The sequence below is a fragment of the Bacteriovorax sp. BSW11_IV genome (assembly GCF_000447755.1).
GTDB lineage: Bacteria > Bdellovibrionota > Bacteriovoracia > Bacteriovoracales > Bacteriovoracaceae > BSW11-IV.
This window is the reverse complement of sequence record NZ_AUNE01000005.1, coordinates 1-57671: the sequence shown is the minus strand read 5'-3', so window position 1 is coordinate 57671 and position 57671 is coordinate 1. Positions and strand designations below refer to the sequence as shown.

Annotated in this window: 52 protein-coding genes and 1 tRNA gene (1 of these 53 running past the window's edge); 26 read left to right on the top strand and 27 right to left on the bottom strand. The window is 35.5% G+C overall.

The features are described 5' to 3' along the window. From M899_RS01830 to M899_RS01820, 3 genes are all read right to left on the bottom strand, one after another. Positions 1–938 carry the 5' portion of a ribose-phosphate diphosphokinase gene (locus tag M899_RS01830; RefSeq protein ID WP_021269671.1) on the bottom strand. Its footprint begins 7 nt before the window's first position, so the window shows 938 of its 945 coding nt (coding positions 1–938); its start codon is at positions 936–938; its stop codon lies off the left edge, out of view. 22 nt (positions 939–960) lie between these two features. Beyond that, positions 961–1036 (bottom strand) — tRNA-Gln (locus M899_RS01825). A 64-nt stretch (positions 1037–1100) separates the two neighbouring features. Beyond that, positions 1101–3035, bottom strand: a complete 1935-nt coding sequence (locus M899_RS01820; RefSeq protein ID WP_021269699.1) for a transglycosylase domain-containing protein — start codon at positions 3033–3035, stop codon at positions 1101–1103. Positions 3036–3080: 45 nt separating this feature from the next. Between M899_RS01820 and M899_RS01815 the strand changes: the two genes are divergently transcribed. Next, on the top strand, positions 3081–4526 hold the full coding sequence (locus tag M899_RS01815; protein ID WP_034727363.1) for a hypothetical protein: 1446 nt from the start codon (positions 3081–3083) through the stop codon (positions 4524–4526). 31 nt (positions 4527–4557) lie between these two features. On the opposite strand, the gene M899_RS01810 is transcribed toward M899_RS01815, so the two are convergent. The 3 genes from M899_RS01810 to galU form a co-directional block, all read right to left on the bottom strand. Then, on the bottom strand, positions 4558–6522 hold the full coding sequence (locus M899_RS01810) for a hypothetical protein (RefSeq protein ID WP_021269686.1): 1965 nt from the start codon (positions 6520–6522) through the stop codon (positions 4558–4560). A 94-nt stretch (positions 6523–6616) separates the two neighbouring features. Then, positions 6617–7612, bottom strand: a complete 996-nt coding sequence (locus tag M899_RS01805; protein ID WP_021269703.1) for a hypothetical protein — start codon at positions 7610–7612, stop codon at positions 6617–6619. Between the two features lie 3 nt (positions 7613–7615). Next, complete coding sequence (gene galU / locus M899_RS01800) at positions 7616–8503, bottom strand: UTP--glucose-1-phosphate uridylyltransferase GalU (RefSeq protein WP_021269647.1); 888 nt, start codon at positions 8501–8503, stop codon at positions 7616–7618. A 54-nt stretch (positions 8504–8557) separates the two neighbouring features. On the opposite strand from galU, the gene M899_RS01795 reads away from it, so the two are divergent. Genes M899_RS01795 through hutI form a run of 9 tightly spaced genes read left to right on the top strand, consistent with a single transcriptional unit; the run spans position 8558 to position 17886 of the window. Next, positions 8558–9427 carry a hypothetical protein gene (locus M899_RS01795; protein WP_034727361.1) on the top strand — a complete coding sequence of 290 codons (870 nt, stop codon included), beginning with the start codon at positions 8558–8560 and terminating at the stop codon, positions 9425–9427. 2 nt (positions 9428–9429) lie between these two features. Next, the gene (locus M899_RS01790) at positions 9430–10158 is read left to right on the top strand and encodes a hypothetical protein (protein WP_021269665.1); all 729 of its coding nucleotides are present in this window, start codon (positions 9430–9432) and stop codon (positions 10156–10158) included. Then, positions 10130–11236 (top strand): LptF/LptG family permease, encoded by a 1107-nt coding sequence (locus tag M899_RS01785; RefSeq protein ID WP_021269674.1) that lies wholly within the window; start codon positions 10130–10132, stop codon positions 11234–11236. Before M899_RS01790 ends, M899_RS01785 begins: the two co-directional genes overlap by 29 nt. 7 nt (positions 11237–11243) lie before the next feature. Then, on the top strand, positions 11244–12875 hold the full coding sequence (locus M899_RS01780) for an ArnT family glycosyltransferase (RefSeq protein ID WP_021269664.1): 1632 nt from the start codon (positions 11244–11246) through the stop codon (positions 12873–12875). 40 nt (positions 12876–12915) lie between these two features. Next, complete coding sequence (gene def / locus M899_RS01775) at positions 12916–13512, top strand: peptide deformylase (RefSeq protein WP_021269650.1); 597 nt, start codon at positions 12916–12918, stop codon at positions 13510–13512. A gap of 1 nt (position 13513) precedes the next feature. After that, positions 13514–14464 carry a methionyl-tRNA formyltransferase gene (gene fmt / locus M899_RS01770; protein ID WP_021269701.1) on the top strand — a complete coding sequence of 317 codons (951 nt, stop codon included), beginning with the start codon at positions 13514–13516 and terminating at the stop codon, positions 14462–14464. Then, the gene (rpe, locus tag M899_RS01765) at positions 14464–15111 is read left to right on the top strand and encodes a ribulose-phosphate 3-epimerase (RefSeq protein ID WP_021269679.1); all 648 of its coding nucleotides are present in this window, start codon (positions 14464–14466) and stop codon (positions 15109–15111) included. Before fmt ends, rpe begins: the two co-directional genes overlap by 1 nt. Position 15112: 1 nt before the next feature. Beyond that, positions 15113–16663: a histidine ammonia-lyase gene (gene hutH / locus M899_RS01760; RefSeq protein ID WP_021269667.1), complete on the top strand. Its 1551-nt coding sequence runs from the start codon at positions 15113–15115 to the stop codon at positions 16661–16663. Between the two features lie 2 nt (positions 16664–16665). Further along, positions 16666–17886, top strand: coding sequence for an imidazolonepropionase (gene hutI, locus M899_RS01755; RefSeq protein ID WP_021269692.1), 1221 nt, complete (start codon positions 16666–16668; stop codon positions 17884–17886). Here the strand turns inward: hutI and M899_RS18165 are convergent. Beyond that, positions 17878–18423 (bottom strand): peroxiredoxin family protein, encoded by a 546-nt coding sequence (locus tag M899_RS18165; protein ID WP_021269690.1) that lies wholly within the window; start codon positions 18421–18423, stop codon positions 17878–17880. The genes hutI and M899_RS18165 overlap by 9 nt on opposite strands. A 65-nt stretch (positions 18424–18488) precedes the next feature. On the opposite strand from M899_RS18165, the gene M899_RS18495 reads away from it, so the two are divergent. After that, entirely contained in the window at positions 18489–18689 is a 201-nt protein-coding gene (locus tag M899_RS18495; protein ID WP_034727357.1) for a hypothetical protein, read from the top strand. A gap of 11 nt (positions 18690–18700) precedes the next feature. Beyond that, on the top strand, positions 18701–20191 hold the full coding sequence (locus M899_RS01740; RefSeq protein WP_021269656.1) for an FGGY family carbohydrate kinase: 1491 nt from the start codon (positions 18701–18703) through the stop codon (positions 20189–20191). Here the strand turns inward: M899_RS01740 and radA are convergent. Next, positions 20186–21553, bottom strand: coding sequence for a DNA repair protein RadA (gene radA, locus M899_RS01735; RefSeq protein WP_021269649.1), 1368 nt, complete (start codon positions 21551–21553; stop codon positions 20186–20188). The two genes, M899_RS01740 and radA, sit on opposite strands and share 6 nt — an antisense overlap. A gap of 62 nt (positions 21554–21615) precedes the next feature. On the opposite strand from radA, the gene M899_RS01730 reads away from it, so the two are divergent. Next, positions 21616–23046, top strand: coding sequence for a phospholipase D-like domain-containing protein (locus M899_RS01730; RefSeq protein ID WP_021269676.1), 1431 nt, complete (start codon positions 21616–21618; stop codon positions 23044–23046). Here the strand turns inward: M899_RS01730 and ligA are convergent. Further along, on the bottom strand, positions 23039–24928 hold the full coding sequence (gene ligA, locus M899_RS01725; RefSeq protein ID WP_021269672.1) for an NAD-dependent DNA ligase LigA: 1890 nt from the start codon (positions 24926–24928) through the stop codon (positions 23039–23041). The genes M899_RS01730 and ligA overlap by 8 nt on opposite strands. A gap of 2 nt (positions 24929–24930) precedes the next feature. Then, positions 24931–26409: a hypothetical protein gene (locus M899_RS01720; protein ID WP_021269642.1), complete on the bottom strand. Its 1479-nt coding sequence runs from the start codon at positions 26407–26409 to the stop codon at positions 24931–24933. A 141-nt stretch (positions 26410–26550) separates the two neighbouring features. Between M899_RS01720 and M899_RS01715 the strand changes: the two genes are divergently transcribed. After that, positions 26551–27729, top strand: a complete 1179-nt coding sequence (locus M899_RS01715) for a patatin-like phospholipase family protein (RefSeq protein ID WP_196801713.1) — start codon at positions 26551–26553, stop codon at positions 27727–27729. Then, a complete protein-coding gene (locus tag M899_RS01710; protein WP_021269688.1) occupies positions 27717–29093 on the top strand; it encodes a lytic transglycosylase domain-containing protein in 1377 nt (458 codons plus the stop codon). The genes M899_RS01715 and M899_RS01710 overlap by 13 nt, the downstream gene beginning before the upstream one ends. On the opposite strand, the gene M899_RS01705 is transcribed toward M899_RS01710, so the two are convergent. The 17 genes from M899_RS01705 to rpmH all read right to left on the bottom strand — a co-directional run bounded on the left by M899_RS01705 (position 29072) and on the right by rpmH (position 45216). Beyond that, entirely contained in the window at positions 29072–30538 is a 1467-nt protein-coding gene (locus tag M899_RS01705) for a hypothetical protein (protein WP_021269702.1), read from the bottom strand. The two genes, M899_RS01710 and M899_RS01705, sit on opposite strands and share 22 nt — an antisense overlap. Positions 30539–30642: 104 nt before the next feature. Further along, a complete protein-coding gene (gene atpC / locus M899_RS01700) occupies positions 30643–31068 on the bottom strand; it encodes an ATP synthase F1 subunit epsilon (protein WP_021269651.1) in 426 nt (141 codons plus the stop codon). 19 nt (positions 31069–31087) lie between these two features. Then, on the bottom strand, positions 31088–32515 hold the full coding sequence (atpD, locus tag M899_RS01695) for a F0F1 ATP synthase subunit beta (protein WP_021269654.1): 1428 nt from the start codon (positions 32513–32515) through the stop codon (positions 31088–31090). A gap of 11 nt (positions 32516–32526) precedes the next feature. Further along, a complete protein-coding gene (gene atpG / locus M899_RS01690; RefSeq protein WP_021269695.1) occupies positions 32527–33393 on the bottom strand; it encodes an ATP synthase F1 subunit gamma in 867 nt (288 codons plus the stop codon). A 55-nt stretch (positions 33394–33448) separates the two neighbouring features. Beyond that, positions 33449–34957 carry a F0F1 ATP synthase subunit alpha gene (gene atpA, locus M899_RS01685; protein WP_021269677.1) on the bottom strand — a complete coding sequence of 503 codons (1509 nt, stop codon included), beginning with the start codon at positions 34955–34957 and terminating at the stop codon, positions 33449–33451. A 27-nt stretch (positions 34958–34984) separates the two neighbouring features. Further along, entirely contained in the window at positions 34985–35524 is a 540-nt protein-coding gene (locus tag M899_RS01680; protein WP_021269643.1) for a F0F1 ATP synthase subunit delta, read from the bottom strand. A gap of 13 nt (positions 35525–35537) precedes the next feature. Then, positions 35538–36062, bottom strand: coding sequence for a F0F1 ATP synthase subunit B family protein (locus M899_RS01675; protein WP_021269661.1), 525 nt, complete (start codon positions 36060–36062; stop codon positions 35538–35540). Between the two features lie 13 nt (positions 36063–36075). Next, the gene (locus M899_RS01670; RefSeq protein WP_021269657.1) at positions 36076–36519 is read right to left on the bottom strand and encodes a F0F1 ATP synthase subunit B family protein; all 444 of its coding nucleotides are present in this window, start codon (positions 36517–36519) and stop codon (positions 36076–36078) included. A 143-nt stretch (positions 36520–36662) separates the two neighbouring features. After that, entirely contained in the window at positions 36663–37001 is a 339-nt protein-coding gene (locus M899_RS01665) for a bactofilin family protein (protein ID WP_021269681.1), read from the bottom strand. A gap of 121 nt (positions 37002–37122) precedes the next feature. Further along, positions 37123–38067, bottom strand: coding sequence for a ParB/RepB/Spo0J family partition protein (locus M899_RS01660; RefSeq protein ID WP_021269693.1), 945 nt, complete (start codon positions 38065–38067; stop codon positions 37123–37125). A 15-nt stretch (positions 38068–38082) separates the two neighbouring features. Continuing rightward, on the bottom strand, positions 38083–38943 hold the full coding sequence (locus M899_RS01655; RefSeq protein WP_021269662.1) for a ParA family protein: 861 nt from the start codon (positions 38941–38943) through the stop codon (positions 38083–38085). Between the two features lie 49 nt (positions 38944–38992). Continuing rightward, complete coding sequence (locus tag M899_RS01650) at positions 38993–39649, bottom strand: 16S rRNA (guanine(527)-N(7))-methyltransferase RsmG (RefSeq protein WP_021269689.1); 657 nt, start codon at positions 39647–39649, stop codon at positions 38993–38995. Further along, a complete protein-coding gene (gene mnmG, locus M899_RS01645) occupies positions 39649–41496 on the bottom strand; it encodes a tRNA uridine-5-carboxymethylaminomethyl(34) synthesis enzyme MnmG (protein WP_021269705.1) in 1848 nt (615 codons plus the stop codon). Before mnmG ends, M899_RS01650 begins: the two co-directional genes overlap by 1 nt. A gap of 108 nt (positions 41497–41604) precedes the next feature. Beyond that, positions 41605–43092 carry a tRNA modification GTPase gene (locus tag M899_RS01640; protein ID WP_021269678.1) on the bottom strand — a complete coding sequence of 496 codons (1488 nt, stop codon included), beginning with the start codon at positions 43090–43092 and terminating at the stop codon, positions 41605–41607. Then, complete coding sequence (gene yidC, locus M899_RS17375; protein WP_021269687.1) at positions 43092–44585, bottom strand: membrane protein insertase YidC; 1494 nt, start codon at positions 44583–44585, stop codon at positions 43092–43094. Before yidC ends, M899_RS01640 begins: the two co-directional genes overlap by 1 nt. 72 nt (positions 44586–44657) lie before the next feature. After that, positions 44658–45053, bottom strand: a complete 396-nt coding sequence (gene rnpA, locus M899_RS17370; protein ID WP_052610295.1) for a ribonuclease P protein component — start codon at positions 45051–45053, stop codon at positions 44658–44660. A 7-nt stretch (positions 45054–45060) separates the two neighbouring features. Continuing rightward, positions 45061–45216 carry a 50S ribosomal protein L34 gene (gene rpmH / locus M899_RS01625; protein ID WP_021269673.1) on the bottom strand — a complete coding sequence of 52 codons (156 nt, stop codon included), beginning with the start codon at positions 45214–45216 and terminating at the stop codon, positions 45061–45063. A 216-nt stretch (positions 45217–45432) separates the two neighbouring features. Here rpmH and dnaA point away from each other — a divergent pair, with 216 nt between their 5' ends. From dnaA to M899_RS01570, 11 genes are all read left to right on the top strand, one after another. Continuing rightward, positions 45433–47016, top strand: a complete 1584-nt coding sequence (dnaA, locus tag M899_RS17365) for a chromosomal replication initiator protein DnaA (RefSeq protein ID WP_021269669.1) — start codon at positions 45433–45435, stop codon at positions 47014–47016. Positions 47017–47640: 624 nt separating this feature from the next. Next, positions 47641–48756 carry a DNA polymerase III subunit beta gene (gene dnaN / locus M899_RS01615; RefSeq protein ID WP_021269659.1) on the top strand — a complete coding sequence of 372 codons (1116 nt, stop codon included), beginning with the start codon at positions 47641–47643 and terminating at the stop codon, positions 48754–48756. A 3-nt stretch (positions 48757–48759) separates the two neighbouring features. Next, the gene (locus M899_RS01610; protein ID WP_021269700.1) at positions 48760–49857 is read left to right on the top strand and encodes a DNA replication/repair protein RecF; all 1098 of its coding nucleotides are present in this window, start codon (positions 48760–48762) and stop codon (positions 49855–49857) included. Positions 49858–49905: 48 nt separating this feature from the next. After that, on the top strand, positions 49906–52362 hold the full coding sequence (gene gyrB / locus M899_RS01605; protein WP_021269684.1) for a DNA topoisomerase (ATP-hydrolyzing) subunit B: 2457 nt from the start codon (positions 49906–49908) through the stop codon (positions 52360–52362). A gap of 22 nt (positions 52363–52384) precedes the next feature. Next, positions 52385–54877 carry a DNA gyrase subunit A gene (gene gyrA, locus M899_RS01600; RefSeq protein ID WP_021269696.1) on the top strand — a complete coding sequence of 831 codons (2493 nt, stop codon included), beginning with the start codon at positions 52385–52387 and terminating at the stop codon, positions 54875–54877. After that, entirely contained in the window at positions 54843–55658 is an 816-nt protein-coding gene (locus M899_RS01595) for a tetratricopeptide repeat protein (RefSeq protein WP_155897032.1), read from the top strand. The genes gyrA and M899_RS01595 overlap by 35 nt, the downstream gene beginning before the upstream one ends. Before the next feature lie 3 nt (positions 55659–55661). Further along, entirely contained in the window at positions 55662–55874 is a 213-nt protein-coding gene (locus tag M899_RS01590) for a hypothetical protein (RefSeq protein WP_021269697.1), read from the top strand. After that, positions 55840–56220: a hypothetical protein gene (locus M899_RS18490; protein WP_021269685.1), complete on the top strand. Its 381-nt coding sequence runs from the start codon at positions 55840–55842 to the stop codon at positions 56218–56220. The genes M899_RS01590 and M899_RS18490 overlap by 35 nt, the downstream gene beginning before the upstream one ends. A 4-nt stretch (positions 56221–56224) precedes the next feature. Then, positions 56225–57028 (top strand): F0F1 ATP synthase subunit A, encoded by an 804-nt coding sequence (atpB, locus tag M899_RS01580; RefSeq protein ID WP_021269663.1) that lies wholly within the window; start codon positions 56225–56227, stop codon positions 57026–57028. Between the two features lie 48 nt (positions 57029–57076). After that, entirely contained in the window at positions 57077–57298 is a 222-nt protein-coding gene (locus tag M899_RS01575; RefSeq protein WP_021269646.1) for an ATP synthase F0 subunit C, read from the top strand. Positions 57299–57472: 174 nt separating this feature from the next. Further along, positions 57473–57671: hypothetical protein (locus M899_RS01570; protein ID WP_034727343.1), on the top strand; the 199-nt coding region annotated here is incomplete at its 3' end.

The following is a 57671-nucleotide window of genomic DNA, read 5'->3' as shown; positions in this document are numbered from 1 at the left end:
AAAAGTGAACTTACAGAATCATTATTAAATGTTCTGTGGATGGCCTTTGACAAGATCTCTGCTGTAGAAAGAACTTTAATCTTATCAACTTTTTGGGCCTCAGGAGTAAGAGGAATAGTATCTGTTACAATAACAAGATCTAAATCTTCCGAATTCTTGATACGCTCAATGGCCGGAGGAGAAAAAACAGGGTGTGTTGTACAACAGTATACTTTAGTGGCCCCATGATCTTTCAGTGCTTTACAAGCTTCAATCAAAGTTCCTGCAGTATCAATCATGTCATCAACGATAATACAGTTCTTGCCATTAACATCACCAATAATATTCATGGCCTTTGCAATATTTTTACCCGTTCTTCTTTTGTCGATCATCGCAATGTCGGCCTTTAGCTTTTTAGCATAATGCCTTACGCGCTCAACACCACCAGCATCTGGTGACACGAAAATTGTATTTTCTGTATAAAGATTCTTCTCAATGTAATCAACAAGAACAGGAGAAGCATAAATATTATCGAATGGAATATTGAAGAAACCTTGAATCTGTCCAGCGTGTAGATCCATTGTGATCACTCGAGTAGCTCCTGCTACAGTCAAAAGATCAGCTACAAGTTTCGCCGAAATTGGAGTTCTCGGGCTCGCCTTTCTATCTTGTCTAGAATAACCGTAATGAGGAATCACTGCTGTAATTGATTGTGCAGAAGCTCTTTTAAGAGCATCTATCATAATCAATAGTTCCATAAGATTATCATTTACAGGTGGACATGTTGACTGAATAACAAAGACGTCTGCACCACGAACGTTTTTTTCGATTTCACAAAAAATCTCGCCATTGGCAAATCTAACAATCTGGGGGTCAACAAGAGGTACGTCTAAAAAGTCGGAAATTTGGGAAGCTAATTTTGGATTTGAATTGCCTGATACCAGGACTATTCTTTTCATTGCCTCTCCACGAGCTTAGAAGTGGCAGGGGTAGAAGGACTCGAACCTTCGAATGGCAGAATCAAAATCTGCTGACTTAGCCACTTGTCGATACCCCTGTGTATTTGAAATACAATGTCAAAAAATATAACTCGCTAACGTCCTTTTGACAACATGAAAATTCTACTGGTTGTTAATTATTTCGCAACTTAGCTCGTTAAATCTTTTTCCTTTATCTCTACTATAATCATTGAAAACCTTGAATGACGTCGTGCTTCCATAGAGTTTTAACATTTGTCCATCACGGGCCCCTTCATATCCAAACCAAAATAGGGATAAATAGCGCCCATCAAATGCAACATACCAATTATCATAACCAGAATTGGTCGTTCCTGTTTTACCAAAAAATCTCATTTCTCTTAAGTTTTTTCCTACGGCCTTTCTCACCGTTGTCTTTGTGGGATCTGAAAGAACTAAAAGAACTGAGTCATTTTCGAAATCCTTACAATTATCAATGATGAAATTTTCGTAAAGATCCATATAGCTGCCCATAGAAATTTCATAAGCACCTAGTAGTTGTGCTGGATATTCGGCCAGAGGTTTTTTCATATCAGGCAGTTTTGGTGAAAGCTCTTTTTCAATTTCATCAAATCCATATTTCACAGCAAGCCGAATCAGTGGTCTGTTAATTGATCGAACCAAGGCCTCAGAGGCCGTAACAAATTCCTCATTAATTTTTTCTGAATCCTTAGGTTCCCAGTCTCCTGATTTCAATTTAACAGTAATGGGCGCCGTCGAGACTTCTTCATTCCAATCCAGGCCAAGTTTTCTATATATCCCGTACACAATTGGTTTAATCGTACTACCAATTTGATGTTTTTCTTCTTTGATTGCTTTCTCTTTATCTCGTTCATACTTAGAGTAGAATGAATAAATATTCGATGTCTGCAAATCTTTAATCATGGCCTTGAACGCCAAGTTTTCATAATTTGCACTACTCAATTTTTCGAGAGCTTTTATTTTTAAAACATATCTCTCATACTCATCAAAACGGCTCTCCTCTGTTGTGGTCCACCACAATGATCGGTAGAGTATTTTATTATTTTCTTTCTCGAGATTCTTAGACCAATTTGACCAAGTTACATCATTCCATTTGTAATTTATCGTAATTGGCGTCATCGATTTTTCTTTCAAAACTTCGTAAACAACGTTAGCTCTTTTTTTCAATCGTTCCATATGCTTTATTGGGTGGAAATAATTCGGTCCTTTAAGCATACTTACTAAAATTGCTGACTCATAAGGTGTAAGCTCGGCCGGTCTTTTTCCAAAATAGAGTACAGATGCAGCATATACACCTTTTACACGCACACCATTGATACTCCCCCAGAAAACTTCATTAAAGTAAAGTTCTAAGATTTTATCTTTTTCGTATTTGCTTTCTAAGTACAAGGAGATAATTAATTCTTTCAGTTTTCTACTTAGCTTTTTTTCATTTGTTAGATAGAGATTTTTAACTAATTGTTGGGTCAAAGTAGATCCACCTTGAACCATACGCATTTCTTTAATATCAATAATAATTGCTCTAAGAATTGATCTAAAATCAACACCAGAGTGTGACAAAAATCTAAAATCCTCAATTCCAATCAACCCTTTCCACATGTCTGATGGGATATTTTGAAATAGCTGATAATTTTGAAAACAGTATAGTTCTTTACAGTCATTTCTATAGAGTCCTTCTGTTTCAAAATCTTTCAGAATTTCATAATCTTTTGCGCGAACTCTCAAAACACCTGTTGAAACCAGTTTATTCAAGAAATCACTTGGATATGATTCAGATCTTGTAAATTTTAGAAATAAATCGAATTCTTCTCTATTTACGAGAGCACCTTCTTCAAATTTAATTTTTGTAGAGTATATTTCACTGTTCTTTACAATCCTCTCAAATGGCGTCAGATCAACTGTTGAGATTATCCCAGTAGCGTAAAACACTGCGATTAACAGCATTGCTGTGATTACAACTAATGTATATTTAACGATTTTTAGTACAACATTCACAACTTTAACACCTTGCCCAATTCTCTTATTATTTTGACGATAACTTTTATTATCATATATCATTTTCCCAAAGTATTTTATCGCACCATTTCCCGCAGGAGAATGCAAGTGTTCAAGAAACAAAATTTATTAGCAGCAATGATGCTAGCTTCAACTTCAGCTTACTCTCTACCAATTGATTGGCATGGAGCTTTCGGAGTTGATTCTTCTATCCTTAATAACTACAGAAGAGTAAAGGCAAAGACAAATAACGTACCTGTTACGACAAACTCTGGATCACAAGAGGTTGCTTTAACTGATGGTTCAAAGCAAAACGCTTCTTTCCAAAGTTATGTGTTCAGACTTAATCCAACTCTAATCGTTAATGATTCAGCAACTTTCAAAGCAGAATTAACATCTGGCTATGGAAGAGGTGGACGCGTTGGTGAAAACGATCAAAAAAGTAAAAAAGGTGGTCAGGTTCCTTACCACTATACAACAACATCTGATAACCAATTAAACATTAATAAGCTCTACATGGAGCTTTATGCTGATTCTGCAACTTATGTAATTGGTCGTCACTCTGCTGATTGGGGTCTTGGGGCCGTTCAAAACTCTGGTGACAACCTTTGGGACCGTCATTCATTTATCAGAGATGGAATCACTGCTAAACTGAAGATTGGTAACTTCTTCATCAATCCTTATTTCGCAAGAATTTCTTCTGATGGTTCTTTAACAAGATCTCATAGAACTAAAGAAACTGGTATCACTCTACTTTACGATAATATCGATAGCGATATGGCCTTTGGTGTTCTTTACGGTGTTAAGACAAGTTCATCATATTCAGAGAAAAATGTTAATGGCCCAGCAGGTGTTACTCTTGGTCAAACAGATGTTAAAGTCACAGATTTCTACTTCAGAAAAAAATTCAGTGATCTATCATTCGAATTAGAAGTACCTCTATTTTCTGGAGAGCTTGGTCACTATTTAACAACTACTGGAAATACTAAATACAAAGCGCAAGCGATTCTTTTCTCATCTAACTATAAACTTTCTGATACATGGTCAGTTGGTTTCGACGCTGGTCAAGTTAGTGGTCAAGGAGCGACAACTTCTTCATTTGAAGCTGCTTACCTAAACCCAAATTTCCAAGTTGCTAATCTTCTTTTCAGATACAATATGCACGCCATTACAGATGATACTCAATCTGTTTACGATTCATATGTAACAAATGCAATGTATGGAAAAGTTAAAGCTCAATACAAAAATGAAAAGTGGACCTGGGATACAGCTATCATTTGGGCGAAAGCGAACGAAGTTGCTCAAAAGGGTGAAACATTTTTCAATCACCAAACTCAAACATTGGTTAACTCTGCTAATGCAAATCAATCAGATGATCTTGGTATGGAAGTAGATCTTAGCTTCAAGTACCAATGGAATGAAGCTGTTGAAGTTGGTGTGAACACTGCTTACCTTTTCACAGGTGATTACTGGTCATTCACCAACGATGCTAATGTTAAAAATGAAGCATCAAACTCTTATTTATTACAGGCCAATGTTGGTATGAAATTCTAAATAAAAAAGGCTCCGTTAGGAGCCTTTTTTTTTAATATCCACCCATTGGGTTTGATAATTGAATTACGTTACTAGGCATCTGCATTTGCTGTTGTTGCTGTTGCAACTGAGGCATTTGTAGTTGCATCCCCATTGGCATTCCACCAGTCATTGTTGCAGTAGAACCCATACCAAAATCTCCAGAATAGCCCCACATATTAAACATGTCTGCCGTTCCTCCTGGTGCTCCTTGGCTAGCAATACTTCTTTGCATCAGAGCATTTTGATAGATCTGCTCATAATTTCTAAAAAGAGAATTCTGTTGAGTTAGATTCCCTTGAAAATTTTGCATATTTCTACCAAGGATATATTGATTAGCATTCTGTCTTTGTTGGAACAAATTACATGAATACTGATTCACGTATCCTAAGATATTTGGCTTACAGCTCTTATTATAGTCCTTTTGATAGTTCTGATAATAAGTCTGATACGCCTGTTGCTGCTGCTGTTGAGTTCTGTTCATTTGTTGTCTGATTCTATCTAGAGGCTTAGTACTTCCTCTTCTTAGATCCGCAACATCTTGCCATTCTCTAAGTGTTTGCTTAGAAAATTTATCAAGATCAGCTTTCATATTTGCTTCAGCCGTTTTGAAAGTTAACTTTTTACCACGTTCTTTCTTCTCTCTTTCAAAATACACATTCGAAAAGTGAAGAGACTTTGACTTAGTTGCAAAGATATTCTTACCTGTATTCTTCATATTATAGTTTTTCATTGCATCAACCATAAATTTGAAATCATCTTCATTAGAATCTTTATTAAATCTTCCAATCAAAGAGTTCAGGCCTTCAACTCTTTTATCAATCGCAACTCTTTCTTCTGGAGTAGCTCTCGCTCTAACAACTTGAAGCTCATAAAGATCTTCGATTGCACTATCAAGAATTAGAGAATCATATTCAGCTAAAATTTTAAAGTATTCATCAACAAGCTCTTTTGCTTCATCTCTACCAGCAACTCCAAACTCGCGCCCCTCTTCAATATCTTCTTCTGAAGGTTGAAACTGTCTTTCGATTTCTTTCATTCTGGCTAAATATTCATCCGCTTTTTGTTCTCTAAGTTTATCTTTAACATTTTCAAGAACATTGATTAGATCACCGTAGTTACCAACTGTTCTCGAATCTTTAAGTCTCGATAGCTCTGTAAAAACTTTTTTCAGATCTTCTGAATTACAAGCTTCATAGGCCTTTCGAATATCTTTATCCATTTGAGATTCGTAAACTAAGACGTCTTTTTGTCTATTGATATTCTCTGCAAATGTACATTGCCAATCACTCTCACGAGGAGCTCGGTATTCTTCTTTCTTACCGTGAGCAACGCCATTAAAGATACTATGAAGTGGTGAAACAATATAGGCCTTTGAGCTATATTCTTTATTCGTACCAGTAAGTGGATATTCTATCGTTTTGTTTTCTAACAGATCTAATTCGTTCGCTTTCGCACGATCGAATTCTCCATTTTTAACAATATCAGGATACTGTTTATCTAGACATCTATAATACTTTTCTTCTGCTGTTAATGATTCAAAAGCTTGTCTGCTTTCACCTTCATTAGCTAATGCACTATAGTCGAATGAATATTTATTTTTAAATTTAATATAGAAATTATTATCGCTAGTCTTTACATCGAAATCGAGATCAAGACATGCAGAAACATAACTTGGAAAAATCATTCTGAAGTGTGAGCCATCTTCACTTTTTGCAATAGCGATGTCTTCATCACCCATGACCGTTCTAAGAAAGTCATATGAGATATTATTCCCCATATCTCCTCTCGAACATGAAACTGATTCTCCACCTGATGTATCTGTATAATCTGGCTGAGAAACTGTTCCTGATGATCTATTAGAAGATGTACTCTCGCTACTAATTTTTGTCCCTGCTCCAATCCTTTTAAAAGGAAGGGCCTGTGTGGCATTTATTGCCAGAGTAAAAATTGGTAGGATTTTGTAAAAATTCTTCATAAGCCTGTGTCCTTAATAAGTATAGTCCCACTTCTCTACTCATTTCGGATCACAGGAAAAAAACTTGACCTATTTTTATAGGTTTTCAGTGTTTTTAGTAAGTTATGCCCATTGGAAACACAGGCTCTCTAGTTTTTACGTCAACATTTGATTGCACAGTCTTCAAGTCTTTTAGACGTTCACTAAATGTTTTATTTTTAGAAAGGATATCTTTATAGACTAGGATACTTACGTCATATGTATTCCCATCACCCATTTCAATTTTAATTTTCTTTGGCATTTCATGTTGGCCATCAAATAATAAATATTCGAGAGCATAAACATTAATTTTCTTCCCACCAAAGTTTAAAGTCATTTGTTGTAGCTGATGCTCTTCATTTGAGAACATCATTTCCCCATTATCAAATTTAACTTTCCAAAAAAAGTTTTCACCTATTTTTACGAGTTCAACATTTTTATTATCATCGTACGTTGGTGAATCCATGATCTCTTTAATTTTTTTAGCTTCTTCTTCGCCTTCTTTTGCCAAGGGAGATTTTACATGATCCTTTAAACTTGGGTCTGCCTTGATCATTGTTAAATACTTTTTATACTCATCAAGTAATTTTACTTTTTCTCTATTCAACATTTCATTATTTAGTTTGAAGTCAGAAGAATACTTTTTGATGAAATTACCCATATACTTTGATTCGTTCATCGCAAACATCATCATCAAAGAATAAAATAATTCACGTTCAATAATCTGATCACTTTGAAGAGTGGCCCCTAGGTTTCTATATGAATCTAATCTTGCAATCTCGCGATCAGAAAAAGATGAGTTAAAGTACTGCCCTTGAATTATTTCCCCACTTCTTCTTTCTTCGTTATTAAGAAGAAACTTGTAATAGCCCAAGCTCGATTTTTTCGTAGTCTCTGCTGCTTCATCACTTAGTTCCCCTGTCATCGTGTGAAGGACGCTAACATTTAGTAATATAAGATTACCTGTGATGTCGTTATTGTTAGGATTGCGAAGTAATCCCTCAGCTGTTGGTACTGCTGCAGTAATTTTAAAACTTAAAATAAGTGCTAGCGAAAAAATCCATTTTTTCATTTTTTATCCAAGGTTATATTTTTTTACTTTTTCCTTAATAATTTCTTCCATTATCTTTCTTGTCTGCGGATCACGTAATGCAAACTCTACAGTGGCATCGAGATAGCCATCGATACATCCCGTATCAAATCGATCCCCTTTAAAGATATGTGCGTAAACTTGATCTTTACCACAAAGCATATTGATAGCATCAGTTAGTTGATACTCACCGCCAACACCCTTAGGGATTTCTTTTAAGCAGTCAAAAATCTCCGCTGTTAAAATATATCTTCCTGGTGTTGCGATATTAGTAGGGGCATCCTCAGGTCTTGGTTTTTCAACCATTTTATTCATTAGAAGAGTAGATTTACTGCCATCTAGAAAATTCCCATCGACGATACCATACTTATTTGTTTCGTTTCTATCGACTTCCATTACGCCAATAACTGATTTTGCACCAAATTTTTCAGAAACATCAATCAATTGCTTTGTAATAGGCGTCTCGTGAAGAATGATATCATCCCCTAGAATAACAGCAAAAGGCTCATTTCCAATCAATGTTCTAGCGCAATTGATTGCATGTCCAAGTCCTAATTGCTCTTTTTGCCTTACTGAAACGATTTCAACCATGGTTCCAATTCTATGAACTGTTTTTAACATCTCATGCTTACCATTTACTTCTAGGAATCTTTCAAGTTCTAGATTTCTATCAAAATAGTTCTCGATTGCTTCTTTTCCAGACGATGTAACGAATATAAGTTCCTCTACACCTGAATTAACGGCTTCTTCTACAGCATAGTGAATCATTGGCGTATTAATGATAGGAAGCATTTCCTTTGGTACTTGCTTAGTCGCAGGTAAAAATCTTGTCCCTTTTCCTGCAACAGGGATGACAGCTTTTCTTATTTTCATTATACTGATCCTATCTTGTATTAATTAAGGATGATTAATATTATCGGGTATTCTATGAAACTAACCTCAAAAATTTCTCTCATTTTAGTTCTTTCACTTTGTATAAGCAAGACACATGCACGCTTAATTGACTACGAAACGACTCGTATGAAATCAACTGCAGGTACTGGTATTGCAACACCACTGGTTGATGAAGCGTCGTTTTTAAACCCATCAACTTTAGCTTATTTCAATATGTCTGCGCTTTATTTGCAAAAGACTAATATTGATTCAACCCCTGAAAATGCAAACACTATTGAGTCTGATTCTCTCGGTGTTGTTCTTTCAGACACTAAGGGTTCGATGAAAGGCAATATCAGTTATATAAAGCAATCTGATAATAACGAAGAAAGAAAACAGTTTGCGGCCTCAATGGCAACTATGGCCGGTAAAAATTCCGCATTCGGTGTCACTTATAAAAGAATTAATGAAATTATTGATGGTGATAAAAAGCAATACAATGTTTCTTCTTTTGGAGTTTCACATTTCGTAAATCGTGAATTTTCAATGGGTGTTGTTGTTAATGACCCTTTCCAAGTTAAACCTCATGAAACAAGGGCCATCGTCGGTCTGCAATATATGTTTAAAGACTATATTAGTTTAATGATTGATGGTGGGGCCGATTATAATAAAGAACTTTCTACTTCTTCACTTGTTCGCGCAGCAGCACAATTTAAAGTCTACAACGATTTTTTCATTAGATTTGGTGCTTCAGAAGATAAAGGTAGAAAAGAAAAAGCAACTGGTGCTGGCCTAACTTGGGTTCAACCAAGATTGGTGGTTAATTTTGCTATCAAAAATACAACACTTAATGAAGACGAAGAACTAAACCAAGAATCAGAGAAAATCAAAGAAACCTCATTCTCTCTTTCTTATAGGTTCTAATCATGGCCGGCAAAAAACCTAATCAAGCAGAAGAAGGCGAAAAACGCTCTCAGGCCATGCTCATGGCCTATCGCGAGAGACTTACTGTTCTTAAAAGAGCACAAGAATTTTCAGCTCGCGGTGATATTCCAAAGGCCGTTGAAAGATACAACACCTATTTAAATACACTTGCGGCCTATCACTTCACTACAGAAGAAGATTTAGGTCCTAAACATTTTGATCCTGAAAAAGATATTGCTGAACTTTTACTTATAAGCCATGCCTATTGGGATTTGGCCAAGGCCTACGATAGATCACCTCGATTAAGACACGAGTCTGTCAGATGCCTTGAAAAATTTGTGCGCTTCTCTACTGGTTTCAAATTCCAGCATATTAACGCTCAAATGGTTAAAAAGTTTGTAAAAAGAAGAAGGGCCTATAATCTTCCTGCATTTCAAGAAGCTTATAATAGAATTTATGTTAATTCCAAGGCCTGTTTCATTGCCACTCATTGCTTTCCAGAAGACGAAGTTCTTCTTACTAATCTTCGCGAGCTAAAGAATCAGCTATTAGAAATTTATTTGGGGAGAAAATTTGTTGAGATTTACTATGCGAAGTCTCCTATTCTCATTGATTTTCTTCGTTCAAATGATTATCTAAACAAAGTATTAACAAAATTTTTATTCAAACCTTTAATTAAAGGTATTGATACAATCTATAAATATGCACGCATTAAAAAAACTCATCATTAAAGAGTGGCTGCGCTTCTTTTTGGCCTCTTTCATTGTTTTTCTAATCCTTGTTTCCGTTGGAACATTGATTAATGGTTTTCTAAGGGAAAATATTACGGCCGTTGAAGTTATCATGAGTTATTTTCTCGAGTTACCCTCGGCCCTTAACAGAGTTATTCCCATCTCATGCTTGATTGCATCCCTTTTTTCAATCAACAAATTAAAAAATAGAAATGAGCTCACAGCTATTTTTGCTGCAGGCTTTTCACGTAAAAACTTTCTTATAAATATTTTTCAAGTTTCAATTTTTGTCGCTCTATTCCAGTTTCTCATCGGGGCCTACGTAGAACCTTTTGTAAAATCGCGTCGTCACATTCTAATTGAAAACTCCGATGCTAAATTTAGAAACCTAAAATCAAAAGGGATAAAGGCGTCTACAATTGGAAGCGGTCTTATTTGGTATAAAAGTAAAGATTACTATTTTTCTTTCATAAAATTTGATTCTAAGACAAACACAATCATCAACACGAGTATTTACTATTATTCAAATGATTATCATCTTGCTCGAAAGGTATTCGCAGATGAAGTTATTTACACTGAAGATGGCAGATGGATGGGAAAAAATGTAACAATTATTTCTAAAATCGATGAGCCCACTTTTCCATTCATGAAAACCTTCCCTGAATATGAGATTAAGCTCAATGAGACATTAGATGATTTCAGTCAAATCGAAGCAGATATTACGACACTAAATCATGCTGAACTTTATCAATATATCCAGAATATCAAATCTTCTGGATTAAATGTTAATGAGTACCTTGTAGTTTTTTATGAAAAAATTTCAAGCGCTGTAATTTGTATCGTATTTTCACTACTGGCCTGCGTTCCTATTTTTAATCCCAATAGGCGAAATAGTTCATTTGGTAAGAATATTCTTTTTGTCTTTGTCTTCACAATTGCATATTGGTTGATTAATTCATACAGTATCGAACTAGGTGTGAACTCTAAACTTGATCCAATTTCATCGACGTTTAGCGTGCCTATTATATTTATGCTATTTTTAGCAACTTACTTTTATAAAAACCGGAAATTGACATAGGTCTATAATGAGCCAATCTAGAAACCTTCTTTTTACTTTGTTTGCCATTTTAATAATTATTATTTTCTACTTTATTGATTTAGGAAATATAAACGGTCTAAGACAAGGTACAGAAGGTTTCTATCTTCAAATTGCAAAAGAAATGTTCAACGCTAAAAGTTTCATGACTCCACTTTATATGGGAGCGGAACATTGGTCTAAGCCACCTCTACATTTTTGGATGGCGATGCCTTTTTATGCAATTGATGGAGAACCGAGTCTTTTCATGTCCAGACTTTCCGTTCTACTTCTAACATTTTTTTCTATTTTTGGATTCTCTCTATGGGTTAAAAGAAATTTTAATGCATCTTTCTTAACGACATTTCTTTTTTTCCTCTCAACTTTTTGTTTTTTTAAATACGGCCGTATTTATATGATGGAGATACCTCTCGCCTGCTTAACTGCACTTGGAAGTTTATACTTCCTCGACTATATCAATACACAGTCTAAACGATATCTTGTACTAGCTGCTTTATTTACAGGCCTTTCAATACTTGTGAAAGGACCAGTTTCTCTTGTTATGGCCGTTGGTGGCAGTTTCCTGTATCAAATTTATCTTTACTACACTCGCAAAAAAATCATATTGAAAGAAGGTATTTATTGGACTCTTCTTTCACTACTAATTGGTTCAATCTGGTTCATCGCTTGTTACACAAAGTATGGCAGTGAATTTTTCAACTACTTTTTCTTACGTGAAAATGTTGGAAAGTTTACGGCGCAGTCTTATCCAATTCGCCATGTTTTCCAGGGTTTAATTATTTATGCTCTCCCATGGTCATTTTTCATTCCATTTATTTACTATTTCTTCCTTGATAGAAAAGACATCAATAGATCAGAAATTGTTAACGACAATTTTATGTTTGTTTTTTTGAACTTCTTTTTCTTTTTTGTTTTATGGTTAATTCCAAGCCAAAGGTCACATCACTATGCTGTACCTTCGATTCCCTTTTTCTTAATTCTTATCTACAAGAGTTCGTTTCTAGTAGACCTTGCTCCTAGACGAAGACAGCTTTTTAACTTTCTATGCTATTTAATAAGTATTTTTCTTTTAGTATTAGTTTTCTTTTTAGCAGTTTCTTTAACACTTAAGGATATCCATTCAAATACATACCATCTCATTAGTATTCTTTTTGCAATGGGTTCATGTATCGTTGGTGCTTTATTTTTTGCAAATAAATCAGCAAATATCTATAAATTCTTTTGTGCGGCACTTGTGTTTGGTTCATTTTGGACCATACTTATTCCTTCATTCACACTACCTCTTGTTCCAGGTAAGGTTATTGATGTCGTCGGCAATAACAAAATTGTATCGACTGTGCACAAACCTTATTTTGTTTCCGAGTCCTTCAATAGAGATGTAGAAGCAGTACCTCGCGATAAACTCTCAAGCTATATGGCCTATAATCATACTTATGCCATTACTTACAAAAGTAATTTTGATGAATTAGCTTTAGGCCAACACACTGTTATTATTGAAGAATGGAAAGTATGGAAAAGAAGAAGAACTTTAGCGCACATTATGGATGCATTAAAACAAGGTAATATCGATTCGTTAAAAGAGCCTATGGTCCTCATTAAGAACACGGACTACAACCCATAATCATTGGACTTGTGCGGCGCGAATGTGCTATAAAGAGTCCATGAATACGACACAAAATCTATTAGAAAACTATAAGTTAGAGGGCGAGTCCCTCACTATTTTTACTTACCCTGCACCTATTCTTAAAAAGGTTGCCGAGCCCGTTACTGAATTTAATGATGAGTTAAAAACATTCGTTAAAAATATGCTTTATACAATGTACATGGCACCAGGAATTGGTTTAGCAGCACCGCAAGTTGGTAAAAGTATCCGTGTTTTTGTTATGGACATTGATTACGATCGTGAAGAAGTAACCCTCGCTGATGGTACAACAGATTACAGGCTTTCAAATTTCAATCCAAAAGTTTTAATTAATCCTGTTTTTAAACAAAAAATTGGTGAGCAAATTTGTGAAGAAGGATGTCTATCTCTTCCAGGTATTTATGAAGAAGTTAAAAGAGCTGAGTCTCTAGTTGTTGAATATCAAGACCTAGACGGAAATCATATTTCTGAAGAGATTCATGAATTTCGTGCCGTTTGCATGCAACATGAAAACGATCACCTTGACGGAATTGTATTTATTGACCGCCTAAGTCTTCTCAAGAAAAATCTTCTGGCAAAAAAATTCTTAAAACTAAAAAAGAAAAAAGGCCTGTAAGATGAAAAAGTTTAATGTTGTTTTCTGTGGGACACCTGATTTTTCTGTTCCAACATTAGAACTATTAAGCACTCACCCACTAATAAATATCAAGTACGTTATCACAATGCCCGACAGACCGGCCGGGCGTGGTCAAAACCTACAGAGCCCGCCAGTGGCCGAATTTGCCAAAGCTCATAAGCTTCCTCTTTTTCAAACTGAAAATATTAATAAAGAAGCTGACTTTTTAACAAAACTTGAAAATGAAAATATTGATTTTTTTGTAGTCCTTGCTTTCGCTCAATTTCTTGGTAATAAAATATTGAATATGCCAAAGCTAGGATGCTTCAACATCCATACATCTGTCCTTCCTAGATTTAGAGGGGCCGCGCCTATTCAATACGCTCTTTTAAATGGCGATAAAGAAACAGGTGTTTCAATACAAAAGATGGTTAAGAAAATGGATGCTGGCGATCTTGCGATTTCTCATCCAGTACCAATTTTTGAATATGAAAATGGTGGTCTTCTCTATACAAGATTAAAGTTCCAAGCGGCCTTATCTTGTGCAGATTTAATTGAAGATATCTCTAAAGATAAAGTGACATACACCCAACAAGACGAAAGTTTTGTTACTTTTGCTCCGACTCTAAAAAAAGAGGATGGACTTCTCAATTTCAAAGAACAAACATTTGAAGAAATCACAAATCGACTACGTGCCTTAGACCCATGGCCGGGTTGTTACTGTTTTCTAGGAAAGAAGAGACTTAAAGTTTTTGAAATTGAAAAACATCATTCAACATTAATACCGGGTAAGACAGAAGTTGTTTATAACCAAATCCTTGTGGGTGCCAAAGACTGTACGATTCGTTTGAAGTTTATTCAGCTTGAGGGAAAAAAGGCCTGCCTAGATTCTGATTTGTTAAATGGTCTTCAGAATTCAAAAGAGCCAATTTTAATTAATGGGGATCTCTAATGACAATTATTTCACCAAGCATTTTGGCCTGTGATTTTGTTAATATTGAAAAAGAAATTTCTGTTATCGAAAATGTCAAAGACGTATGGGTCCATTTAGATATTATGGATGGTCACTTCGTTCCAAATCTAACTTTTGGCATACCTGTAATTAAAAGAATATCTGAAATTACAAAGCTTCCTTTAGATGCTCATCTAATGGTGACAAATCCTGAGTTCCATATCGATCAGATGAAGGATTTCGGTATACACAATATCACTTTTCATATTGAAGCTGTATCAAATCCCATAGACCTAATAAGAGAAGCAAAAAAACATTACAAAAGCGTTGGTATCTCTATTAAGCCAAATACTTCTGTCGATGTTCTTACTGATGATATTCTTTCAGAACTTGACCTAGTATTAATTATGTCTGTAGAGCCTGGTTTCGGTGGCCAGTCTTTCCAAGAAAGTTCTCTTGATAAAATCGAAAAACTTTCTTCACTGAAAAAAAAGTTTAATTTTACAATCCAAGTTGATGGTGGAATTAAAGGATCTAATGCTCACATGCTTACAGATGCCGGTGCGGATAATTTAGTCGCTGGTTCATATGTCTTTAATAACAAACCTGAAACATATATTTTAAATATCGAATCTCTAAGGAAATAGAATGAATTTTACAGACGCAAAAGAAATTCAAATCGATGGATTTACGTTAACTATTGAACAAGTTTATAAAATTGCTCACGCCAAAATCGGTGATATTAAGTTAGAACTTTCTTCTGACTCTAAAAAAAGAATGCAAGAGTCTCGTGACTTTGTATTTGATATTGTAAAAAAAGGGAAACCTGTCTACGGTATTAATACAGGTTTCGGCGCCCTTTCAAGCAAACACATTGCTGAAAAAGATCTTGCACAACTTCAAGTCAACCTAATTCGCTCTCATTGTACAGGTGTTGGTAGACCTTTTAGCAGAGAAGTTACTCGTGCAATTATGGTTCTTAGAGCAAATTGTTTGGCATCTGGCTTCTCCGGAGTAAACCCAGAGATTGTTCAGCTCCTTCTTGATTTTATCAATTACGGTGTTACTCCAGTTGTTCCGGAAAAAGGATCTGTTGGTGCTTCAGGTGACCTTGCTCCTCTATCACACATTGCCCTTGCATTAATCGGAGAAGGTGAAGTTGAGTATGAAGGTAAAATCGTTAACTCTTCTTTTGCAATTGACCAAATAAAGAAGCAAGCAGCTGTACTAGGTCCAAAAGATGGTCTTGCCCTAATTAATGGTACAGCTGTAATGACTGCACTTGGTGCACTTGCTATTCATGAAGGTACAGATTTAATGAAACTTGCTGATGTTGTTGCGGCGATGACTTTAGATGGTGTGCAAGGAACTGATTCTGCTTACAATCCATTAATTACATCTTTGAAACCTCACCCAGGTCAATTAGATGTCGTTGTTAATTTAAATAATATTTTAGAAGGTTCTGAAATTAAAGATTCTCATAGAGAATGTACTAAGGTTCAAGATCCATATTCTCTTCGTTGCGTACCTCAAGTTCACGGTGCTTGTCGCCAGACTTTAATCCATGCAAGAGATGTAATTACAACAGAACTTAATGCCGTAACTGACAATCCACTTATTTTTGTTCAAGAAGGCAAAGTTATTTCTGGTGGAAACTTCCATGGAGAGGCCTTAGCGTTTGCCATGGATTATCTGGCCATGGGTCTTGCTGAGCTTTGTAATATTTCTGAAAGAAGAATTGAGAAAATGATGAATCCAACTTTTTCTGAATTACCTGCATTTCTCGTTAAAGATTCAGGACTAAACAGTGGACTTATGATTGCTCACGTAACTGCTGCAGCTCTTACATCTGAAAATAAATATCTATGTCATCCTGCTTCTGTTGACTCTGTACCAACATCAACAGATAAAGAAGACCACGTTTCTATGGGTGTAACGGCCGGAAGAAAGCTTCATGAAGTTGTTTTCAATTTAAAACAAGTTCTTGGAATTGAACTTCTTTGTAATACTCAGGCCCTAGATTTTCAAACACAGAAATCTTCTCCTGCTATTGAGGAAGCTCGTAACGTTGTTAGAAAACATATTCGCCCAATTGAAGAAGACAGAATTTTCTACAAAGATATGGAAAAACTTGTTCGCCTAATCGAAGGACGTGAAATTTTAACGGCCATTGAAACTCACGCTGGCGAGTTGAGGTAACAATGAAAGTTCTTCGTAACTTCAATCAAATTATTACATTAAAAAAAGCTCATGAACTTGATGGTCGCAATCTAAAAAATTGCGATCTTTCTATTATTGAAAATGGTTCTGTTGTTTTTGATGAAGAAAAAATTATTTGGGTTGGAGCTGATGAAGAACTACCAGAAAATTATAAGAATATTCCTTACCTAAATAAGAAAGGGCATGTTCTCCTACCTGAGATAGTAGACTGTCACACACACCTTGTTTTTGGAGGCAATCGCGCCAAAGAATACTCAATGAGACTAAATGGTGCTGATTACCAAGACATAGCCAAGGCCGGTGGTGGAATTCTATACACAATGAACAAGACTAATGAGCTCACTCGAAGCGAATTATTTGATCTTGCTTGTGAGAGAATTGAGAGAATCAATTCATATGGTGTAGGGACAATTGAAATCAAAAGTGGTTATGGTTTAAATTTTGATAAAGAATACGAGTGTTCTCTTATTATTGATGATCTAAAACAAAAGTATGCATCGCTAGGAATACAAATCATCAATACTTATATGGCCGCTCACGCTGTTCCAAAATCTTTTGCCAGTTCGTCTGCATATTTAGATGAAGTCGTTATTCCACTCATGAAAAAGCTGGTAGACGACGGCGTTGGAATAGATTTTGTCGATATTTTTCATGAAGCTGGGTACTTTGATAACAAAGATACACAAAAACTTTTTGATATGGCCCAAATACTTGGTCTGAAATTCAAGAGCCATGCTGACGAGTTTATTGATAATAAGGGCGCAGTCCTTGCTGCAACTTCTGGTGCTTCGAGTACTGAACATCTACTTTGCACAGAAAAAGATGGAATTGAGGCCCTTGCGCAATCTTCTACTGTAGCGACACTGCTTCCGGGAACAGGATTCTTTCTTGGTAAGCCCCAAGCGAAAGCTCGCGCTTTTTTAGATGCTTCAGTCAAAGTTGCCATCGGCTCTGATTATAATCCTGGATCATGTCATTGCGACAACGTCATACTTGTAGCATCCCTCGCAGCCCCACATTATAAAATGACACTCACTGAACTTTGGGCGGCCATCACACTAAACGCTGCTCATGCATTAGATTTAAGAGAACAAGGAGCGATCATTCCTGGTCTAAAACCAAGATTCTCATGTTTTGCAGTAGATTCTGTAGATGAAATTACATATTCATGGGGAAGAAACTTCAAGGCCTCGTTACTTTAACCAGGCCTTTATTTGCTCTTTGAATTCTTCTGAATTGAAATCAACTCCGCCATTGTAAACTTTTTGAACTTTACCCTTAGCGAAGACAATAGTAATTGGAATTGCCTGAATCATAAATTCATCAATTATTTTGCCGTCCGAAAAAGGAATTATATCAAAATTTAATCCGAATTTTTTAATCACTTTTTTAAGTTCTTTTTCAGAATCTTCTTTATCAGAAGAAATGGCAACAATAGAAAGATCTTCGTTTTTGAAACTCTTTCTAAGTTCAACTAGACTTGGGAATTCCTCGAGACATGGTTGGCACCAGCTGGCCCAAAAATTCAAGATTACAACGTTTTGCAGTTTCTTGCCATCAATGTCTTTACCATCAAATGTCTTTGCATTTATCGTTTTCAACTTATTCTCATACAGAGAATTGATCTTCTGTTCTGTTTTAGAAGGTTTCGCGATTGATTTAAAGACGTTAGAATATTGAGGTAATAAAATTACCGACAATAAAACTAATACTGTGATCCAAGGTAAATATTTCTTCATTGTTATTAGAGTTCCAGCTACTAAAATAGAACTATTACTAAGCGAGTATATCAGAAAATCTCTAAATGATCGACAAGAACGAATTTGACCAGAAGTTTTCCGACGAACGTGGTCAGACATTTCTAGAATTCTTACTCCTCATTGCAATAATGATTACACTTTCCTATATCATGATTAGAGGTGTAAATGGCCAAGTGGCCGAGCGATGGACCATACTCATAAAAATTATTGCCGCCCCAACTCCATCTAATATCCAAGTTTTATAAAAGAGGTCTAAATGTCATTTATCCTTTCCATTGATCAAGGAACGACTGGTACAACAGCGCTTCTGATTGATTCTAAGAAACTAAATATTATTGATAAGATCAATTTTGAATATACTCAACATTATCCAAAGCCAGGATGGGTCGAGCACGATCTTGATGATATCTGGCACTCTGTCTCGATGGCCGTTAAAGAACTACTCGATAAAAACTCAATAAATGCTAGTGCAATCGAAGCGATTGGTATTACGAATCAACGTGAAACAACATGCGCCTTTAATAAGGCCGGTAAGCCTCTAGCAAAAGCGATTGTATGGCAAGATCGCCGAACAAGTGAGTTTTGTTTACGCCTTCAAGAAGGTGGCAATAATCGCCTTTTCAAATCAAAAACTGGTTTACCGCTCGATCCTTATTTTTCTGGTACAAAAATCAACTGGCTATTAAAAAATAACGATGCTGTTAAATCTGCACTCGCAAACAATGACCTTAGAGTCGGTACAATAGATACATATTTATTGTATAAACTTTCAGGCAACCATAGTTTTAAAACTGATACATCAAATGCCTCAAGAACACTTCTTATGGATCTCCAAACATCTTCTTGGGATGAAGAACTTTGTGATATTTTAGAAGTGCCTCAATCAATATTACCTGAGATTTGTGATACTTTTTGTCATTTCGGTACGACAAAAGGTTTAGCTTTTCTTCCGGATGGTATCCCTATCACTTGCTTAATCGGTGATCAGCAATCGGCCCTTTTTGGCCAAGCAGGATTCACAAAAGGAGATATGAAATGCACATATGGTACAGGGGCATTTCTTCTTCTAAATACTGGTACGGAAATTGTTAAATCTGAAAACGGGTTATTATCTACCAATGCCTTCAGACACAAAGGCATTAATCATTATGCCCTTGAGGGTAGCTGCTATATTGCTGGTGCTGCAGTTCAATGGGTTCGTGATAATTTAAATTTCATTGACTCCGCCAGCGCCATTGAAGAACTCTCGCAAACTGTAAAAAATATGGATGAGATGAAACATATTCTTTTCATGCCCTTTTTCTCAGGTTTAGGAAGTCCATTTTGGAATCCAGAAGCAAAGGGGGCCATCATTGGTTTAACGAGAGACACTTCAAGAGCTCATATCGCTCGGGCCTGCCTAGAAGGTATAGCATTATCTATTGATGATATTATTACTGCTTTTGAAGAAGATTCTAAACATAAAATTGAAGAACTACGCGTTGATGGTGGTGCTACTGCTAACAATTTACTTTTGTCACTACAATCTACTTTTGCAAATTTAAAAATTATTCGTCCTGAAGTTATTGAAACAACAGGCTATGGTGCCGCGCTCGGTGCACTTGTTGGAATGGAGAAACTTTCATTCAGTCAAATCAGTGAACTCTGGCGTGAAGATAGAACCTTCACCCCAGACAATACACTTTCAGACTACTGCCAAGAAAAGAAAGTTTACTGGCAAAATAGCGTTAAAAAAATGTTCTTATAAAAGCTTATCAAGCTCCTGTACTCTCTTGATGCCAATGATATCAAGAGAGTATTTTCCTTTAAATTCTGAAGCAACTTTAGCACTGGTAACAACTTTTTTATAATTTAGCTGGGCCAATTCCTTCAATCTCATTTCCATTCTTGGCACACTTCTAACTTCACCAGTTAGACCAACTTCACCAACGAAGACCGTTCCACCATCTACAGGTTTAGCGCGATAGGAACTCAATAAAGAAGCAATCACACTAAGATCACTTTCTCTAGTTGTAAGTTTCATATTACCTACAACATTTAGATAAATATCATTAAAACCAAGCGGTATTCCCATATATTTTTCAATTACAGCTACTAGCATTGCAAGTCGATTTGTATCTATTCCTTGAGTCGTTCTTCTACCGTTACCATACTTATTTTCAACAACGAGAGATTGAACTTCGATAAACAATGTGCGAGAACCTTCTATGACACAGCTTAAACTTCGACCAAATGAACCCTCTAGATGTTCATCTAAGAAGTATTGGCTTGGATTTTTCACTTCAATCAATCCACCCTCGCCCATTTCAAAAATTCCAACTTCATTTGTATTTCCGAAACGATTCTTAATGGCCCTTAGCATTCTATATTGGCCGAATTGATCTCCTTCGAAATAGATTACTGTATCAACCATATGTTCAAGAATTTTTGGACCAGCAATAGCTCCATCTTTTGTGATGTGACCAATTACAAAACATGTTATCCCGTTAGATTTCACATGATTCATAAGCTCATAGGTTACTTCACGAATTTGTGAAACTGTTCCTGGGGCAGATTGGATTTCGGAAGAAGTCGTAGTTTGAATTGAATCCAAAACCATAAAACGGGGTTTTATCTTATGAATTTGTTCTTGAATTTTTTGCCAACTAGTTTCGTTATAAATATAGAAATTACTCTCATCAACACCAATTCGTTTACAACGATCGGCAATTTGATTAACACTTTCCTCACCTGAGACATACAGCACATTACCAGATTTTAAGTCCGATAGTTTTGCCATGAGTTCTGTGAGTAAGGTTGATTTACCAATACCTGGTTCTCCACCAATAAGAAGTAAGCTACCTTTTACAATTCCACCGCCTACAACTCTATCAAATTCTCCAATACCAGTTTTAACTCTCTCATAAACCGACTTTTCTACTTCGCTAATTAATTTAGGTGGCTCGCTTCTGCCAATAACTGAACTGTTTGTAATATTAACAGTTTGCTTGGTGAATAACTCCTCTTCGAACGAATTCCATTCACCACAATCAGGACATCTTCCCAACCATTTTGCCGTTTGGTGTCCACAATTATTACATGTAAATACAGTTGATTTTTTCTTGGCCATTAGCTCAACCCTTTATCTTTAAGTCCGATAAGTCTTCTAGTACTTATTGTAGGATTATTTTTATGAAACTTATACCTCTACTTCTTGTTTTTTTAATCGCTAGTTGCTCTCATCTTGACAGAGCACCCTCATCGACAGAGACAATCTATTCAAAGTTTTCACCGCGAACAGGTAAAGAAGCCTTTGATATTATTTATGACCGAATTTCAAATGCAAAAAAATATGTCTATGTGACAATTTATTCTTGGTCTGAAGTTAGCCTAGACAATGCTCTTGCTGCTGCATGTACTAATGGCGCCGAAGTAAAAGTCGCGATTCATAGTGATTTGTTCAAAACAGCTGCAACAAAAAAGAGAATGGAAGAACTTGAATCAAAATGTGTAGAATTCAAAAAAACTGCAAAAAAATCGCATGTTAAATTTACTATCGTTGATGATATTTTTTTAGTAAACACCAGTGCGAACTTCTCTAGCAAGGCCCACTCTACATATAATGAATCCTTTGTATTCTTTGAAGGAAAAGAATTAGATATAAAGTATTCATCTATCCTTTCTCAGTTTAAAAAAGAATTTTCTAACATATGGAATTCTAGCTCTGATTATCTTTCTAAAGACGACAAAGTCTCAGATAAAATCATTTTTGATTTCGATGAAGGAAAAGACCTAGAAGTGAATATGATTTCGAGTACAGAGAATTTTGAATTTCTTGAAAACCCAAAAATTGAACAAGCTCAGAAGGATGGCATCTATTCTGTTTTAAAACGTAAATATAATAAAAAAATAAAAACAGAAGTTGTTAAAGAAGCCGTTTTAAATGAAATCAACAAGGCCAAAAAATCAATCTATTTGAATGTAAACCATTTCGTTCACAAAGATTTGGCCGATGCAATTTTGAAGCGTGCCAAAGATGATGGAATTGAAGTTAAAATTGTAGCTGATAATCAAGAATATTCACCAAAGAGTACAAAATTATTAGTTTCTTATATGGCCCGTGAATGGTTAAAGCTCTTCCCTGGTCAAAACCCTCCGATTAGATTTAAGTACTATTCTTTTTTACCAAATATTCGTTTTTCACAAATGAATCACAATAAAACGATCATCATCGATCATGAAACAAAGAATCCTGTTCTCATAACAGGGTCATATAACTTCAGTGATACGGCCGAAAACACGCAATTTGATAATCTTGTTTTCTATCATGGAAAATCATTCATCGAACTTACAAAGACGTTCGTTGATGATTTCTATTATCTTTGGGATTATGGTCGCGGTGATGAATCAGTTCTTCTTACAGCTGAAAAGAGTTTCGCGGCAGAAGATGCGGTGTACGTTCATACAAAAAAACCAATCTCTTTAGATTGGTTTGAAATACAGGCATTGCAAAAACACATTCAAAAAAAATATGGTTTTCCATTCAATCAGTATAAGAACATGCGAGATTGTTCTGTGTATATTGTTTCTAAAAAGAAATTTGCAGGATGTTTACCTAAGTAAACATCTTGCTCAACTCTTCTTCAGATATAATCGGTATATTTAATTCTTTTGCTTTTTTAGTTTTTGATGATGAACTATTTTTATCATTACAGACTAAGTAATTTGTATGAGATGATACTGCACTTGCTGTTTTTCCGCCATTGAGCTTTATTCGCTTTTCAATATCACTTCGTTTTTCCGATAAAGTTCCTGTGATGACAAAAACTTGCCCTTTGAGAACAGTGTCCTCAGCTGAAACAATTTCAAAACTTGGATTGAATCCGATTTTATTAAGCTCTAAAATAAGTTCTCTTTTACTCTGCAATGACTGAATAAAATCTGTCGCTGATTTTTCAGCAAATCCATCAATCATAACAAGTTGCTCAACTGTAAGGCCTAAAATTTTATCAATTGAATTAAAACCAAAATTAACGACTCTTTCACATTTGTTAATGGCCCCACCAGAAATTCCTAGGGCCGATAAGAATTTTACTAGATCAACTTTTTTAGATTTTTCGATGGATGTTACAAATTTAGTAGCTAACTTTTCTTTAACTTTATCCAGCTTTAAAAAATCTTCTTCTGTTGCTCTATAAAGATCTGGAATATTTCTAATGATTTTATTGTTAATCATCTCCTCAAGTCTCTTAGCGCTAATATCATCAATGCCAATTTTTTGAACAAAATTCAAAATTGACTCTAAGACTACTGCCGGGCATTCTTCGTTTTTACACAAAAGTCGTATATCGACTTCAAAAACTTCTCTTCCACAACTTGGGCAGTGGCATGGTCTTTCGAATTTATTTTCTGATGCTTTTACAACTGATAGAAATTTGGGAATGACTTCACCCGAGCGAATGATTTCAATTTCATCACCCTTTTTAAGTTCAAACTGCTTTACCATACCATAGTTATGTAACGTAACCCTTGATATCATTGCTCCGCTAAGTTCGACCGGTTTTACAATCCCCACAGGAGTTAAAATTCCATTTCTTGAAACAGACCATTCAATGTCTTCAATGATTGTTGTTTTTGATTCACCCTGAAATTTAAAGGCCATCTTATATCGAGGATGGTGAGCCGTTTCACCAAGGGCACTATGAAGGGCCAGGTCGTTATAAGCAAATACCAATCCATCGATTTGATATTCACCCTCGGCCATAAACTCTCTCGCCTCTTCAATTACTTTTTCAACGGCCTTAGCATCTTTATGTAATTCGATATTTAGAACATCAAACTTTTCTTTTTTTAGGAGATGATACTTATCCATTTCTGTTCGAACTTCAAACTCATCTTCGCGGATAATATCAAAGGCCTTAAATTTAATATAGCGACATAGCTCTAAGTGATCTTTACGACCCATTAGTCCAGCAACGATATTTCTTTGAGAAGTAGGTTTTTCAAGACCGGCAGAAACCATTTCGTTAGATAAATTGAGAAAATCTTCTTCTGTACAAAAAAGTTCTCCTCTAATTTCCACTCTACCTTTTGATGAAATGATTTGAGGAACATTTGAAATCCACTGAACCTTTGAAGTTATATTCTCTCCAAAAGATCCATCACCTCTCGTTTTTGCTAAAGTAAATTTCCCATCTTCATACAATATAGAACAGCTAATACCATCAATTTTAAACATACTCACAATTGCATGATCGCCTTTCCATGAAATTAGATCATCAATTACATATGTCTTATCAAGTGAAAGCATTTTCTTATCGTGCTTCACTTTATCTAGCCCAGTAGCAACACTTCCAACAACTTTTAATACATGACTCTCTGGAGAGAGCTTTCTAAGCTCTTCTTCCAGTTTGTCATATTCAATGTCGTTTATTTCTGGGCGCCCTTGATAGTAGAGCGCTTTGTAATATAGGATTTTCTTTTCTAGATCTTGAATGTTCTTCATATTTAAAAATTAAACGTTGCTCCGACCCTCAAAGAGGTATCTTTTAGGTTCATTGTTTTATCAGGATTTTTAAATTTCGCCTTACTATTAAGGTGATTCAAACCTGCTTCAAATTGCATAGAGGGACTATATTGATAGCTACCTCCAATTTCAAGCTCAAAGTTCGATGCAGAATCATCACCACCATTTATAGCGACTTCTTCTTCATAAGATGGACCCAATATAAACTCTAGCCCTAAATAAATACGATATTCGTTTGCAATTGGCACACTTCCTCTACCACCTAATAATAGTCCACTAAACGTTACCTCTGTAATTCCATCATTGGCCTGTGTATCTAAACCATAGTTATTAGATGCATAACCAATATATCCATCAATTTGTGGTCCATAGAAAAATCCTAGGGGAAGATATTTATAACCGGCCTTTAACTTATAACTTCCAAATGACATCGAATTTGAATCAGATTGTAGTGAGCCCGTACTTTGACTATATGATCCAAACTTTCTTGTTAGATCAAAACCTACCCAATATTTTCTTGTTAGCCACAATTCTGTTTCAAGATCTATTCCAAGTAATAGGCCACTCATCTTCTTAGTTGAACTTCCTCCAGTAACAGCAACGCTTCCTGATCCTAGAGTAAAGAAAACTCCGGCCTTACCAAGTTTACCAAAATTATTATCATCTTCTTTAACTTCGTTATACTTTGCTTTGACATCATCACTAGCTAACTCTTTAATCAGAACCCAGTCTCCAATTTGTGTACGTCGATTATCATCATACTTTATAACTTTCCCTTGGGCCTGTGTATCAGCGGCATGAAATATTCTAGCTTCACCAACCTTAACTGTTTCCCAATCAACAATCTCTTTTAAAAGTGGATGTCTTCTTTTTCTTTTTATTCTTCTAATTTCAATATCTCTATCAACTCCTAGACCATACATTTTTCCAATATCTACAGTGAATTGATTTCCTAAAACACCAGTTACTAAACCATCGTATGGAATATTTTTTTCATACACTTCTAGCCAGTTTTTTACTGTCTGACCCAAGATCACAGGATCATTACTATCGAGTGATGTTTTTTCTATGAAATAAACATCTTTCCCGTTTTCACCTATTATTTTTACGAGAACATCACTACCTTTCGGATAAAATTTCAAATCTATTTTTACCAATGTTCCAGCTCTTGATTTTTCAGAGATAATTTTTAGTACTTCTGGGTTCTCTAGTGATTCATGAAGTGAATTTTTGTAATTAGATAAAATATTCAGAATTTCAGAATTTGATTCGTAGTAACACCATGAAGAATCTTTTAAGTATCTCTCAACTTCTTCAAATACTTTAAAACCAACACTTCCTCCTACCTGATCAGAAATAGGTAGTAACATACATCTACGCATTGATTGAGTTGCAAATGCAGTTGATGACAGTAGTAGAAAAACAGCTAAAACAATTCCTTTCATTTTAATTTCTCTCATAGTTTATTAGTCATACTAATGATATCACATTACTTTTCAAAGATACTAATGCCTGAGTGTTTTGATTCACTACTCAAACATACTCTACAAAATTATAGACTATTTCTTTATTATATTTTAGTTCCCAACTATACTATTCTCATGCAAAGAGTAGATTTAAATAATTTTCGCAATAAAAAAGTGGCCTTAGTTCTTTCTGGTGGTGTTGTAAAGGCCGCTGCTTGGCATTTGGGTGTCGCCCACGCGCTTGAAGAACTAGGTTTCACCTTGAAAAGTAATTCATCTGCACAAACAGATTTAGAAATTTCTACATATGTTGGTAGCTCTGCTGGCTCACTAATTAATCTGTACTTTGCTAGTGGCTACAGACCCGTCGATATTATTCAATCATTTATTGGCAAATCAAAAGACGGCAAAATTAAGAGTATCACTTATAAAGATATGCTATCTCTTAAGCACCCTATGAAAGGTGGACGTAATACTGATTTTTACGATCCCCTCGAGGGCTTCCCTTACATGCTCAAAAAGTTTTTAAATCCTGTGTTGAATCTATCTGGTATTTTTTCAACACAAGGTCTTCATGAATATATAACTAAAAATATTATTACTGAGGACACATTTGAATCCTACTTGGCCGATATGTTTGTCGTGGCCACACAACTCGATCACTCGCGAAAGGTTATTTTCAGTAAGTACAATTATCCAAGTCCTAGTCATGATTCTACGGCCTGTTACTATACTGGAATTCCTATTTCGGAAGCTGTTACAGCAAGCATGAGTGTTCCACCATTTTATTCGCCTCACCCAATTAAAAACCCGAAAACGGGGCAGACTGATTATTATATCGATGGCGAAATACGTGAGACTTTATCAACACACGTTGCAATAGATAATAATTGTGAGTTCATCATTAGTAGTTGGACCCACACTCCTTATCATTTCCATGATGAGATCGGATCTCTGATTAATTACGGCCTTCCCGCAATTTCAATGCAAGCAATCTATCTTATGATCCAAAAAAAGATTGTTGCTTCTAGGGCAAGAAGGGCCACTGCGGAAGATATTCTTAATACGGTAAGTGACTATATGAAAAGTAATCGCATGGATGAAATTCATAGAAAAAAAATTCTTTCTATCCTCGAAAGAAAGCTCGATTATAGACCTAATGTTCACCTAATCGATATATTTCCTAAACACGAGCAATATAAAATATTTTTTAGGAATTCATTCTCTCTAAACCCTGCAAAAACTAGTGAGCTCGTTACCGCTGGTTATAAACGCACCATGGAAGTATTCAAGCATCACGAATGGGAAAGTTAGTTCTATTTTTCGCACTATTCACAGTTAATATCCATGCTCTCGTTCCAGAAAATTTTCTACAGAACGATATTTCTCTTATTACTGAAATTGTTTACGGAAAAGAGCTCGATGACGCAACTATTCTTATTGATCCGAAAGAAGATTCTGTTTTTGATAATTTAATAAACGACCCGAAAGATAAGGTTGCTCCTGATTTTAAAGTTCCTCAGTTTTTTTATAATAGTACAAAATTTTGGTTCTATATTTATACAAAGTATCCAAGCACTTCAGTTGTTATACATGACAAAAAGAACTTAAATATTGTTTATGAAGAAATGGAATTTTCTAAGTTAAAAAATAAAATCTCAAACTCACATGAGAGATATCTCTACCAAAACAAACAAGTTGATAAAGAGATTACTAAATATAAAAAGGCATTCCGAAATCTTGCCAATGGTAGAAATAAAGGTGAATTAGAAAAGAGGATACTCGCCCGCCTTTTAGAGCTTAAAATTATAATTCCTAAAAACAAAAACAAGCGTGCAATTTTCTTTAAATCACTTTCAAGCAATATCCGCTCACAAACTGGTCAACGTGATAATATAAGTACTGGAATTAAATATTATATCCCTTTTAAGCATACGATGGATGACTATATCCAAAGATTCAATGTTCCAAAGGAGCTTGTCGCAATTGCATTCCTAGAATCCTCTTTTAATATTCGTGCAAGAAGTAAGGTGGGTGCAAATGGTGTTTGGCAATTCATGCCCTATATCGCAAAGACCTTTATGCATAGTGATCGAAATATAAATGATTCTTATAACGTATTGTTATCAACATTATCTGCTCTTCATCTCTTAAAGCAAAATCATAAGATTCTCGGAACATGGCCGCTTGCAGTTGCTGCCTATAATTCTGGAACGAAACATTTTCTCAAGGCCAAACGACAATTAAAAGACAAAGACGCCAAATTAGAAGACATTCTCAAAAAGTACGACCATCCCCATATAGGTTTCGCTGCAGAAAATTTTTATAGTGAGTTCCTCGCTCTGGCCTATACTCTTACATATATGGATTATTTTTTTAAAGATGAGTATGAACTTTTCAAGAAAACGAAACCTCGTATCATTGATCCTTATATTACTTTATGTAAGTTTAGACCTGATCACTTTCTGAAGATAATTACTGAAAGTTCACCAATGATTGGCTATTACAACTATCATTTTAAAAACAAGACTATTGCTTATCCACGAGGTCAAATTGTCTTCAGTGATATCACTCTAAATTCAAAGAAGTATCAGAAGTTACAGGAATCTCTCCTTACAGAGAGATATCCTATTAATTGGGTGAAGTATTCAAAGCTTCAAAAATGTTCGATTAGATAAGTTTTTTTAGAACAATAAGTTTTTAGATAATCTTTTTTGCCATCGATATATTCAATCTCAGAGTAAATGACACCTGGACCATCACCAATAAAGTAGGCTTTAGTTGTTAATTCACTTGGCTCTAAATCAAACATCCCATCTTCATCAAAATAATAAAGATCGGTAGGCATCTTCCCTTTGTTATCAAATGAGTCAAACCTAATATTTTTAATTTTCTTTGATGGTCTAATTTCAACTATACAATTTTCTTCCATAGATCCAAGATCAAAAAGATCGATTAAGTATTGCTGATACTCTTGCGAAGGTAAGACAACATTTGATTCATCGTTATAACTAACAATTACATTTCCACGATCATTTTCAAACTCAAGCATATTTTTCATACCGCTAATTCTAAATGTCGTTTTAATTTTATAACGATTAATTCCAACTTCAGTTGCTCTGTTTTTTGAATTGAATTGATAAATCCCACTGCGAATATTAAGTTCTTGTACTTTATTTGTAAGAATACTCTCTTCAAATAAGTTAAACTCCTTAGCTTCGCCTTCTGCAACAACTGGATACTCAAAAAATATTTCATCATTTTGGATATTGATTACTTTTTCAGCATAAAGCCCATCCATAGTCTGCACTTGTAATAAAGCATTACCTTGATCGATTCCAAGAAATAAAAGGTAACGATAATCATTATCTTGTGTTGTCTTCCTAAAATCATCAGTTAGATAGATTTTTTCAACATAAGGACGGTCAATTTCAGCAGTTTCTAGTTTGTCATAGAGATCAACAAGAAGAGCACCACCATAGGCATCACTTGAATATCTATCCACAAAGCGCAAGAAGCTCTCTTTTTCAATTAGAGGTATTTCAAACTCTGTTTGACCAAAGTATAACCCAACCTCAAACGAAAGCGGCACAAGGCTCTTTCCGTCCACCATATAGCGAACAATTGATCCTTCTTTTGCAATATCGTAATTAATTTCTGTCACACCTTTAGTTGGATAAGATAAATCACCTGTTCCAACATTTAGGACTTCATATTTTTGATCTTTTATTGCACCAAAGCCTAATTTGTATGAATTTGCCTTCAGTTTAATTGTAGAAGAATAATTTGATTTTTTTATTTTTTGTCCAGGACTCAGCGTATCTACAAGTTTCTCTAAGTCTGTTAGCCCGGGATTCACTTCTTCTTTTGTTGCACTGGCCTTATTTGTAACTTCGTCAGTTATAAGTTCATCACCTTCAATATTTATGGCAACTTCATTTCCAATTTCGTTTTTTTCAACCTTCGCATAATCTTTTTTTGTGTAATATGACATTACCCAATTATCTGTATGAATTGCTGTAAATAGCGATTCAACAAATAATGGATCAAGAGTCTGCTCTTTTTCTGTAGAAAATGCTGGAATCGAACCAAGTATGAATAGGAAGCATAATAATTTCATCATTATCTCTATTGTTTCAAAATTTTTCGATAATTCAAGATGATAAAAAAAGCCCAGTAGTTGAATACTGGGCCTTTTTATTTTTGATTGTTTTAATCAGGAATTGCTTACTTTCTAGCTGCGTTAAGCTTAGCACAGTGAATACGTAGCTTAGCTCTCTCAACTTTACGCTGATACTTAACAATTTCTTCATCAGAAAGAGTAGTATTAGCAAGTTTGCCTTGAGCATCTTTAAGAGCATGTTCTGCTCTTTCTAGATCAAGTTCGAAAGATTCTTCAGATGTATTTGAAAGAATTTGAACTTTACCTGCAAGAACTTTACAAATCCCTGTTGTAACTGTGAAGTATCTGTTCGCCTCATCGCCAGAACCGATAACAGTAATTAGTCCTGTATCAAGTTTCTCAACAATGTGAGTGTGATCCTTCATTACTTCGATTTGACCCTTAAGAGTTGGGATAAAGACATTCTCAGCTGGAATGTCTTTAGCCACGACTTTATTTGGAGTCAAAATATCTACTGTAAAGTTGTTCATAATTTAACCCTCAATCAAACTAAGCTTTATTGGCCTCAGCTTGAAGTTGTTTAGCTTTTTCCTTAACCATTTCAAGGTTACCTTGTAGGTAGAACGCTTGCTCAGGTAGATCATCAACTTCACCATTAAGGATTGCTTTGAATCCAGAAATAGTGTCTTCGATTGAAACGAATTTTCCTGGGTTACCAGTAAATTGCTCAGCAACGAAGAATGGTTGAGAAAGGAATTTTTCAATCTTTCTAGCACGAGCTACAACAACTTTATCTGTTTCAGAAAGTTCATCCATACCAAGAATCGCGATAATATCTTGAAGTTCTTTGTACTTTTGAAGAATCTGTTGAACTGAACGAGCTGTATTGTAGTGTTCGTCACCAAGAATTGCTGGAGTCAGAATTGTTGATGATGAACTTAGTGGATCTACTGCTGGGTAAATACCTTTTTCTGCAATTGATCTTGAAAGTTCTGTAGTTGCATCTAAGTGAGCAAATGTTGTTGCTGGAGCAGGGTCAGTATAGTCATCCGCAGGAACGTATACGGCCTGGATAGATGTAATTGAACCATGCTTAGTAGAAGTAATACGCTCCTGCATAGCACCCATTTCAGTACCTAGAGTTGGTTGGTAACCTACCGCTGAAGGAATACGTCCTAGAAGGGCAGAAACCTCAGAACCAGCTTGTGTAAATCTGAAAATGTTGTCTACGAAGAAAAGTACGTCTTGTTTTTCTTCATCACGGAAATATTCAGCAACAGATAGACCTGTTAGAGCAACACGTGCACGGGCACCTGGTGGCTCATTCATCTGTCCGTAAACCAGAGCTGTCTTAGTGATAACGCCTGATTCACTCATCTCATCATAAAGGTCACGACCTTCACGAGTACGCTCACCTACACCAGCGAATACAGAGAAACCACCGTGTTGAGTAGCGATGTTGTTAATAAGCTCCATAATAAGAACTGTTTTACCTACACCGGCACCACCAAATAGACCAATCTTTCCACCTTTTAGGTATGGAGCAAGAAGGTCAATAACTTTGATACCTGTGAAGAATGCTTCTGCTTTTGTCGAAAGGTTTTCGAACTCAGGAGCTGGTCTGTGAATAGAGTAAGATTTCTTGTTACCGATTTCTCCTCTTTCGTCGATCGCTTCACCAACTACGTTGATAATACGACCTAGACATTCACGTCCTACTGGCGCTTGAATTGGAGCACCTGTATCTGTAACAACTAGACCACGAGAAAGACCTTCAGAAGCGTCCATCGCGATTGTTCTTACTAGGTTGTCACCAAGGTGTTGAGCAACCTCAAGAACAAGGTTGTTTTCCTTGTCGTTGATCATTTTGTTTGTAACAGTTAGGGCGTTGTAGATTGCTGGAATTTTTCCGTTTGGAAATTCAACGTCTACTACTGGACCCATAACTTGCTTAATAATCCCTGTGTTAGCTGACATCATTATGCTCCTTAACCGTTGAGAGATTCTGCACCAGACACAACTTCGATTAGCTCAGTTGTAATGGCCGCTTGTCTCAACTTATTCATTTTCAATGTTTGACTTCTAATTTCTTCTTTACAGTTTCCTACGGCACTATCCATAGCTGTCATACGTGAACCATGTTCAGCAGCAACAGCGTCTAACATACAAGTCCATAAAGTACTAGTGTATGCTTCTGGAATTAGTGTATCCAAAATAACTTCAGGTGACGGTTGGTACTTGAAATCAAATGGATATTTTTCTTTAAGTTCTTCTCTAACTTTTTCATCCATAGAAAGAGGAAGAATTTGCTTAACAGTAGGGATAAAAGAAATTGCTGATTCGAATACGTTGTAAGCAACATAAACTTTACCAACTTCTTTTGTCTTGAACATAGCTGCTAGCTCATTTCCAATAGATTGAATTTCAGCAAAAGATGCATCCGCTTTATCAAACGTGAATGTCTTTCCTGAATTTACTTCTTTTTGGATAAGCTCTTTTACTTTTCTACCAACGTAATAAACTTTGATGTCTTCATTTGAAGCTGTTACAAATTTCTTAACTTCTTTTGCAAGTTGAGAGTTGTAACCACCACAAAGACCTTTGTTAGCAGAAATAACTAAAAGAACCGAGTGCTTACTATCGTTACCTTCTAAGTACTCATGCGAATAATCTTGAACAAGAGCTGATACAGTTTTGATTGTATCTTCAAGCTCAAGAGCATAAGGACGTGCACTTTGAATCGCTTGCTGAGCTCTGTTCAACTTTGCAGCTGAAACAAGCTTCATGGCCTGCGTGATTTTCAAAGTACTTTTCGTACTCTTAATTTTCTTTTTTAGTTCTTTAATATTTGCCATATGGCCCCTCAATCACTTTAAAGAGCCCGGTTTATTTCGGGCCCTTCGAAGATAATTAGTATTTTTTAGTAGCTACGAATTCTTTAATGATTTCTACAAGCTTACCTTCATTAGCACCTTCGATTACTTTTGCAGCTCTTACGTCTGTCATAAGTGAAGCGTGCTTAGAGTTTAGGTGCTCAAGAAGATCTTTTTCACATTCTCTAATTCTTGCTACAGGAACTTCGTCTAGAAGACCTTTAGTTGCAGCGTAAATTACAGCTACTTGGTCTAATACGTCCATTGGTTGGTATTGACCTTGCTTAAGAAGTTCAACTAGTCTCTCACCTTTGCTCAATTGCTTTCTAGTTGTAGCATCAAGATCTGAACCGAAAGCAGCGAATGCTTGAAGTTCACGGTATTGAGCTAGATCTAGACGAAGAGTACCAGCAACTTTTTTCATAGCTTTAATCTGAGCAGAACCACCTACCCTAGAAACTGAAAGACCTACGTTTACTGCTGGTCTGATACCAGAGTTGAAAAGGTCTGACTCTAGGAAGATCTGTCCGTCAGTAATAGAGATAACGTTTGTTGGAATATATGCAGAAACGTCACCTTCTTGAGTTTCAATAACTGGAAGTGCAGTTAGTGAACCTGCTCCAAGATCATCAGAAAGCTTACAAGCTCTTTCTAGAAGTCTTGAGTGAAGATAAAATACGTCCCCTGGGAAGGCTTCACGGCCTGGTGGACGTCTAAGAAGAAGTGACATCTGTCTATAAGCTTGTGCTTGTTTTGTTAAGTCATCATAGATGATAAGCGCGTGCTTACCAGCATCTCTATAGAACTCACCCATTGTACAACCTGTATATGGAGCAAGGAATTGAAGAGGAGCTGTATTTGAAGCAGTTGCAGATACGATGATTGTATAATCAAGAGCACCAGCATCTTTTAGTTTTTGTTGTACTTGACGTACTGTTGATTGCTTTTGTCCTACAGCAACGTAGATACAAACAACATCTTTTCCTTTTTGGTTGATAATCGTATCTAGTGCAACAGCTGTCTTACCAGTTTTACGGTCACCAATGATAAGCTCACGCTGACCACGGCCAATTGGAATCATAGAGTCGATTGCTTTAAGACCAGTTTGCATTGGCTCATGAACAGGCTTTCTTGCAATAATACCTGGAGCTTTAATTTCAACTTGTCTGTACTCAGTTGCGCGGATTTCACCTTGACCATCAATAGGCTCACCAATAGCGTTAACTACGCGACCAAGAAGAGCGTCACCAACTGGAACTTCAACGATTTTTTCAGTTCTTTTTACAGTTGATCCTTCTCTAATATTTGGGTCTTCCCCTAGTACAGCAATACCTACGTTGTTTGCTTCTAGGTTTAGAACCATTCCTTTAGTTCCTGTTTCAAATTCTACTAGCTCACCGGCCATAACGTTTTTAAGACCGAAAGCACGGGCAACACCGTCACCGATAGTTAGAACTGTTCCAACTTCATCAACTTTTAATTTTGTTTCGAAATTAGCAATTCTATCCTTAATGATGCTCGTAATTTCTTCTGGGTTCATTGACATCTTGTACCTCTACTCGTGGTTAAGAAATTAATTATTTAATACTGTTTCTTTAAATTTTTCTAATTGGTTATCTAATGAAGCATCTAGTTGTAGATCTTCAACAGTTACTCTGTAACCAGCAGTGATTGACTCGTTCTTTACATACTTAAGTTCAGCACTGATTCCAGCTTTATCTTTTAGATAAGTTATCATTTTGTTTTTGAATTCGTCAGATACTTGATCTTCACTTCCTTCAATTGTTCCTCTTAGGAAACCTTTCTCATGATCATCAATAACGATCACGTCTTTGAAAACCAGTGGGAAAAGGTTCATTCTCTTTTCACCGATAAGGAACGCAACAAACTTTTGAACAAGATCTGAAGTGTTAATCTTGGCCATAACTTTTTTCGCCACATCTAATTTTTCTTCAACAGTAAACACGTCTAAGAAAAGTAGCGTCTCAAGATCGCCAGATTTATTAATGAGTTCACTTAGGTCTGTAAGTTCTTTAGCAACATCAATCTTTGATTCTTTACCAAGTTCGATGATTGCTTTAGCGTAGGCCTTAGAAACGTTTTGTTCTTTCATCTCTCACCCATTATTAAAGTTCAGCAACAAGTTTCTTCGTTGCTTTTTCTTTGTAATCTTTATTTTCTGAAATTTTATTTTTTGCTTTAGTAATTACTTCATTAACTAGAGCTTCATTTAGATTCTTAAGAAGAGAATTTTTTTCACTCTCTAGTTTAAGAATTGAATCTTTTTGCATTTTTTCAAGTTGAGCAGCAGTTTCCTTAGCTACATTTTCCTTGAATACAATTTCATCTTTTTGAATGTCTTCGTTAATTTTTTGAATCTCTGATTGTAATGAATTCATTTTCTTTTCATACATATCAAGTTTGATTTGAGCTTCTTTATCTTTACCTTCAGCATATGTATAAAGTTCTTTAACTTTAACAGCGTTTTCACTGAACATTTTCTTCATTGGCCCTTTGATAGCAAGAAAGATAATTCCAGCGAATACAACAAAGTTAAGAGCTGGGATAACAAGATCTGTTAAATGACCTCCACCACCAGCAGCGTATGCATTAGATAGAAGAATAGATAAAACTAGTAATGTCTTCTTCATGACCCACCTATTATTAATTTGTAAGTTTAGTAATTAGATCGTTTGCAAGAGCGTCTGCATTAGCAAGAACTTCTTGTCTCTTTTGCTCAACTTCATTCGCAAATTGTTGTGCTTTCGCTTCAATTTCAGAATTAAGTTTTGCTTCTTCTGCTTTAAGCTTTTGCTTTTCAACACCAAGAACTTCTTCTTTTACTTTGCTTAGTTTTGAAAATGCTTCAGACTGCGCATTGTTGATTTTTTCTTTGTATGACTTAGCTAGATTTTCAGCTTCAATAAATTTCTTATTTGCATTCTCTTCAAGCTTAGTCGTTTTACCTTCTCTAAGTTCAAGAACTTCTTGAAGCTTTCCGAAAAGTAAATTTCTCAAAACGAGATAAAGAATACAGATGATGATAAATTGTGTGAAAACAGTGCTGTCAACACCAAGTGACTTAAAAATACCAATAATAGTATCCATAAAGGCCTTACTCCATAGATTAGATGCATCTTACGAATTCGAGTTTAATGAATAAACTTACGGGCAAAATTCGTCAAGGTATTTCGGTCCTACGCATTGGTTTTTATAATTGTTCAAAATATTTTGTTTGATTAATTGCGCAACTATTTGCTGTCGTGCATCTTAGTCGTACCGTGGAAAATAACGCCTTCCTCAACAATTAAACTTGGTGTTGTAATTGTGCCCTCAAATCTTGCCGGTTTAATGATTTCAACCCTTGAGCTGGCCTTTACATTACCCTTAACCGTACCACTGATTAGAATGACGTTTGCGTTGATATCTGCGTTAATAATGGCACCCTCTGACACGATAACTGTGTCATTAGAAAAGATACTTCCGTTTACTATTCCAGCAATACGAGCAACACCGTTAAAAGAAAGATTTCCTTCAAACTTACATCCCTCTTCAATGATCGCTGAAATTTCACCTTTATCCTTGGCCATTATTCCCTCAAATTGATAGTGGTCCGATAGGACCACTTTTTTTGATTTTTTGGTCCTATGGGACCACTTTATATTTTGCCCCTATAGAACCAGTTCAGTGGTTCTATAGGACCATATGAGTTTATCTATTTAAAAGAAACTCGTAAATATCATTAAACTCAGCTTCGTTGCTGAAGTTCAACATAACTTGTCCGCCACCCTTTTTATTCGATTTGATAGCAAAGTGGAATCCAGTTTTTTGTTCAAGCTTTTGCTTATACTGATCAAGCTTTTCTTCGAAATATACATTTCCATCAGCTTCTTTTTTAGCGACAACTCTGGCCTTCAAAAGTTTCTCAGTTTCACGAACAGATAAATTCTTAAGAGCTGCTTCATGTGCTACACGAATACACTTCTCTCTTTCTTTAACTGCCGCAAGTAACTTAGCGTGACCGAATGATAATTCTTCTTTTTGAAGTAATTCAATTACGTCTCTTGGAAGTTTTAGTACTCGTAGAAAGTTAGCTACTGTAGATCTTTCTTTTCCAAGTTTCTTTGCAACTTCTTCTTGAGTAAGTTTGAAATCATCCATTAATTGATAATAAGCTAGGGCCTCTTCAACACAGTTTAGGTCACTACGTTGAACGTTTTCGATAATAGACATTACCATCTTGTCTTTATCTGTAGCTCTTTTAATTACAACTGGAACTTTTTCGTAACCTGCTCTTTTAGCAGCACGAAGTCTTCTTTCCCCTGCGACTAGTTCAAAACCTTCATCCGTTTTTACTACAATCAACGGCTGAATAATTCCATTTTCTTTAATCGATTCAGAAAGTTCTTCTAACTCTTTTTCTTTAAAGATTTTTCTTGGTTGATTCGGATTAGTAATAATCGAAGCAACATCAATCATATATGGAGAATGATCTTCTTCTTTTTTTGTTGGCTCAGCAACGACAGATGCTTCTGCTTGTTCAGCAGTGAACTCTTCATCTAATGCCATCTTTGCTTTCAATGCATTAGTGTAATCAGTATTTGATCCACCAATTAGTGAAGCAATTCCCTTTCCTAGAGCAACTTTCTTGGCCATGTCTCTCTCCTAATTCTACAGTTGTTGTTGGCTAAAACTCTCATGTGTCGAAGGAATTGCCGGAGGCACTTCTCTTTGAACTGGAGTGTTTGCGACATTAACGGCCTGTGCTCTACTTCTTAGAATTAATTCCTTGGCCAATGCTAAATAGGCTTCACTGCCTTTTGATTCAATATCGTAAAGAATAATTGGCTTACCAAAACTTGGACATTCAGCAAGCTTAACGTTTCTTGGAATAACTGTTTCAAAAACTTTGTCTGCAAAGTGTTTTCTAATTTCACCAGCAACTTGCTTGTGAAGTGATGAACGTGCATCAAACATAGTTAGAAGGATACCTTCCATTTCTAGTCTTGGATTTAATGAAGCTTTGATAAGCTTCACTGTATTCACAAGCTGAGCAAGTCCTTCCATTGCAAGATATTCTGTTTGCATAGGAACAATAAATGTATCAGCTGCATTTAAAGCATTAACTGTAAGCAGACCAAGTGATGGAGGACAATCGATAATGATAAAATCATAATCGTCAGAAACTTCCATTAGAGCGACTTTTAGTTTCGCTTCTCTTGCAAATAAACTTACAAGTTCAATTTCAGCACCAGATAGATTGTTATCAGATGGACAGATATCAAAGTATGGTAGTTCAGTTTTATAAATAGCATTTTTAATATTGGCTTCACCAATAAGTGCATGATAAATATTGCACGCAGTATGCTGCGCTGAGTCTAAACCAACACTAACAGAACCATTCCCCTGAGGATCAAGATCAATGATTAATGTTCTCTTCTCAGCAACTGCTAAACAAGCAGCAAGATTAATGGCCGAAGTTGTCTTACCAACCCCGCCTTTTTGGTTCATCATAGCAATAATTTTAGCCATTTAGATCCCCCAAAGTGATCAATTGATGTTCAAATTTCTTATATTAGGATTAAAGTAAGTCAGTGAGTTTGACAAGGTCTTTCTGCTTATTTTTTTGTAATCTTTTGATTAATGTTCCACGTAGAACATTTCTGTTTTTGAATCCAACTAACATACGTCCTTCTGTACCAGGTAGATCATAGTACTTCTCTTCTATTAGTTCCCAATACCTCATGATCTTTTCTAAATTCTCTAGTTCATAAAAGTTGGGACCTTTGTAGAAGAACACGTATAAATTCTTATCTGAAATTAACAAAGGAAGAAAGTCTTCAACTTTACCAACGGCCTTCAATGTTACAACAGCATCGCAGTCAAAGTAGACATTCTCTACACGTTGGTGAAGAGCTTTAACATTTGTAAGACCAAGTTCATCAGCAATAGATTGAACCGCCTTTGCCTTCTTACCTCTTGCTTCAAATCCAACTGACTTTAACTCGGGTACAGCTTTAGCAATTGGTAGTAATGGAAAACCTCCACCGAACCCTACATCAACATGGACACCAGTTCTCTGCAGGGCCTCGACAAATACATCACTCTGCTCCAAAGGTAGAACTGAATCAACAATCTGCTTCATATAAAAGTCTTCTTCTGATTCAATTCTTGTTAAGTTAAGTCCTGCCAGCCTACCAGTTAGTATTGCCAGATATTGTTTTGCAAATTCTTTCATTAAATTATATTTCCTGCTACATAGGCCAAGGTTGCTGGCCTAATTCCATCTATCTTCTGAAGAGCGCCAAAAGTCTCTGGCCTAATCTCTTTTATTCGTTGTTTGCACTCATAAGAAATATTTCCCGACTCAACGAGCTTTTGCCAGTCAATATTCATAGATGCAAGTCTATTTACTCTTTCGTTCTCACTATTCGCTCTTTGAATATATCCTTCGTACTTAATCCCAATTGCCACAGTTCGAACGACATTATCATCAAAAAGAAGTCCTTTATTGAGCAACTCCCTCTTTAAAGTCTCATACGGGTCTAGTTGAGATCTTTTAATGAGCTCAAACATAAACGTATTGGTATCCAATGGGCCATAATTGTTTTCAGAAAAGTACTGCTTTGTTTCAGCGCTTATTCTATAGACAAATTTTTTACAGACATTCCAAAGAAGATCATATTGTCGAATGTATTCATCCAAGTAAATATCAAGCGTATCATTCAAACCAAAACTTCTACGATAATTATAAAGACGAACAAGTGTATTATCCTCTCTTACATAAAGACGGTTTTCATTTCTTGCCGTAAACAATCTATAAGGCTCATCTCTCTTAGATGAGACCAAGTCCTCGATCATAACACCAATATAAGTATCATCTCGAGACAACACGAACTTTTCTCTCCCCAACACACTTAGAGAAGCATTAATTCCTGCAATAATTCCCTGACCAGCAGCTTCTTCATAACCGCTAGTACCATTAACCTGGCCAGCAAAATACAAACCAGGGATATCAATGTATTCAAGGCCTAGATTAAGCTTTGATGTATCCACTACGTCATATTCAACCGCATAACCATAGACCAAGATCTCAACATTCTCTAGACCATCAATTGTTCTAAGAAATTCAAGCTGAACTTCTTTTGGAAGTGAAGTTGATACACCATTTGGATAGACTGTTTGGATATCTAGTCCCTCAGGCTCAATGAAAACATGGTGACTATTTCTTTCTGGGTAACGGAAGGCCTTATCTTCAATCGATGGACAGTAACGTGGACCAATTCCCTGTATTTGACCATTGAAGATCGGGCTTCGCTCTTTATTATCTCTAATTATATCTAATGTTGTTTGATTTGTTCTTGTTAAGAAACAAGACACCTGACGTGAATTGCGACTTAATGGATCCGATAGACAACTAAAGTTTCTAGCTCTTTCGTCACTTGCCTGCTCTTCCATCACTGAATAATCAATAGTGGCCTTATCCAATCTTGCGGGTGTTCCTGTCTTAAATCTTTTACCAAGAGTTTCTACTTTGGAAAATATACTCGAAAGGCCTGGTGATTTTTGACAATCAACTCTTCCACCTTCAACCTGCTCTTCTCCAGTATGAAGCTTCCCATTTAGAAAAGTACCAGTTGTGACGACTACTTTTTTCGAAAAAATAGCCTCATCATCTGTAGTAACGATAAAGCCACCATCAGCGTCGACTATAGACAAGACCAACTTACGAATAACTTCAATATTTGTAACCTGAGAAACATACTCTTCAGCGTATTGACTATAAAGCTCTTTATCAACTTGAACTCTAGTCGATTGAACAGCGTACCCCTTCGATTCATTTAAAATACGGTATTGAATGCCGGCCTTATCAGCTAGCTTACCCATTAATCCACCGAGAGCATCGATCTCTCTCACGACTTGACCTTTGCCAACCCCGCCAACAGCAGGATTACAAGGTGCAGATGCTAGACCAACACCTGGAATTGTAACGATGGCCACTTTCAACCCAAACTGGGCAGAAATCCAAGCCGCCTCAACACCAGCGTGACCACCACCAATGATAGTTACGTCAAATTGTTTCATGCTTCCCCATTGTTCCACGTGGAACAAAAGAATAAAAAAGTTCTACGTGGAACATTTTCTAGTCCAAATACGAAAAAAAGTCCATAACTATTTAAAATTCTATAGATTCTACTTACCAATACAGAAATTAGAGAAGATATTATTTAAAACATCCTCTGGTCTAATAATTCCAATTAGTTGTGCAACGGAAACTCCAAGAACATTCATCTCAGACGAGAGAATGGCGATATCATCCACTTCAGACATAAGTTCTTGAAAATAAACAGATTTACTATAAATGTCTTTTATTGACTCACGATGCCTATCGAGTAGTATCGGATTAGAAACAGTTAAGTCTTTGAATTTATATGAAATATCGCTCTTCAATGCGATTACTGGTTCTATAGGACCAAAAACAGATGCTGGTTCTATAGGACCAACTTTTTCAACTGGTCCCATAGGACCATTATTATCTACATCATTTTGTGGTTCTATAGGACCAAAAAAATATTCTGGTTCTATAGGACCAGAAGAATTTAATGAGCAGAACACACCTTTTTTAAACTTGGGAATCTTAGTCAAAACGGCTTTGTAATCGATCTTTTCAGCATCTGCATGCGTGATAAATAAATAATCAAAAACAATATCAGATGGAAGTTTATTGAATTCGTTATAATCTGTTTCAAGAGGATTTATAACCAAAATTTTAAAAAAAGCTCTTCTTAAAACTTCAAAAGTTCTATCGATACCGATCTTTTCTACATAATCTTCTGTTTCACGAATACCAGCAGTATCGACAAGCTTATAATTTACATCATCAATAAATACATATTCACTTACATAATCGCGAGTTGTCCCAGCGATATTTGAAACAATGGAGCGGTTGTTGTCTAAGAGTAAATTGAATAAAGAACTCTTTCCCGCATTAGTCTGACCAACCAGTACGATTTCTGGGGATTGTAGACTATTAACATTTCCAATTGTTCTGTTATGCAATGACTTAATCAAAGTGAAAAAACTATTGAATGAGCGCTTTAAAAATGCAGCCGACTCATCCTCCCCTACATCCTCAGCAAAATCGATATTAATCTCAATAGCTGACTTCAATTTCATGTAGAGATCATAAAGCTTTGTGTACTCTTCAAAGAGTGCGCCTTGAAGAGTCGATAATCCTTGTTGCAGCATAAGGCCAGAATTGGCATTTAAAAGCAAGTCAAGGCCTTCAACCTGGGCAAGTGTAAGCTTTTTATTTAAAAGCGCTCTATACGTAAATTCACCCTCGTGAGCGGCCCTAAATTTACCAGAGTCGATAAATAATCTTATAATTCGAGAAATATTGATTTGATTACCGTGAACACCAAGTTCAAGAATGTTTTCCCCATTATAAGAGTTTGGACCCTTAAAATAAGTCACGACAATGCTATCCAAAACAACTGCGCCACTAAGAATATTTGTGTAATGGGCATATCTTGGTTTTAAATTTGAAATATCTGTACTGAAGAATTCTTTTAAATCAGAAAGAGATTTAAATCCAGAGAGACGAATAAGCCCAATTGCTGTGTTTGACAGAGTGCCAGTTGAACATGCAATTATGGGCTTATCATCGTAAAAAATCATTATTCAGCTGATTTATAAACGTATAACTGTTGAGCAATACCAAAAACAGTTGAAACAAAAATATAAAGGTTAAGACCTGCAGGTAGATCTTTCATCATAAAACAAAAGATCAATGGCATGATGTACATAATCTTTTGTTGATTAGGATCAGCAGAAGCAGATGGATTCAACTTAGTTTGTCCAAACATAGCAATCCCCATAAGAACAGGGAGTACATAGTATGGGTCTTTTTGACTTAGGTCGAAAATCCATAAGTAGAAAGGTGCTCCAACAAGTTCAACTGCATTATAAAGAACTTGATAGAACGCGAAGAAAACTGGCATTTGAAGAATTAATGGAAGACAACCTCCAAGTGGGTTGGCACCGCTTTTCTTGAAAAGCTCCATTGTCTCTTTTTGCATTCTTGCTGGATCATCTTTGAATTTTTCTCTTAGTTTTTGCAGTTCTGGCTGAACTTTTTGCATCTTCTTCATACTCTTGAAAGACTTGTATTGAAGAGGGAACATTAACATTCTGATAACAAAAGTTAGAACGATAATTGCAAGACCATAATTTCCTACGTAGTTATAGAAAAATTGAAGTCCACGAAGAATTGGAACAGCAATAATTCCAAAGAAACCGAAATCAACTGAAAGCTCAAGCTTGTCTCCGAAGGCCATAAGCTTATCGTAATCTTTTTTCAAAAATACTAAATCTGAATTAAATGCTGTTGTAGGAGTAGTTAACTCTACAAAGAAATCTCCTGATTCATAAGCGTTGAAAACGGCATTAGGCTTATCTTTGAAGATCATTGAGAATAAGTGGTAATTATAATCTACACCGGCCCACTTTAGAGCACCTTCACCTGTTTCAGTCTTACCAACTTTTGCACGTAATACTTTTGAAGAGAAGAAAACAAACTCACGTGACTTGTGATTATTTGTTTCATGTTTTTCGTCATCTGAATTTGTACCGCCAAAGAATAATCTATAACTGTATGCTGCTGTAGAATTAAGTCCAAGATTAACTCGACCATCTTCAGTTAGAGTTAGAATAACTTTTACATTTTGGGCAGGATCAAAACCTTCGACACTCGTTTCTGTAATATTAGAAAACTGAAATTGAAGATCTCTAAAATTCTTTGATTTCTCAGGGGCAACTTGAACTTTGAAAGATTCTTTAGGATGTCCAATTGTGCTTTCGAAATTAAATTGTGAGTTAGAATTTTTAAAATCTTTAATCCTAAGGAAATTGTCAAAAGTGATAGAGTGATTCTCATTTGATAGAGTGATTGTCTGCTCTTCTACAACAACATTAGTATTATTTTCGATTTGTGTGTCTTGCTTTTGGACTACTTCATTCTTAGCGGCTTCAACTTTACGAGTTTCAATCACCTTTTCTTTTGCTAATTCTGTCACGCTTGTCTTTTGTGGAGCAAAGAATAGTTGCCACGTAAACAGGACAAGACCTGCTAGAATAACGAATAAAAAAGTGCGTTTTTGATCACCATTCACGATGAGTATCTCCTTGATTCTTTTGAAAGATTTCACTTTCTACCACAGTAAAAATGGATAGAGAACAAAGGATTATTGATTTTTAGACTTTAAGGCAATTTGATTAAAAATAGAATTTATCGCTTGTTGTAACTGCTCTCTTCCTTCATCTTTTGTCTGGAAAGATTTGAACAAAAAGGGGGAAACAATAACGAGAATATCTTGTCCACAATTTCGAACATCATGAAGTCTAAATGACTCACGAATAGTACGCTTACAGATATTGCGAATATTGGCCTTACCTACTTTCTTAGAAGCAGATATACCCACACGAGATTTATTGACAATAGAATTCACAGACTCTTTTTGCGAGACTTTGAAATAGACTTTTAACCATCTATTTTTTAAGAAGTGACTTTTAGATTTTAGATAATTGAAGTCATTAGCCGACAAAAGCCTGTTTTCCTTCGGAAAGCGATTATCGGCCATACAACTATTACTTAGTACCAGTCTTAACTGTTAAGCTGTGTCTTCCCTTAGCTCTTCTAGCACTGATAACTTTCTTACCACCTGCTGTAGACATACGCTTTAGGAAACCGTGTACTCTAAGTCTTTTCTTTTTCTTTGGTTGCCATGTTCTTTTAGCTGCCATAACTATTTCCTCTTCAACTACAAATTTACATCGAAATTATGAATTAGTACGTTTACACGCAGACACTGGAAAGGTCAATGGCCCTGAGCAAAAAAATCTAAGCGCATGGAAACTTTGGCCATGCAAAAAAACAGGATTTTTTTGGTTGGAAAGTGAATGGGGCCATGCTACAAAATTTTGCCCGATAACCATATATTAAAGTAAGGTCGCTGAGACATGAATCAAAATTTTCCATTCGATCATTTTCTTAAAGCCACATTCGACCAGAACAATTCTAATATTTTCAATAACAAAGAGACAGTAGAAACAACTAAACAAGTTGCTGCTACAGATACGAATGAAGAATTTTTCTCTACAGAAGAACTAAACCTTATTAATGATGAAATTCACAACACATTAAAATCTCTTATCAATGTACAAAAGTATAATGCGTTTTTTAACAATGCTTTAAGCCTAACTAATATTACATTAGACTCACTAGAATTTTCAGTGCCAAGTAATTTAATCAAATCTATGGTTGAAAAAAATAGTGAACAAATTGGTGAAGCTGTTAGAAATGCGCTCGGTAAAGAATATAACATAGTCATTAATGTTTCTGAGCAAGCTGGACCAACTGGCTTCACTTCAAATATTGATAGAAGAGCTCAGGACTACACAACAAATAAGCCAAAAAGCGCAAGAGACGTATCATTCACACTTGATTTAAACCAGTCAAAGAATGACCTACTCACAAAAGTTGAAAGCGTATACATTGATCATATGAATCCAGAGCAACCTGGAATGATCATTGATCCAGTTAAAACATTTGATAACTTTGTTGTAGGACCTTCAAACAACCTGGCCAATGCAGCTGCAATTGCTATTGCAAAAAATCCAGGAAAAGATGGTAAATACCCTTCTTTATATATCTACAGTAACTCTGGACTTGGTAAGACTCACCTTCTCCATGCTGTTGCTAATGGTATTAAAGAGAATTATCCACACTTTGTAATATGCTTAATCACTGCACGTGACTTTATGAAAGAGATGATCGATGCAATGAAAGATAAAAAGCTCCATGAATTCCAAAAAAAGTACTCTGAAAAAGTAGATGTACTAATGATTGATGATATTCATGAACTAAAAAACAAAGAAAGTACTCAAAATGAGTTTTTCCACGTTTTTAATGAGCTTTATAATAAAGGTAAGCAACTTATCTTCACATCGGATAAGGCTCCACATCAAATTGATGGTATCGAGGAAAGAATCAAGACAAGACTTCAATGGGGACTTGTTGTTGATATTCAAAAACCAGATTTAGAGACAAGAATTGCGATTTTAAAAAGAAAGGCCTACGAACTAGATCTGTATGTAACGGACGATATTATTACTCTAGTTGCCTGCCACATTAAAAATAGTATCCGTGAACTTGAAGGGTCACTTGTTAAGTTAAGCGCTTTCAGTGAGATGATGAAAGTTGATATAGACGCGGAAATGGTGAAAGAAATCCTTATGATTAAGGATATCGATACAGACAAAAAGATCACCTTAGAACAAATTGGTAAGATCACTGCTCAGCACTTCAAGATTCATCTTGCTGATCTGAAGTCAAAGTCGCGTACAAAAGATATAGCTCACGCAAGATTTATAGCAATGTACCTATCAAGAAAAATTTTAAATGCTACACAAGAAGAAATTGGTATCTTTTATGGTGGTCGTGATCACAGTTCTGTTGTGCATGCCGAAAAAACAATTGTGAAAAGATTAGAAACGGACATGTCACTTTCTAAAGATGTTATTGCCATCGAAACAAAACTATAAACAAATTATTCACTTATTCATGTAAATAACTCAATGAAAGGGAGGCGGAAGCTTCCCTTTTTTTTTGCTTGTTAAAAAGTTACCCACAAAGATTAATCACTTAACCTAGTTTTCCACGGCCTTGTTTATAACATTAAAGTTTTCCACACGAGGCCGTGGAAAACATATCTCTTTATTAATAGATACTTAGATACAATTTTGGATACTTATCAACATTGTGAATAACTTTGAGGCAGTAATCTTGAGATGTTAAAAAAAAAGTTATCAACATGTTTAAAGAATGTTTATAACTTTTGAAAAAAATAGGATTTATTGGCCCTCTAAAAGGCCGACATTTTTAATCTACTAATAATTTGTGAATTACTTGGGAATAACTGTTTAAATTGTGGATGAAAAAAAGAATATCCGAATTGAGCATTTGCAGCATAGAAGAGTTATTAGAACTATTCATAACTGGAAAAATCGCAAAAACTCGATTACAAAAGGACTTAGAGGTTTTTCAACTTATCAACGGCCTATAATATATAATAAGATTAATATATATATATAAATATATAGAATCATGTATTGATTTGCTGTTTGAATGAAGCTAAAACATTTTAAACTTTCTATTGGGGTGTTCAAATGCGCATTAAGCTGAATAGTGACTCGCTTAAAAGCGGACTTAATAAAATTCTGACTGTCGTAGACAAGAAGAACTCAAGACCTATTTTAACTTACACGTTAATTTCTACGAATACAGATTCAATTGAATTATGTGCAACTGATCTAGAAGTATCAGCAAAAGTAAAAGTTGATGCTGTTGTTGATAACTCTGGGAACTTCTGTGTAAATGCCAAGAATTTATTTGATATATTAAAAGAACTTCCTAACAGTGAAATCGAACTTATTCTTGATACTAGTGAAAATGTCCTAAAATTAAATTGCAATGATATTCACTATTCACTTTTGATCTACCCAAGTGATGAATATCCAAAACTTATTTTTGGAAATGAAAGTTCAAGATTCAATTTACTATCAGACCAATTAATTGAGATCATCAACAAAACTTCGTACGCAATTTCAGACGATGAGACTCGTTTACAATTAAATGGGATCTATCTTCACGAAGTAGAATATAAGCTAAGAGCTGTAGCAACAGATGGATTAAGACTATCACTTGTTGAGACAGATCTTGAGCAAGGAAATATCGATACGCTAATAAATGGGATTATTATTCCAAAGAAAGGTGTATTTGAAATTAAAAAGCTTGCTGAGAATTATCCTGATAAAAAAATTACTATCTCAGTTGATGAATCTTTCATGTATATTAATGCGAATAACGAATACTATTTATCAATTCGTCTAATCGCTAGAGAGTATCCAAAATATCAAGCAATCATTCCAAGTAAGACAACTTATTCAATTACTGTTGAAAAACAAAACTTACTAGACGCCATCAGAAGAATTAAAATTATGGCCAATGAGAAATCAAATGGCGTTCGTATTTTAATTCAAGAAAAGGAAATGACTATTACAGCTAATCACCCATCACTTGGTGACGCTCAAGAGACAATTCCCGTTGAATTCAATGGCAAAGAAATGGAAGTTGGATTTAATGCAAGATTTTTAATCGACACACTTCAAACAATTGATGAAGGTGAAATTTCGATTGAACTTAATAACGAATTAACACCGGTGATTATCAAGTCTAATAATTCTCCTAATTACTTGGGAATTATTATGCCACTTAAGATTTAATTAATGGCGAGTTATAAAATCTCTAAGTTGCAGGTAACTAATTTTAGAAACCTGCAACCAGACATTATCGAATTCTCACCGCAAATCAATTGCATCCTTGGTGAAAATGGAAACGGTAAAACAAATATTCTAGAAGCCGTTTACGTCCTAGCAAATAAAAAATCATTCAGAAAAAATACAAGTTTTCCACAGTACTTGGGAATAGATGGTGAGAAACCTGAGATAATATTTTCATCTGTTTTACACAATGAAGATGAAGAACTTGTGAGTTATTCAGGTAAAATGGAGAATGGTAGTTCTAATTGGTATTTGAATGGCCAACCGACAAAAAGAAAAATTGGTATCAATGTCGTATTTATAAATCCATTTGATTCTTTTTCATTTCATAACACATCATCGTTTAGAAGAAACTGGATAGATACTCACCTATCAATGTTAGACGACCAATATAAAAAAACTCTTTCACGATACAACTCTGCTTTAAAATTTAGAAATACACTCTTAAGCAAAAAACCGAGCAAGTATCTTGAACAGATTAAGGTTATCGATATTGATTTTTCTGAATGTGCAAAAATACTGACAGAAAAGAGAATGCAATTTTTAAAAGAATTGAATCCTTACTGTGGCCAAACGTTTCAACAAGTTTTTTCAGAAGAACATAAATTAGAAATTGTTTTAGATTCTCGCGTCATTGGTCTAACAAGCAAGAATATATATGACATGCTGCAGACAAGACTCGAAAAAGATCAAATAGTAGGTCACACAACCTATTGCGTGCACAAAGATGACTATGTGCTTCTATTCGATGGACTGAATTCTTTCGAATTTTGCTCCTTAGGGCAACAAAAAATGAGCTATCTGAGCCTCTTATTTGCCTATATAGAGCTATTTAGGTATAAATTTAGGGCATACCCTATTGTCTTGATTGACGACGTCTCAGGAGAGCTAGATCGCTTTCGCTGGCAAAAGTTAGTTGAGCATTTGGAAAAAAGCCAATTTCAAGTTTTAATTACCACGGCCAATGAGGCGTTCAAAGAAGAACTCGAAAAAATAAGGGATGCAAAAAAAATAATTATTAAGAGTGGATCAATACTCAAATAGTTTTGAAATTTATTCTATTGAAGGAATAGTTTTACAGTAGGAGCATCCTTGGAAAATCAATCACAACAGTCAATCTCTAAGGTTGGAGAAAAGTATACCGCCGACCAAATTAGCGTTCTAGAAGGTCTTGAAGCCGTTAGAAAAAGACCAGGTATGTATATTGGTGATACATCAACTAGAGGTCTACATCACTGCGTATACGAAATCGTAGATAATGCAGTCGATGAAGCACTAGCAGGTTACTGTTCAGAAATTAAAGTCATTATTCACGTTGATAACTCTGTAACAGTTGTTGATAACGGGCGTGGTATTCCAGTTGATATGCACCCTAAAGAAAAAATATCTGCTGCTGAGCTTGTTTATACAAAGCTTCACGCAGGTGGAAAGTTCAACGAAGAAGGATCTGCTTATAAAGTTTCTGGTGGTCTACACGGTGTAGGTGCCGCAGTAGTTAACGCCCTTTCTAAATGGGTAAAACTAGAAATTAAAAAGGGTGGAAACAAGTATCAAGTTGAATTTGAAAGAGGTGTTTCGAAATACCCACTTAAGCAAGTTAGCGAACTTGAAAATAAGAGTGAAACAGGTACTGCTGTAACTTTTAAACCAGACAATGAAATCTTTGAAGTTCACGAATATAATTACGATACACTCGCGAATAGATTTAGAGAAATGGCCTTCTTAAATAAAGGTTTAAAAATTTCAATCAAAGATGAAAGATCTGAGAAGAAAGACACTTTCCATTTCGAAGGTGGTCTAGTTGAGTTCGTAACATATTTAAATAGAGCAAAAACACCTGTTCATAAAGACCCTATTTATGTTTCTGAATCAAGAGAAGACTATGAAGTAGAAATTTCTATGCAATGGACAGACTCTTATAGTGAAGTTCTTTCTGGTTATGCTAACGCAATTTCAACACCAGGAGGTGGTACACACCTTTCTGGTTTTAAAACTGCACTTACGAGAGTTCTGAATAACTACGCCAAAGAAAATAATCTTTTGAAAGGTATCAACACGAATTTAACAGGTGATGATATGAGAGAAGGTTTGACAGCAATTATTTCTGTTAAACTTCCTGAACTTCAATTCGAAGGTCAAACTAAAGATAAGCTAGGTAACTCAGAAGTTGAAGGGATTGTTAACTCACTTGTTGGTGAGTCTCTAAAAAAATATTTCGAAGAAAATCCAAACACAGCGAAAACAATTATTAGAAAATCTGTTGATGCTGCAGCTGCAAGAGAAGCCGCAAGAAGAGCAAGAGAACTTACAAGAAGAAAATCTGCTCTAGAAATCGGAGGTCTTCCAGGTAAGATGGCCGACTGTCAGGAAAAAGATCCAGCACTTTGTGAAATCTATATCGTTGAGGGTGACTCTGCGGGTGGTTCTGCAAAGCAAGGTCGCGATAGAAAGACTCAAGCTGTACTTCCTTTGAAAGGAAAGATTCTAAACGTTGAGAAAGCTAGATACGATAAAATGCTTTCTAATAATGAAATTAGAATGTTTGTTCAGGCGCTTGGTACTGGTGTTGGTAAAGGTAACTTTGATATTTCAAAATTGAGATACCATAAAATCGTAATTATGACTGATGCCGACGTCGATGGATCTCACATTAGAACACTAATCCTAACTCTACTTTATAGACAATTCCCTGAGCTGATTGAACAAGGTTATATCTATATTGCACAACCACCATTGTATAAATACAAAAAAGGTAGAAAAGAAACTTATATCAAAGACGAGAAATCACTAGAAGAATTCTTAGTTGTTAACTCTGTTGAAGATACAGTTATTTCTGTTGGTGGAGAAGTTATTGATAATGAACAAGCAATGTCTATTATCAAAAAATATAGAAGTTACAATAGAACACTTGAATCTTATGATACTCACTTCGATACTCTACTTCTAAGAAAGATCATTGAAGATTCAAATCTATCTTCTGAATTATTAAAAGATAAAGCGAAGTTAAGCACTGAGCTTGAAACACTTACGAAATATCTGAAATCAATTGAAAATGAAAGTTTGAGAAATTATTCATTTGATATCGAAGAAGATAAAGAAAATGGAACAAACCAAGTAAGAATTTCTGTTAAAACAACAGCTAGAAATAAGAAATTTAAATTAAGCTCTTACTTTCTAGATTCTGCAGAGTTTGCAGATCTTAAAAACTTCTATGACGGAGTTAAAAAATTCACAGGCAAGAAATTTAAAATTGTACGTGAAAAAAATGAAGCAAGAGAATTTGATTCACTATCAGATTTTTCTGACTTCATCATTCAAGATGGAAAGCAAGGAGCTTATATCCAGCGTTATAAGGGACTTGGCGAGATGAACCCAGAACAACTTTGGGAGACAACTATGAATCCTGAAAACAGAACACTTCTTCAAGTTAAGATTGAAGATACTGTTGAAGCAGATCAAGTGTTCTCAGTATTAATGGGAGATCAAGTTGAACCAAGAAGACAGTTCGTTGAAGAAAACGCACTGAATGCAAGAAACCTAGACGTTTAATTAAAGGGATTTTGGTAAGAATATGAGTGATGAAAATAACAATACACCAGAACATAACCACGGAAATATCGCACCAATAGCAATTCAAGAAGAAATGAAAAATTGCTATCTTGATTATGCGATGTCAGTAATTATTGGACGTGCACTTCCAGATGTTAGAGATGGTTTTAAACCAGTTCACAGACGTGCACTATATGCCATGAATACACTTGGTAACTATCACAACAAGCCTTTCTTGAAATCAGCAAGGGTTGTCGGTGACGTTATCGGTAAGTATCACCCACACGGTGACTCTGCCGTATATAATACAATCGTACGTATGGCCCAAGATTTCTCTCTTCGTTATCCACTAGTTGATGGTCAAGGTAACTTTGGTTCAATCGACGGTGATAGTGCTGCGGCCATGAGGTATACTGAGATCAGAATGAAGAAGCTTGCAGAAGAGCTTCTAAAAGATCTTGATAAAGAAACAGTTGATTGGCAACCAAACTACGATGACTCTTTAAAAGAGCCACGCGTTCTTCCTGCAAAAATTCCGAACCTTTTAATTAACGGTTCAGCTGGTATTGCTGTAGGTATGGCGACAAATATTCCTCCGCATAACTTAACAGAAGTTATGAATGCATTAATTGCTCTGACTGAGGATAGAAGTTTAGGAATCGAGGATCTAGTAAGATATATCCCAGGCCCAGACTTCCCTACTGCTGGTGCAATTCATGGAACTGAAGGTATTCGTTCTGCATACCACACAGGAAAAGGTATTATTCAAGTCCGTGCAAAAATGGATGTTGAACAATATGGGAAAGGGCAAGATAGAGAAAGAATTGTTATCTCAGAAATTCCTTATCAAGTTAACAAGGCAAAGCTAATTGAAAAAATAGCTGAACTTGTTAACGATAAAACTCTGGTTGGTATCTCTGATATTCGCGATGAATCTTCTCGTGAAGGTATCCGTATTGCAATCGATCTTAAAAAAGGAGAAATTGCATCGGTAATCATGAACAGATTATACAAAACGACTCAGCTTCAGGTTTCTTTTGGTATTATCTTACTTTCTATTGTTAATGGATCTCCAAAAGTTCTTAACCTAAAAGAAATGCTTGAGTGTTTCATTGACCACAGACGTGAAATTGTAATTAGAAGAACAATTTACGAACTGAAAAAAGCAAAAGAAAGAGCTCATATTTTAGAAGGTTTAAAAGTAGCCGTCGAAAATATTGATGAAGTTGTTGAACTTGTAAAAAAATCAGAAGGTCCAGCAGACGCTAAGACTAAATTAATGTCTCGATTCAAGTTATCTGATATCCAAGCGCAAGCTATTCTGGATATGAGACTACAAAGACTAACAGGTCTTGAAAGAGATAAGATTATTGCTGATTACGATGCCATTATGAAAGAGATTGCTTACTTAGAAAGTATCCTTTCAAGTGAAGAAAAAATTAAGGGCATCATCATTGATGAATTTAAAGAAGTTCTTGAAAAATATGGTGATGAGAGAAGAACAGAAATTATCGCTAAGGCCGATGAGATCAATCTTGAAGACCTTGTAAAACAAGAAGATGTAATCGTAACAATTACACACCAAGGTTATATTAAGCGTTTAACTCTAGACACATATAAAACTCAAAACCGTGGTGGTAAAGGTGTTAAAGGCGCATCACATGATGACGACTTCTTCACAAACGTATTCGTAGCAAATACTCACTCTACTATTCTATTCTTTACAAATAGAGGACAAGTCTTCTCTAAGAAAGTTTATAACGTTCCTGAAGGTTCTCGTACTTCTAAAGGAAGAAACATTGCTAACTTAATTGCAATTCCAAGTGGAGAAACAATTAAAGAGATCATGTGTATTCCTAAAGAGGAAGAAATGGATGGAAAATTCTTAATTATGGCCAGTGAAAAAGGTCTAATTAAGAAAACAGATCTATCTGAATACAAGAAGATTAAACAATCTGGAATTAGAGCAATTAAACTACAAGATGGAGATTCAATCTGTAGTGTAAGAGTGTCTGACGGAAATAAAGACGTTCTACTATGTTCTACATCTGGAAAGATTATTCGTTTCGACGAAAATGATGCAAGACCTATGGGTCGTGTATCTCAAGGTGTAAAAGGTATTACACTTGATGATAATGAAAAAATTATTGGTATGGAACTTATCGACGATAGCGTTGAAATCCTATCAGTAACAGATAATGGGTACGGTAAGCGTACTATGTCTTCGCAGTACAGAAAGCAAAGTCGTGGTGGTAAAGGTATTCTAGCAATGAGATTAACTGATAAAACAGGTGATATTATTGCAATTAAACCAGTTACTGATAAAGACGACCTAATGATCATTACAGATAAAGGTCAAGTTATCCGCACTAAGATTTCTGGAATTTCATTGATGGGTAGAGCAACACAAGGTGTTCGCTTGATTACAGTAAAAGACCAAGAAAAAGTTGTATCGGTTGAGAAAATTGTAGATCCAGAAAATGATGACGAAGTTGTTGAAGAATCAAATTCTTAAAAAATTAATCGGGGTGCTAATTTTTAGCACCCTGGTTACTTCATGTGATTTCACTCCCCGCTTTCATAAAAGAATTCTTTTAGCGCAGGAATATTTAAATAACCAAGATTATAAAAATGCTCTTAATCAATATCGATTGATTCTTAGAGATAATCCTTCAAATGATATCAAGGTTAAAATTCATTATCAGATAGCTGAGATTCTAAGTATAAACTTAGGCAAAAGTTTAGAATCGCTAGAGCATTATAGAAAAGTAAAACAGCTAACTGAAGATCCCTTATGGCTTGTAAAGGCAGAAGAGCGCATTGCTGAAGTTTGCTTCACTTATAAACGCGACTATGAATGTTCATCAGAGAGCTATAAAAAACTAACAGAATTTACTCCCAGATTGAGTCGTTATGATTTTTATGAATATCGTTTGGCCCAAAGTTACTCTCATATGCTTGATTATGAAAAAGCAGAGATCATATTCAATGATATTCAAAAGCGAAGCAATCACGAATATAACACGCGCTCTTTTTATGAGCTTGGCTTAATAAATTTCGAAATGAAAAAATGGAAATACGCCATTGCATTTTGGAAAGAGTATATTAAACGAGAGACGAGAAGAGATAGTATTACACAAGCAAAATTTCTAATGGCCAATGCTTACGAAACAATGGAAAACTTGAAAACAGCATATAATATCTACTATTCAATTCTAGGTGAATATCCTAATACCCAAGTAATTCAAAATAGACTCAATGCAATTTATGCAAGAAGAGTTGCAAGAAAGAGATAATTAATGTTAATTCAAAGCAAATGGGCAAAGGTAGTTGCTCTGGCCTTAAGTCTGCCCTCTACAATTTTTGGATTAGCATTAGTAACTGATGCTCTTATAAAAAGTAACGTTGTGCCAAAGACTTTGGGCTGGTTAATTTTTATTTTAATTATTATAAACTCTATTTTTTTGATGGTTTGGTATGCTCTTCGAGTTAAAGGAAAAGATAAATCTTAAACGATTTTTTCTACTGTCATTTTTATCATTAGCTATAACGCTAGGCTTCTCAAAAAGTCTCGCAGAGATTTACACGATTATAGGTGTTTATATAGCAACACTCGCCTATCTCTATATTTTCTTTTTAGCAGTTGCAGAACTTTTTAGACCATATACGGATAAAAATTATGACAAAAGAAAAGATGGTAAAGGAAAAGTGTTGGGACTTTTCGCGACGAAATTACTCGTTCTCATCATTGCGCTATTATTAGGTGTACAAATCATGGGAAGTCGGATAATAATATGCGTGATTAACTACATTCTTCAGATTTTAATTCTAGGCGTAAGCTTTAAAAAGGGTAAATGAGTTAATGAAATCACTAATTGCATTAATTACATCACTATTATCAATCAACGTATATGCCGCTGGTGGCTTTACTTGGTACAGTTCATTAATCCACAGTCTTCACTTAGACCACTTAGTACATTTCGAACATATCGGAACACTACTTTTAGTTTCTGTGATTACAATAACTGTTGGTCTACTTTATAGATTAAAAATCTCTAAAGTTAAGAATACAATTATTCCTGATTCAACAATTTCTCTAAGAAACATTGTTGAACTATATGGATCATTCATTTATTCACAATGTAACGCAGTTCTTGGGGAACAAGCACCTAAGTACTTTAAGTTCATTTCGACTATCTTTATAATTATTTTCCTTTCAAACGTAATCGGTTTGATTCCAGGATTCCTACCTCCAACTGAAGTTGTTTCTACAACTCTAGCTCTTGGGGTTCTTTCATTCATTTATTACAACATTAAAGGATGTAAGGAATTAGGAACTATTAATTACCTAAAGCACTTCGCAGGTCCACTTTGGTACATGGCGATTCTTATTTTCCCAATTGAGATTCTTTCTAACTTCATTAGACCAATCTCTCTGGCTCTTCGTTTAAGAGGTAACATGATGGGTGACCACATGGTACTTGGAACTTTCTTAAACCTAGAAATTCTGGGAATCAAAGTAGCTTACTTTGGAGCAGCACTTCCGTTCTACTTCTTAGGTCTACTTGTTTGTTTTATTCAAGCTTACGTATTTACAATGCTGACTATGGTTTATATTAGCTTAGCTACTGCTCATCACGATCATGATGAGCACCATGCTCACTAATAGAAGGCCGTCGGCTAATAATTAACTTTTTTCTTTAAGGAGAAAATCATGGAAACTATCGCAATTAAGTACATCGCTTACTTCCTAGCTATGGCTATCGCAGCTTTCGGTGGAACTGCTGCTCAATCAAGAGCTGCTTCTGTTGCTCTAGAAGGTATCGCAAGAAACCCATCTGCAGCTGACAAGATTCAAACTCCAATGATTCTTGGTCTTGCTCTTATGGAATCACTTGTAATCTTCGTTCTTATCTCTGTTTTCCTTGCTGGTTAATTTCAGAGATAGAATTTACAAAAAATTCTGTTAAGAGAGGGAGTCGTAAGACTCCCTTTTTTTTGACCAAATTCTAGTGTGTATAAACTTTAAACACCCCATGAAATCTTTCTAACCTTGCCCCCATAGGACCACTTTTCGCGATATCATTCAAAAAAACCTATGGAGGCCCTAATGAAAAAATTAGCCGTTTTACTTGCAATTTCAATTACTTCACTTTCTTCTCTAGCAATCGTTCCTAGTGATGTGGACTATCTTGTAACTGAAGGTAAGCTTCTAGCAAACGTGGAATATGCCAAAGTATCTGTAGGTCAGCTGGACATTAAACTTTCAGAACTAATTGAAAATATGAATACAAAAGTATCAAACCTTG

Coding starts and splice junctions, on each gene's coding strand:
- M899_RS01810 (WP_021269686.1), bottom strand. CDS start 6,522: ATGAAGAATTTTTACAAAATCCTACCAATTTTTACTCTGGCAATAAAT.
- mnmG (WP_021269705.1), bottom strand. CDS start 41,496: ATGAAACAATTTGACGTAACTATCATTGGTGGTGGTCACGCTGGTGTT.
- galU (WP_021269647.1), bottom strand. CDS start 8,503: ATGAAAATAAGAAAAGCTGTCATCCCTGTTGCAGGAAAAGGGACAAGA.
- atpB (WP_021269663.1), top strand. CDS start 56,225: ATGAAATCACTAATTGCATTAATTACATCACTATTATCAATCAACGTA.
- M899_RS01710 (WP_021269688.1), top strand. CDS start 27,717: ATGGGAAAGTTAGTTCTATTTTTCGCACTATTCACAGTTAATATCCAT.
- M899_RS01785 (WP_021269674.1), top strand. CDS start 10,130: ATGCACGCATTAAAAAAACTCATCATTAAAGAGTGGCTGCGCTTCTTT.
- dnaA (WP_021269669.1), top strand. CDS start 45,433: ATGAATCAAAATTTTCCATTCGATCATTTTCTTAAAGCCACATTCGAC.
- M899_RS01660 (WP_021269693.1), bottom strand. CDS start 38,067: ATGGCCAAGAAAGTTGCTCTAGGAAAGGGAATTGCTTCACTAATTGGT.
- M899_RS01740 (WP_021269656.1), top strand. CDS start 18,701: ATGTCATTTATCCTTTCCATTGATCAAGGAACGACTGGTACAACAGCG.
- dnaN (WP_021269659.1), top strand. CDS start 47,641: ATGCGCATTAAGCTGAATAGTGACTCGCTTAAAAGCGGACTTAATAAA.
- rnpA (WP_052610295.1), bottom strand. CDS start 45,053: ATGGCCGATAATCGCTTTCCGAAGGAAAACAGGCTTTTGTCGGCTAAT.
- atpG (WP_021269695.1), bottom strand. CDS start 33,393: ATGGCAAATATTAAAGAACTAAAAAAGAAAATTAAGAGTACGAAAAGT.
- hutI (WP_021269692.1), top strand. CDS start 16,666: ATGAAAGTTCTTCGTAACTTCAATCAAATTATTACATTAAAAAAAGCT.
- hutH (WP_021269667.1), top strand. CDS start 15,113: ATGAATTTTACAGACGCAAAAGAAATTCAAATCGATGGATTTACGTTA.
- atpD (WP_021269654.1), bottom strand. CDS start 32,515: ATGTCAGCTAACACAGGGATTATTAAGCAAGTTATGGGTCCAGTAGTA.
- M899_RS01730 (WP_021269676.1), top strand. CDS start 21,616: ATGAAACTTATACCTCTACTTCTTGTTTTTTTAATCGCTAGTTGCTCT.
- ligA (WP_021269672.1), bottom strand. CDS start 24,928: ATGAAGAACATTCAAGATCTAGAAAAGAAAATCCTATATTACAAAGCG.
- M899_RS18165 (WP_021269690.1), bottom strand. CDS start 18,423: ATGAAGAAATATTTACCTTGGATCACAGTATTAGTTTTATTGTCGGTA.
- M899_RS01575 (WP_021269646.1), top strand. CDS start 57,077: ATGGAAACTATCGCAATTAAGTACATCGCTTACTTCCTAGCTATGGCT.
- M899_RS01820 (WP_021269699.1), bottom strand. CDS start 3,035: ATGATATATGATAATAAAAGTTATCGTCAAAATAATAAGAGAATTGGG.
- def (WP_021269650.1), top strand. CDS start 12,916: ATGAATACGACACAAAATCTATTAGAAAACTATAAGTTAGAGGGCGAG.
- M899_RS01795 (WP_034727361.1), top strand. CDS start 8,558: ATGAAACTAACCTCAAAAATTTCTCTCATTTTAGTTCTTTCACTTTGT.
- M899_RS01705 (WP_021269702.1), bottom strand. CDS start 30,538: ATGATGAAATTATTATGCTTCCTATTCATACTTGGTTCGATTCCAGCA.
- M899_RS01715 (WP_196801713.1), top strand. CDS start 26,551: ATGCAAAGAGTAGATTTAAATAATTTTCGCAATAAAAAAGTGGCCTTA.
- radA (WP_021269649.1), bottom strand. CDS start 21,553: ATGGCCAAGAAAAAATCAACTGTATTTACATGTAATAATTGTGGACAC.
- M899_RS01720 (WP_021269642.1), bottom strand. CDS start 26,409: ATGAGAGAAATTAAAATGAAAGGAATTGTTTTAGCTGTTTTTCTACTA.
- M899_RS01650 (WP_021269689.1), bottom strand. CDS start 39,649: ATGAAAGAATTTGCAAAACAATATCTGGCAATACTAACTGGTAGGCTG.
- M899_RS01680 (WP_021269643.1), bottom strand. CDS start 35,524: ATGAAAGAACAAAACGTTTCTAAGGCCTACGCTAAAGCAATCATCGAA.
- M899_RS18495 (WP_034727357.1), top strand. CDS start 18,489: ATGATCGACAAGAACGAATTTGACCAGAAGTTTTCCGACGAACGTGGT.
- M899_RS01670 (WP_021269657.1), bottom strand. CDS start 36,519: ATGGATACTATTATTGGTATTTTTAAGTCACTTGGTGTTGACAGCACT.
- M899_RS01805 (WP_021269703.1), bottom strand. CDS start 7,612: ATGAAAAAATGGATTTTTTCGCTAGCACTTATTTTAAGTTTTAAAATT.
- M899_RS01655 (WP_021269662.1), bottom strand. CDS start 38,943: ATGGCTAAAATTATTGCTATGATGAACCAAAAAGGCGGGGTTGGTAAG.
- M899_RS01780 (WP_021269664.1), top strand. CDS start 11,244: ATGAGCCAATCTAGAAACCTTCTTTTTACTTTGTTTGCCATTTTAATA.
- rpmH (WP_021269673.1), bottom strand. CDS start 45,216: ATGGCAGCTAAAAGAACATGGCAACCAAAGAAAAAGAAAAGACTTAGA.
- M899_RS01790 (WP_021269665.1), top strand. CDS start 9,430: ATGGCCGGCAAAAAACCTAATCAAGCAGAAGAAGGCGAAAAACGCTCT.
- M899_RS01610 (WP_021269700.1), top strand. CDS start 48,760: ATGGCGAGTTATAAAATCTCTAAGTTGCAGGTAACTAATTTTAGAAAC.
- fmt (WP_021269701.1), top strand. CDS start 13,514: ATGAAAAAGTTTAATGTTGTTTTCTGTGGGACACCTGATTTTTCTGTT.
- rpe (WP_021269679.1), top strand. CDS start 14,464: ATGACAATTATTTCACCAAGCATTTTGGCCTGTGATTTTGTTAATATT.
- M899_RS18490 (WP_021269685.1), top strand. CDS start 55,840: ATGCTCTTCGAGTTAAAGGAAAAGATAAATCTTAAACGATTTTTTCTA.
- M899_RS01590 (WP_021269697.1), top strand. CDS start 55,662: ATGTTAATTCAAAGCAAATGGGCAAAGGTAGTTGCTCTGGCCTTAAGT.
- M899_RS01675 (WP_021269661.1), bottom strand. CDS start 36,062: ATGAAGAAGACATTACTAGTTTTATCTATTCTTCTATCTAATGCATAC.
- gyrA (WP_021269696.1), top strand. CDS start 52,385: ATGAGTGATGAAAATAACAATACACCAGAACATAACCACGGAAATATC.
- atpA (WP_021269677.1), bottom strand. CDS start 34,957: ATGTCAATGAACCCAGAAGAAATTACGAGCATCATTAAGGATAGAATT.
- M899_RS01665 (WP_021269681.1), bottom strand. CDS start 37,001: ATGGCCAAGGATAAAGGTGAAATTTCAGCGATCATTGAAGAGGGATGT.
- M899_RS01595 (WP_155897032.1), top strand. CDS start 54,843: ATGATGACGAAGTTGTTGAAGAATCAAATTCTTAAAAAATTAATCGGG.
- atpC (WP_021269651.1), bottom strand. CDS start 31,068: ATGAACAACTTTACAGTAGATATTTTGACTCCAAATAAAGTCGTGGCT.
- M899_RS01640 (WP_021269678.1), bottom strand. CDS start 43,092: ATGATTTTTTACGATGATAAGCCCATAATTGCATGTTCAACTGGCACT.